Annotated in this window: 48 protein-coding genes and 2 pseudogenes; 26 read left to right on the forward strand and 24 right to left on the reverse strand. The window is 68.4% G+C overall.

Annotation, left to right across the window (positions count from 1 at the left end; all coding sequences use genetic code 11):
- Positions 1-906: 906 nt before the first annotated feature.
- Complete coding sequence (locus MKK64_RS01465) at positions 907-1,956, reverse strand: alpha/beta hydrolase family protein (RefSeq protein WP_409567818.1); 1,050 nt, start codon at positions 1,954-1,956, stop codon at positions 907-909.
- Positions 1,957-2,129: 173 nt separating this feature from the next.
- Here MKK64_RS01465 and MKK64_RS01470 point away from each other — a divergent pair, with 173 nt between their 5' ends.
- Genes MKK64_RS01470 through MKK64_RS01490 form a run of 5 tightly spaced genes read left to right on the forward strand, consistent with a single transcriptional unit; the run spans position 2,130 to position 7,018 of the window.
- Complete coding sequence (locus tag MKK64_RS01470; protein WP_243931952.1) at positions 2,130-2,612, forward strand: MarR family winged helix-turn-helix transcriptional regulator; 483 nt, start codon at positions 2,130-2,132, stop codon at positions 2,610-2,612.
- 11 nt (positions 2,613-2,623) lie between these two features.
- The gene (locus tag MKK64_RS01475; protein WP_243931953.1) at positions 2,624-4,288 is read left to right on the forward strand and encodes an FAD-dependent monooxygenase; all 1,665 of its coding nucleotides are present in this window, start codon (positions 2,624-2,626) and stop codon (positions 4,286-4,288) included.
- Positions 4,281-5,015 carry an MBL fold metallo-hydrolase gene (locus MKK64_RS01480; RefSeq protein ID WP_243931954.1) on the forward strand — a complete coding sequence of 245 codons (735 nt, stop codon included), beginning with the start codon at positions 4,281-4,283 and terminating at the stop codon, positions 5,013-5,015. The genes MKK64_RS01475 and MKK64_RS01480 overlap by 8 nt, the downstream gene beginning before the upstream one ends.
- Positions 5,012-5,767 (forward strand): SDR family oxidoreductase, encoded by a 756-nt coding sequence (locus MKK64_RS01485; protein ID WP_243931955.1) that lies wholly within the window; start codon positions 5,012-5,014, stop codon positions 5,765-5,767. The genes MKK64_RS01480 and MKK64_RS01485 overlap by 4 nt, the downstream gene beginning before the upstream one ends.
- Before the next feature lie 60 nt (positions 5,768-5,827).
- Positions 5,828-7,018 carry an FAD-dependent monooxygenase gene (locus MKK64_RS01490; protein WP_243931956.1) on the forward strand — a complete coding sequence of 397 codons (1,191 nt, stop codon included), beginning with the start codon at positions 5,828-5,830 and terminating at the stop codon, positions 7,016-7,018.
- A gap of 105 nt (positions 7,019-7,123) precedes the next feature.
- Here MKK64_RS01490 and MKK64_RS01495 read toward each other — a convergent pair whose 3' ends face one another.
- The 3 genes from MKK64_RS01495 to MKK64_RS01505 form a co-directional block, all read right to left on the reverse strand.
- Positions 7,124-7,408: a YdeI/OmpD-associated family protein gene (locus MKK64_RS01495; RefSeq protein WP_243931957.1), complete on the reverse strand. Its 285-nt coding sequence runs from the start codon at positions 7,406-7,408 to the stop codon at positions 7,124-7,126.
- Positions 7,409-7,731: 323 nt separating this feature from the next.
- A complete protein-coding gene (locus MKK64_RS01500) occupies positions 7,732-8,145 on the reverse strand; it encodes a DUF1761 domain-containing protein (protein ID WP_243931958.1) in 414 nt (137 codons plus the stop codon).
- Positions 8,142-8,837 carry a TetR/AcrR family transcriptional regulator gene (locus MKK64_RS01505; RefSeq protein ID WP_243931959.1) on the reverse strand — a complete coding sequence of 232 codons (696 nt, stop codon included), beginning with the start codon at positions 8,835-8,837 and terminating at the stop codon, positions 8,142-8,144. Before MKK64_RS01505 ends, MKK64_RS01500 begins: the two co-directional genes overlap by 4 nt.
- 84 nt (positions 8,838-8,921) lie before the next feature.
- On the opposite strand from MKK64_RS01505, the gene MKK64_RS01510 reads away from it, so the two are divergent.
- Positions 8,922-9,965 (forward strand): aldo/keto reductase, encoded by a 1,044-nt coding sequence (locus MKK64_RS01510; protein WP_243931960.1) that lies wholly within the window; start codon positions 8,922-8,924, stop codon positions 9,963-9,965.
- 33 nt (positions 9,966-9,998) lie between these two features.
- On the opposite strand, the gene MKK64_RS01515 is transcribed toward MKK64_RS01510, so the two are convergent.
- The 4 genes from MKK64_RS01515 to MKK64_RS01530 all read right to left on the reverse strand — a co-directional run bounded on the left by MKK64_RS01515 (position 9,999) and on the right by MKK64_RS01530 (position 13,294).
- Positions 9,999-10,667, reverse strand: coding sequence for a DsbA family protein (locus MKK64_RS01515; RefSeq protein ID WP_243931961.1), 669 nt, complete (start codon positions 10,665-10,667; stop codon positions 9,999-10,001).
- 108 nt (positions 10,668-10,775) lie between these two features.
- Positions 10,776-11,039: a GCG_CRPN prefix-to-repeats domain-containing protein gene (locus MKK64_RS01520; RefSeq protein WP_243931991.1), complete on the reverse strand. Its 264-nt coding sequence runs from the start codon at positions 11,037-11,039 to the stop codon at positions 10,776-10,778.
- A 150-nt stretch (positions 11,040-11,189) separates the two neighbouring features.
- Positions 11,190-12,563 (reverse strand): ATP-binding protein, encoded by a 1,374-nt coding sequence (locus tag MKK64_RS01525; RefSeq protein ID WP_243931962.1) that lies wholly within the window; start codon positions 12,561-12,563, stop codon positions 11,190-11,192.
- Complete coding sequence (locus MKK64_RS01530; RefSeq protein ID WP_243931963.1) at positions 12,563-13,294, reverse strand: response regulator; 732 nt, start codon at positions 13,292-13,294, stop codon at positions 12,563-12,565. The genes MKK64_RS01525 and MKK64_RS01530 overlap by 1 nt, the downstream gene beginning before the upstream one ends.
- 295 nt (positions 13,295-13,589) lie before the next feature.
- On the opposite strand from MKK64_RS01530, the gene MKK64_RS01535 reads away from it, so the two are divergent.
- Both MKK64_RS01535 and MKK64_RS01540 read left to right on the forward strand, forming a co-directional pair.
- Positions 13,590-14,861, forward strand: a complete 1,272-nt coding sequence (locus MKK64_RS01535; protein WP_243931964.1) for a hydantoinase/carbamoylase family amidase — start codon at positions 13,590-13,592, stop codon at positions 14,859-14,861.
- Positions 14,862-15,264: 403 nt separating this feature from the next.
- Complete coding sequence (locus MKK64_RS01540; protein WP_243931965.1) at positions 15,265-17,346, forward strand: PAS domain-containing sensor histidine kinase; 2,082 nt, start codon at positions 15,265-15,267, stop codon at positions 17,344-17,346.
- Between the two features lie 173 nt (positions 17,347-17,519).
- Here MKK64_RS01540 and MKK64_RS01545 read toward each other — a convergent pair whose 3' ends face one another.
- Positions 17,520-17,981, reverse strand: a complete 462-nt coding sequence (locus MKK64_RS01545; RefSeq protein ID WP_243931966.1) for a hypothetical protein — start codon at positions 17,979-17,981, stop codon at positions 17,520-17,522.
- A 119-nt stretch (positions 17,982-18,100) separates the two neighbouring features.
- Between MKK64_RS01545 and MKK64_RS01550 the strand changes: the two genes are divergently transcribed.
- Positions 18,101-18,262, forward strand: a complete 162-nt coding sequence (locus MKK64_RS01550; RefSeq protein ID WP_243931967.1) for a flagellin — start codon at positions 18,101-18,103, stop codon at positions 18,260-18,262.
- A 181-nt stretch (positions 18,263-18,443) separates the two neighbouring features.
- Here the strand turns inward: MKK64_RS01550 and MKK64_RS01555 are convergent.
- The 4 genes and pseudogenes from MKK64_RS01555 to MKK64_RS01570 all read right to left on the reverse strand — a co-directional run.
- A pseudogene (locus MKK64_RS01555) lies at positions 18,444-18,581 on the reverse strand (VIT family protein); the annotation flags it as partial.
- 59 nt (positions 18,582-18,640) lie between these two features.
- A complete protein-coding gene (locus MKK64_RS01560) occupies positions 18,641-18,880 on the reverse strand; it encodes a DUF2934 domain-containing protein (RefSeq protein ID WP_243931968.1) in 240 nt (79 codons plus the stop codon).
- Between the two features lie 14 nt (positions 18,881-18,894).
- A complete protein-coding gene (locus MKK64_RS01565) occupies positions 18,895-19,266 on the reverse strand; it encodes a hypothetical protein (RefSeq protein WP_243931969.1) in 372 nt (123 codons plus the stop codon).
- 70 nt (positions 19,267-19,336) lie between these two features.
- Positions 19,337-19,987 (reverse strand): BON domain-containing protein, encoded by a 651-nt coding sequence (locus MKK64_RS01570; protein WP_243931970.1) that lies wholly within the window; start codon positions 19,985-19,987, stop codon positions 19,337-19,339.
- 139 nt (positions 19,988-20,126) lie between these two features.
- Here MKK64_RS01570 and MKK64_RS01575 point away from each other — a divergent pair, with 139 nt between their 5' ends.
- Both MKK64_RS01575 and MKK64_RS01580 read left to right on the forward strand, forming a co-directional pair.
- Positions 20,127-20,471 carry a hypothetical protein gene (locus tag MKK64_RS01575; RefSeq protein ID WP_243931971.1) on the forward strand — a complete coding sequence of 115 codons (345 nt, stop codon included), beginning with the start codon at positions 20,127-20,129 and terminating at the stop codon, positions 20,469-20,471.
- A gap of 140 nt (positions 20,472-20,611) precedes the next feature.
- Entirely contained in the window at positions 20,612-20,935 is a 324-nt protein-coding gene (locus tag MKK64_RS01580) for a c-type cytochrome (protein WP_187274699.1), read from the forward strand.
- 58 nt (positions 20,936-20,993) lie between these two features.
- Here MKK64_RS01580 and MKK64_RS01585 read toward each other — a convergent pair whose 3' ends face one another.
- Positions 20,994-21,482 (reverse strand): DUF1003 domain-containing protein, encoded by a 489-nt coding sequence (locus tag MKK64_RS01585; protein WP_313898875.1) that lies wholly within the window; start codon positions 21,480-21,482, stop codon positions 20,994-20,996.
- Between the two features lie 41 nt (positions 21,483-21,523).
- Positions 21,524-21,826, reverse strand: a complete 303-nt coding sequence (locus MKK64_RS01590) for a universal stress protein (protein WP_243931973.1) — start codon at positions 21,824-21,826, stop codon at positions 21,524-21,526.
- A 218-nt stretch (positions 21,827-22,044) separates the two neighbouring features.
- Between MKK64_RS01590 and MKK64_RS01595 the strand changes: the two genes are divergently transcribed.
- Both MKK64_RS01595 and MKK64_RS01600 read left to right on the forward strand, forming a co-directional pair.
- Positions 22,045-22,863 (forward strand): universal stress protein, encoded by an 819-nt coding sequence (locus MKK64_RS01595; RefSeq protein ID WP_243931974.1) that lies wholly within the window; start codon positions 22,045-22,047, stop codon positions 22,861-22,863.
- 134 nt (positions 22,864-22,997) lie between these two features.
- Positions 22,998-23,411: a hypothetical protein gene (locus tag MKK64_RS01600; protein ID WP_243931975.1), complete on the forward strand. Its 414-nt coding sequence runs from the start codon at positions 22,998-23,000 to the stop codon at positions 23,409-23,411.
- Positions 23,412-23,612: 201 nt separating this feature from the next.
- Here the strand turns inward: MKK64_RS01600 and MKK64_RS01605 are convergent, their stop codons facing one another.
- Positions 23,613-24,047 carry a hypothetical protein gene (locus MKK64_RS01605; RefSeq protein WP_243931976.1) on the reverse strand — a complete coding sequence of 145 codons (435 nt, stop codon included), beginning with the start codon at positions 24,045-24,047 and terminating at the stop codon, positions 23,613-23,615.
- A 331-nt stretch (positions 24,048-24,378) separates the two neighbouring features.
- Here MKK64_RS01605 and MKK64_RS01610 point away from each other — a divergent pair, with 331 nt between their 5' ends.
- The 3 genes from MKK64_RS01610 to MKK64_RS01620 are packed head-to-tail and all read left to right on the forward strand — an operon-like array spanning position 24,379 to position 27,334.
- Positions 24,379-25,749, forward strand: a complete 1,371-nt coding sequence (locus MKK64_RS01610; protein WP_243931977.1) for an MFS transporter — start codon at positions 24,379-24,381, stop codon at positions 25,747-25,749.
- Positions 25,750-25,805: 56 nt separating this feature from the next.
- Positions 25,806-26,792 (forward strand): 2-hydroxyacid dehydrogenase, encoded by a 987-nt coding sequence (locus MKK64_RS01615; RefSeq protein WP_243931978.1) that lies wholly within the window; start codon positions 25,806-25,808, stop codon positions 26,790-26,792.
- A 26-nt stretch (positions 26,793-26,818) separates the two neighbouring features.
- Entirely contained in the window at positions 26,819-27,334 is a 516-nt protein-coding gene (locus MKK64_RS01620; RefSeq protein ID WP_409567822.1) for a hypothetical protein, read from the forward strand.
- Here MKK64_RS01620 and MKK64_RS01625 read toward each other — a convergent pair.
- From MKK64_RS01625 to MKK64_RS01655, 7 genes are all read right to left on the reverse strand, one after another.
- A complete protein-coding gene (locus MKK64_RS01625; RefSeq protein ID WP_243931979.1) occupies positions 27,281-27,709 on the reverse strand; it encodes a GlcG/HbpS family heme-binding protein in 429 nt (142 codons plus the stop codon). The genes MKK64_RS01620 and MKK64_RS01625 overlap by 54 nt on opposite strands.
- Complete coding sequence (locus MKK64_RS01630) at positions 27,706-28,416, reverse strand: hypothetical protein (RefSeq protein WP_243931980.1); 711 nt, start codon at positions 28,414-28,416, stop codon at positions 27,706-27,708. Before MKK64_RS01630 ends, MKK64_RS01625 begins: the two co-directional genes overlap by 4 nt.
- A 72-nt stretch (positions 28,417-28,488) precedes the next feature.
- Positions 28,489-29,136: a BON domain-containing protein gene (locus tag MKK64_RS01635; RefSeq protein ID WP_147724807.1), complete on the reverse strand. Its 648-nt coding sequence runs from the start codon at positions 29,134-29,136 to the stop codon at positions 28,489-28,491.
- Between the two features lie 605 nt (positions 29,137-29,741).
- A complete protein-coding gene (locus tag MKK64_RS01640; protein WP_147841476.1) occupies positions 29,742-30,479 on the reverse strand; it encodes a cyclic nucleotide-binding domain-containing protein in 738 nt (245 codons plus the stop codon).
- 57 nt (positions 30,480-30,536) lie between these two features.
- Complete coding sequence (locus MKK64_RS01645; protein WP_243931981.1) at positions 30,537-30,755, reverse strand: hypothetical protein; 219 nt, start codon at positions 30,753-30,755, stop codon at positions 30,537-30,539.
- 140 nt (positions 30,756-30,895) lie between these two features.
- Positions 30,896-31,993 carry a sensor histidine kinase gene (locus tag MKK64_RS01650; protein ID WP_243931982.1) on the reverse strand — a complete coding sequence of 366 codons (1,098 nt, stop codon included), beginning with the start codon at positions 31,991-31,993 and terminating at the stop codon, positions 30,896-30,898.
- A gap of 73 nt (positions 31,994-32,066) precedes the next feature.
- Positions 32,067-32,741 (reverse strand): OsmC family protein, encoded by a 675-nt coding sequence (locus MKK64_RS01655; RefSeq protein WP_243931983.1) that lies wholly within the window; start codon positions 32,739-32,741, stop codon positions 32,067-32,069.
- A gap of 44 nt (positions 32,742-32,785) precedes the next feature.
- Here MKK64_RS01655 and MKK64_RS01660 point away from each other — a divergent pair, with 44 nt between their 5' ends.
- The 4 genes from MKK64_RS01660 (at position 32,786) to MKK64_RS01675 (ending at position 36,410) form a co-directional block, all read left to right on the forward strand.
- Positions 32,786-33,715 carry a LysR family transcriptional regulator gene (locus tag MKK64_RS01660; protein ID WP_147724817.1) on the forward strand — a complete coding sequence of 310 codons (930 nt, stop codon included), beginning with the start codon at positions 32,786-32,788 and terminating at the stop codon, positions 33,713-33,715.
- 130 nt (positions 33,716-33,845) lie between these two features.
- Positions 33,846-34,715 carry a PRC-barrel domain-containing protein gene (locus tag MKK64_RS01665; RefSeq protein ID WP_243931984.1) on the forward strand — a complete coding sequence of 290 codons (870 nt, stop codon included), beginning with the start codon at positions 33,846-33,848 and terminating at the stop codon, positions 34,713-34,715.
- 62 nt (positions 34,716-34,777) lie between these two features.
- Positions 34,778-35,638 (forward strand): hypothetical protein, encoded by an 861-nt coding sequence (locus MKK64_RS01670; RefSeq protein ID WP_243931985.1) that lies wholly within the window; start codon positions 34,778-34,780, stop codon positions 35,636-35,638.
- A 550-nt stretch (positions 35,639-36,188) separates the two neighbouring features.
- Entirely contained in the window at positions 36,189-36,410 is a 222-nt protein-coding gene (locus MKK64_RS01675; protein ID WP_243931986.1) for a hypothetical protein, read from the forward strand.
- An 818-nt stretch (positions 36,411-37,228) separates the two neighbouring features.
- Here MKK64_RS01675 and MKK64_RS01680 read toward each other — a convergent pair.
- Positions 37,229-37,597 (reverse strand): transposase, encoded by a 369-nt coding sequence (locus MKK64_RS01680; RefSeq protein ID WP_243931987.1) that lies wholly within the window; start codon positions 37,595-37,597, stop codon positions 37,229-37,231.
- 266 nt (positions 37,598-37,863) lie between these two features.
- On the opposite strand from MKK64_RS01680, the gene MKK64_RS01685 reads away from it, so the two are divergent.
- The 6 genes and pseudogenes from MKK64_RS01685 to MKK64_RS01710 form a co-directional block, all read left to right on the forward strand.
- On the forward strand, positions 37,864-39,090 hold the full coding sequence (locus tag MKK64_RS01685; protein ID WP_147728917.1) for a transporter substrate-binding protein: 1,227 nt from the start codon (positions 37,864-37,866) through the stop codon (positions 39,088-39,090).
- Between the two features lie 13 nt (positions 39,091-39,103).
- Complete coding sequence (gene urtB, locus MKK64_RS01690; RefSeq protein ID WP_243931988.1) at positions 39,104-40,741, forward strand: urea ABC transporter permease subunit UrtB; 1,638 nt, start codon at positions 39,104-39,106, stop codon at positions 40,739-40,741.
- Entirely contained in the window at positions 40,738-41,853 is a 1,116-nt protein-coding gene (gene urtC / locus MKK64_RS01695; protein ID WP_243931989.1) for an urea ABC transporter permease subunit UrtC, read from the forward strand. The genes urtB and urtC overlap by 4 nt, the downstream gene beginning before the upstream one ends.
- Entirely contained in the window at positions 41,850-42,560 is a 711-nt protein-coding gene (locus MKK64_RS01700) for an ATP-binding cassette domain-containing protein (protein ID WP_147858518.1), read from the forward strand. Before urtC ends, MKK64_RS01700 begins: the two co-directional genes overlap by 4 nt.
- 2 nt (positions 42,561-42,562) lie before the next feature.
- Positions 42,563-43,273 carry an ATP-binding cassette domain-containing protein gene (locus MKK64_RS01705; RefSeq protein ID WP_243931990.1) on the forward strand — a complete coding sequence of 237 codons (711 nt, stop codon included), beginning with the start codon at positions 42,563-42,565 and terminating at the stop codon, positions 43,271-43,273.
- Positions 43,274-43,287: 14 nt separating this feature from the next.
- Positions 43,288-43,418, forward strand: a pseudogene (locus MKK64_RS01710) (amidase); the annotation flags it as partial.

Genomic DNA, 43,418 nt, shown 5'->3' on the forward strand with positions numbered 1-43,418 from the left:
GCCATGAGATCCTGCGGGGAACTGCGCAAGGGCGGAGTAAGGACGATGGTACCTCGGCGCGTATCACACACGCTTGCTACCAGACGTAGGAAGCCACCGCCGATACCTGACCGCTGGGGTAGAATTGCAGGCTATCGCGCACGAGCGTTAATGATATTTCACAAGCCTGGCAGTTACATTTAAAAATATCGCACTGATAAAATGGTCGAACGCTAAGATTGTTGCGCGTCGAACCTGAACGATCGAGATCGCTTGGGCGCGCCGGTCGATAGTTGACGGCCACCATGAGATCACGCGGTTGCACGTCCGCTCACAGGCACTCTTTGAGCCCTTCTCTCCCTTTTCTGGTCGGTGGCTTTGTCGCCCTGAGGCCCGACGCGACGGTGGCCGGTCGTGAGGTGCTGTCGAGCAGGTTGAGGACCTGCGGACGATCCTCGAGCGCCGCCGGATGTTTCATCTGCTTTGGCGTCGCGTCGCGGCTGGCGCCTTGATGCTCGTCAGCCTGCAGGCGACAGCTTCACATGGCGTCCGACTGCTCTGTCTCCTGATGCAAACACGCCTACAGGTCCGCATTTTATGGGACGCTAGGTTCGGCTGCCAGCCCAAGCCGCCACACAGGACACCCACGGCTCGGGAGACCGGGCGCAGTTAGATCAGCGCGTATCCCCCCACGAGTACGCTTGATCTGGCTATGAGCGGCGAGATGCATCCCCGTCAGGCCAAAACCCGCTGCCGTAGAAGGGCTGCCACCGCAAGCATGAGAGGCACCGAGACCTAAGCGAACGTGGCGGTGAATGCGGGATGGCGCCCGTCCGGAACTTGCCGGCCCTCGTCCACCGTGGCGGGAGACGAAGGCCCCTTACGTCAGAAACCCTGACAGGCGCCGGCCTCTCTTTCTCGGCCGTATCAGATAACCCGTCTTGCGGGTTGCCGATGCAGCGCAGGCGGCATGGCGAATGGCGACGGGGCGACGGCGAGGATCGACCGCCAGCTCTCGCTCCAGGCCACCAGAGATGCCTCTTCGCCGCCGAGTGCCAAGTCGAGGAAGGCCAGGGTACCTTCCGCGGTCGCCTGTTTCACCTGCGGGTTGAGCGTGGCACCGCCGGTCAGGGGACGGTCGGTGAAGATGCTGTGCGACCCGCCCCGGAAGACGGCCAGTGCCTTCCTCGGGGACTCTACCGCCTCGAACACGTCGAGGCGGTCCTGCACGGACGAGTACCGCCCGGGAAGCTGGATCTCGTCCTCGGTCGCCGTCACGTGGAAGGTCGGGATGGTGACGGAGGCGAGAACGGACCGAAGGTCGCGTTCTCCGTAGAAGGGCGGCGCCGAGATCACGATCCCGGCCTTGAACCGGGCGTCCCGGCGGTCGAGGGGCCGACCATCGCGGACGACGCGCGCGCCTGCGATCAGCAGGGTGGTGTTCGCCCCGTAGGAATGCCCGGCGGCGGCGATGCGTCCACGGTCGATGGAGCCAGCGAAAGCGCTCTGGCCGGCATCCAGGATGCGGTCGAGCGCGAAGCTCAAGTCCGCAGCCCGCGCGATGGCCTCCCGTTCGTTCGCCGCATCGTTCAGCCGGTCGAGGATTTCGAACGGGTTTCCCGTCCAGACGGTGCGGTCGCTTCCAACGTGCTGCACGTGAAGGCTCGCATAGCCATTGGCGGCCCAGTGCCGCCCAAGATAGCTGTATCCCGTGCGTGACTGGCCGAGACCGTGCGAGAACACGATCAGGGGCACCGGACGCGCCGGCAATCCCGACGCCGGCCAGTACAGGCGTGCTGGTACGGATCGGTCCCGGACCACATCGACCCAGTCGAAATCGGCGTTGCGGACGTCCTCCGCCTTCGCCCGCGCCGGGGCGACGGCGCCCGGGACGGCGCTCGCCGCGAGGGTGCCGGCAAGCAGGGCGCCGAACCGCCGACGGTCGAGGCTGGGCTTGGTCATTCTTTCATCGCTCAAGACGGCTCGACCCTTTGATGGTTGTCATTGCGCTGCGGTCCGTCCGGTCCCGGCAGCGCGGAAGGTGTCGCGCCACGGTGTCTGGATCAGGACGCCGGGCGACCGATAAGCGCCCGCCGCCCCGCCTCGTCGAACATGTTGACAGCTTTCTGTCAACATGTTAGATAGCTGCCATGATTGGTCTCCAGTCCCTGCCCGACGACCCGTTCCAAAGGCTCGTCATCAGCATTTTCCGCTTGAACGGCGCGCTCATCGCCAAGGGTGACCGTCTCGTGTCCGACCTCGGGCTGACGAGCGCCCGCTGGCAGGTGCTGGGCGCGGCCGCCGCCGCGCCGGTGCCGCTCACGGTCGCCTCCATCGCGCGCAACATGGGCCTGACCCGGCAGACCGTGCGCACTACGGTCAGGGAGTTGGAGGCTGCGGGCTTCGTGCGGCTTGCCCCCAACCCGCACCATCAACGGGCCCACCTCGTCGTGCCCACAGCCGCGGGAGAGCACGCCTTCGGCGCGGCGATGGAGCGTCAGGTGGCCTGGGGCGAGGGCTTGGTGCGCGACCACGATGCCGAACGCATCACCGCCGCGGCGGATCTGCTGCAGGCGCTCCTCGCGCAAATCCACGACGCGCGGATCGACGACGAAACGGCGGAGGAAGCATGATGGCCGGGGCGATGTCGCAATCCCGATACGATACCGACGTCGCCATCGCCGGGGCTGGTCCCGTCGGTCTGACGCTGGCCTGCGCCCTGGCGCACCACGGTGTCCGCTTCCGCATCTTCGAGCGCAAGCCGGGTCCGTCACAGGACTCGAAAGGCCACGACATCGTCGCGCGCGTTCAGGAGCTGCTTCAGTCGATAGGCGTCCTCGACGTCATCGCGGCGAAGTCCTACCCGTCGCTCGACCACCAGATCCTGCTCGACGGCAAGCCCTTGGCGCGCGTCGACCTCCGGGGTTCGGGCAGCCCGTTCGAGGCGTGCCTGTTCAACAGCCAGGGCGTGATCGAGGAAGAGCTCACGGCGGTGCTCGACACCCGCGGCATCCCGGTCGAGCGCGGGTGTGAGATCCGGGACATCGCCGCCGATGACGACGGCGTCTCGGTTACGGTCGAACGGACGGGCGACGACCGTCGCTCCGAGCGCCTTCGCTGCCGCTACCTCGTCGGGGCCGACGGCGTGAAGGGAACGGTGCGCAAGGCGGTCGGACTCGACTTCGAGACCGAGCCGATGCCGGACCGGGCGACGCGGCAGGTCGATGCGCGCCTCAGTTGGCAGCGCTCCACGACCTTCGACCAAGCCTGGTTCTTCCTCTACCCCGGCGGCCTCGCCGGCGTGATGCCGGTCTGGGAAGGCGTCCACCGGCTGTTCTTCATCGAGGATGAGAAGCTGGTTCCCGACCGCGACCCGACGCTGGACGAGATGGTCGCCCGCGCCCGCGAGGTCCTGGGCGACCCGACCTTCGAGATGTCCGGCATGGTCTGGGCCAGCCACGGCAAGTTCGAGCACGGCGTCGCCCCCGGCTACGGGGTCGGACGGGTCTATCTCGCCGGCGATGCCGGCCACACCACGCTGCCCATCGGCGGGCAGGGCATGAACGCGGGCATGGTCGACGCCGTCGGCCTCGGCTGGCGGCTGGCGATGACGCTCGCCGGCGCGGCCGGGCCCGCGGTCCTCGACAGCTACGGACCGGAACGTCAGGGCGCGCATGCGGAACTCGGCGACGAGCAGGTGCGTGGCTTCAAGCAGCTGATGTATCGGAGCCATCTTGCGGACGTGGCGGTCGGGGCGGTCGCCAGCCTGGTGCCGAACTTGGCCGAGCGGGTGTTCGGAGGAATGGACCTGACGCAGCTCAGCGTCGCCTACCCTGACAGTCCCCTGAGCGAGGACCACGGCCCGGGCACGCTGCCGCTGGTCGGCAAGGCCGTCCCGGCCGGCGCGCGGGCGCCCGACGCCCGCCTCGTGTCCTCGGACGGAGCCGACACCCAACTCTTCGATTGGATCTACAACCCGGACGGGATGAGCTGGGGCTGGCGGCTGCTGATGTTCGACGGGCGCGAGACGGAGGCGCACGCCGGTCTCGCACGGGCCGCCGCGCTGGCGTCGCCCTGGCCATGGATCAGGCCGCTGCGGGTGCTCGCGGAACCCGGCCACGACGCGGGTGGGATCGACGGGGAGCCTTTCCTGCGCGACCTCGACGGTGTCGCCCACCGCGCCTACGGGCTGGATGGCAAGCCGACGCTGGTCCTGGTTCGTCCGGACGGGCACATCGCCTTCCGGTGCGACGCGACCCGTCCCGAGCGCCTTGCCGCCTATTGCCGGACGGTCGGTGGCGATGCGTAGGCAAGCCAAGGTCTCCAGGGTCGCGGCCGGCCTGCACCGGCTCGACCTTGGAGGGGTCAACGCCTACCTGATCGAAGACGGGCGTGAGCTCGCCCTGATCGACACCGGCTTCCCCGGTCAAACCGGGGCCATCCTGTCAGCCGTCGAGGGCCTCGGACGCCGTCCGACCGACCTCAGGCACATCGTTCTCACCCACGCCCATCCCGACCATGTCGGCTCGGCCGCCGCCCTGGTGACGGCCACGGGTGCGCGGACATACATGCACCGCCTCGACGTGCCGATCGCCGAGGGACGTATCGAGAACCGCCCCCTGGAGCCGGCCCCCGACCCGCTGATGCGGGGCCTCTTCGTGCTTCTGTCGCTGTCGAAGCCCGACGTCGATCCGGTGCGGATCGACGCTCCCGTCGGGGACGGGGATGTCCTGCCCATCGCCGGGGGCCTGAGCGTCGTCCATGCCCCCGGCCATTGCGCCGGCCAGGTCGCACTGCACTGGCGTTCCCGCGGCGTGCTGTTCGTCGCGGACGCCTGCGCCAACCTTCTCGGCCTGCGCCACCCCCTCGGCTACGAGGACCGCACGCAGGGCCTCGCAAGCCTGCGTCGGCTCGCCGAACTCGACTTCGCGACGGCCTGCTTCGGACACGGCCGGCCCCTCGTGGCGAACGCGGACGAACGGTTCCGCCATCGGTGGCGGAACGGCATTCCAACTTCGACAAAGGTGACATCATGAAGATAGATGGCAAGCACGCGCTCGTGACCGGCGGGGCCGTCGGCATCGGGCTAGAGATAACCCGCGCGTTGAGCGCGGCGGGGGCGAGCGTCCTCGTCGTCGGCCGGGACCGGGCGAAACTGGAATCCGTCGGGAGGCTCACGCCCCGGGTGACGACCTTCGTGGCGGACCTCACGGTCGCGGAGGAGCGCGAGCGGCTGATCGAGCATGTCTCAACCGGTGCGACGCCGCTCGACATCCTCGTCAACAACGCCGGGACGATGCAGTATTTCGCGCTCACCACCCCGGACGCACAGGTCCGGATCGACCGTGAGCTCGCCCTCGACCTGCAGGCTCCCATCCACCTTGCCACTGCGTTGCTGCCGCGGTTGCTGGAGCGTCCCGAGGCCGCCATCGTCAACGTGACGACGGGGCTCGTCTACGCACCGTTCGGGAACACGCCTGCCTACAGCACGGCCAAGGCCGGGCTGCACGCGTTCACGCGTTCGTTGCGCTGGCAGACGCGCCTGAGCCGCTTGAAGGTCATCGACCTGTTGCCGCCGGCGGTCGCAACCGAGCTGACCGCACGCTACGACGGTCCGAAGATCGGTCCAGATAAGGTCGCCGCCGATCTCTTGGAGGGCCTTCGCACCGGACGGGACGAGATTCGGCCCGGGCAGACCAAGGCCCTCTACGCCCTGTCGCGCATCGCACCCGGTTTCATCTTCCGCGCCCTCAACAAGCAGGCGGACAAGGTCCCTTTAGACCCATGAGCAACAGGCATTGAGGAAGCTCCGTTCGCCGGACACGGGGAACCAGAGGGGGAATGCACCGTGGCCCGTCGCATCCTGATCACCGGCGCCAGCATCGCCGGGAATGCCGCCGCGTGGTGGCTGGGCCGTCACGGCTTCGACGTCACGGTAGTCGAGCGGGCTCCCGCGTTCCGCAAGGGCGGGCAGAACGTCGACGTGCGCGGTGTCGGTCGCGAGGTGCTGCGTCGGATGGGGTTGGAGCGGGCCGCGCTGGATCAGGGCACCGGCGAAGAGGGAACGGCCTGGATCGACGGTCGCGGCCGGGTCGCGGCAATGTCCAGGGTTTCGAAGGACGACCGCGAGGGATCGACCGCGGAGATGGAGATCCTGCGCGGAGACCTCGCATGCCTGCTACACGGGCCCGCTCAGGAACACGCGACGTTCCGCTTCGGCGACGCCGTTGAGCGCGTGGAGCAGGACGTGGATGCCGTGACCGTCGTTTTCGCAAGCGGCCGTACGGAGCGTTACGATGCAATTGTCGTCGCCGAGGGGGCGGAATCATCGACTCGCGAGCGCGTCTTTCCCGGGGAGGATGCGCCTCGTTGGATGGACCTGACCATCGCTTACCTGACGATCCCCAGGACGGCGTCCGACGACCGGATGTGGCGGTGGTACAATGCGCCTGGTGGGCGCGGCGTGTCCCTGCGCCCGGACCGATACGGCACCACCCGGGCGATGCTGATGCTTCAGAAGCCTCCGGGCGGGGAACAGGACTGGAACGTCGACCGACAGAAGGCGTGGCTCCACGCCCGGTTCGCGGATGCCGGTTGGGAGGCACCCCGCGTGCTGGCCGCGATGGACGGCAGCGCCGACTTCCACCTCGACGCACTCCGCCAGGTGCGGATGAGGCGTTGGTCGAACGGTCGGGTCGTCCTGCTCGGCGATGCGGCGTGGTGCGCGACGCCGCTCGCGGGCATCGGCACGACCCTGGCCGTGACGGGTGCCTACATCCTGGCCGGCGAGATGTCCCGCAGTGACGACGTCGGTAGGGCCTTTGCCGCCTACGAGGGGGCGATGCGCCCGATGGTCGAGCGGGCGCATCGGATCCCGAAGGTCTTTTCGCGAGTGATGAACCCGCATAGCAGGGCCGGCATCCGCCTCCTCCATGCCGTCCTTCACCTGGCCAGCCGACCCGCAGTTCGCGCCTTGACGAGGAAGCGTTTCGCTGGTCCCCGTGCCGAGCCCGAGCTGCCGCGATACGACTTGGCGTGACGGCCCGCTGCCGGGGTCGCTCAGTGAGGGGCGACCACCGCCGGCGGATGAATACGAGCAGGAAGCCGGTTCAGGGCAGGCTGAGGACGGGATGGAACATCCGGTCTATGCCTGCGCCGCGGCGAGGAAGGACGCGATCCTCCGCCGGCGGGTCTCGGGCCTCCGAGCGGTCGCGAGGTCGAGGAGCAGGGCGTACCGCTCTGCCCGCTGCAGGCCGTCGAACCGTGCTGCGGCGGCAGGGCACCCTTCGAGCGCGCCTCGGAGGTCGTCCGGGACGGTCGCGTTGCGGGAGGACGGGTAGGCGCGGTCCCAACGGCCATCGGCCCGGGCGGCATCCACCTCCATGAGGCCGCGCGGCCGGATCCGCCCGTCGGCGATCAGTTCGAGCAACCCTGGCCCGGTTGACCTCGGACCATTTGCTGCGGGGGCGGCGGGGCGTGAAGCGCACCAGGAAGAAACGCTCGTCCCAGGGCGCCGCCTGCCCGTCGATCCAGCCCTCGCAGAGGGCGCAGTCGATGGCCTCCCGTTGCGAGAGGGTCGTGGCGCCGGATCCCTTCTTCGCGAACCTCAGCCAGGCGCCCGTCGCGGTTTCGTCCTGCCCCATGAGCCAAGCGGCGAACGACGGGGCATCGGTGAACGCCACGATGGGCAGGCCGGCCTTCGTTTCCCTGGCCACGGGGTCGTCCGCGTCCATCCCGTCGACCACGGCCTGGTCAACCCACGAGGAACAGGATGACGCAGATCAGGATGCTCGATGCGAGGAAGTAGCTTGCGCTCAGGAAACCGTAGGGTAGCGGACGCGGGATGTTTGGATTGATCCCCATGTTCACGGCCGTCGACCCGAGCAGCCCGATGCCGACCAGGGCACCCAGGCCTGCCGCCTGCGGAAGGGTCGGCACGGCGAGCCACCGCATCAGGACGGCGAGCGACACCGTGGTGACGAGCATGCAGATCGACGGGCCGACGAAGTACAGCGGGGCGGGCTTCGCGGGCGGGAGATGGTCCCGTCCCAGGACGACCGCGTAGGTCCGTCCGAAGATGAGGTCGAACCAGAGCCAGCCCAGCATCATCACGGACAGGCCGGCCGCGAGGATGCCGAGCAGGTTCATCGGGGTCAGGGACGTCACGTCGGAGCTCCGGTGGTGGGGGTTGGATCGGGCGACTTGCGGGGAAGTCCGAGGGCGGGCAGCACCAGCCCGTCGATCATCGTGACCAGGAAGGCCCGGTCGAACGGCCGACGCCGGACCAGCGCCCGGTAGGCGCCCATGGACGGCATGACCTGCGCGACCATCTCGACGTCCGCGTCCCGCGGGATCTCGCCGCGGTCCAGGGCCCGCCGCATCAAGGCGCGGTTCGCCTCCACCCAGGGGGCGACGAGGGCGTCGTGCGCCGTGTCGGCCAGGGCGGGATGCTGCGTGAGCAGGGCGGCCATGCCGGCCATCGCCCGCAGCTTGCGCTCCGTCTCCTCCATCGGCTGCGGGCGGAAGAGGGCGAGCAGGTCGTCGCGCAGGTTGCCAGTGTCGGGCAGGTTGTCGAGGTCGACCTGCTCGCGCTTCATGCGGGCGACCGCCTCCAGCACCATGTCCGCCTTCGTCGCCCAGCGGCGGTAGACGGTGGCCTTCCCCGCCTTCGCCCGGACCGCCACCATGTCCATGGTCATCCCGTCATAGCCCACCTCCGCGAGGATCGAGATCGCCGCGTCGAGGATGGCGGCGTCCCGTGAGGCGTCGCGTTTCCGCCCGACCGTGATGCTGGCTCGTGCGGCGGCGTCGGTGCCCGCTTCAACATCGATGGGATCCTGGGGGACTTCGCTCGTCATAACATTTCGATACTATCTGGTTTCGGAACTTGCAAGTCTCGATATTGGCTTGTAGGTGGGGGGCAACGGAAGAAGGAGCTCCCCATGCGCTACAACCCCCTCGGCCGCACAGGCCTGTTCGTCTCGGAGCTATGCCTGGGCACGATGACCTTCGGCCAGGGCGGCGGCCGCTACGCCGCCGCCAGCGGTGTCGGCCAGGAGACCGTCGACGCCATTCTTCGTCGCGCGGTCGATGTGGGCATCAACTTCGTCGACACCGCCAACGTGTATGCCGACGGGCAGGCGGAGGAGATCGTGGGCCGGTCGCTGAAGTCGCTCGGCATCGCCCGCAAGGACGTCGTGATCGCGACCAAGTTCGAGCACGCCGCGGGGACCGGTCCCAACGACGGCGGGGGTTCCCGGGCCCACATCATGGAGGCGGTGCACGCCAGCCTGAGGCGGCTCGGCGTCGACCACATCGACCTCTACCAGATGCACGGCTGGGACCCCGCGACGCCGGTCGAGGAGACCCTGCGCGCCCTGGACGATCTCGTTCGGCAGGGATTGGTGCGGTATCTCGGCGTCTCGAACTGGGCGGCCTGGCAGGTTGCAATGGCGCTCGGCATATCAGACCGCATCGGAACCAGCCGCTTCCAGTCCTACCAGGGCTACCATTCGCTCGTCGGGCGCGACATCGAGCGCGAGGTGGTGCCGATGCTGGAGGCGCACGGGCTCGGCCTCGTCGCGTTCAGCCCGCTCGCGGGCGGATACTTGACCGGCAAGTACCGAAACGGAGCGAACGCCGGACGTCGCGCGACCGTACCGTTTCCGCCGGTCGACGACGCGTGCGGAACCGCGGTGCTCGCGGCGATGGACGGGATCGCGGAGGCGCACGGCACGACGCACGAGGCCATCGCGCTCGCCTGGCTCAGGCAGCAGCCGGGCGTCGCCAGCATCATCGTCGGCGTCAAGGGCGTGGATCAGCTGAACGCCAACCTCGCCAACCTCGACGTCACACTCAGCCCGTCGGAGTTGGCCATCCTGGGCGAGGCGGGGTCCCTGGCACCGGAATACCCCGGCTGGATGCTGGCGCAGTCCAGTGCAGCACGGGCGGGACTGCTGCGCACCGGCAAGGTGCCGGTGGCCTAACCGGACAGTCGGGCTCCTCTTCGGCGGTACGGATCAGCGTCCCATGCGGCCTTCCAGGGCGCGGGCTATGACCTCGCCGAGGGCGTCGGCGGTCAGCGTCCCTTCCTGGCGTTCCTCGCCGACGTACACCGTCGGCGTGCTTCGGACTCCGAGGGCCGAGGTCGCACGCTCGTGAACGATCCTGACGCCATCGTAGAGGCCCTGGTCGCTCAGCGTGGAATGGAAACGCTCGGCGCTGAACCCGGCCTGCCGCATGAGGTCCCGCATGGCATCAAGCGGCTTCGGCACGAAGGCCCATGCCGGCTGGCGTTCGAACAGCAGGTCCGTGACCGCATAGTAGTTCCGGCCGCCATCGGCCCGGGCCAGCATGAAGCCGGCGGTGTCGAGGGGGTTCAAGGGATAGCCACGCAGGGTGAAGCGCACCTGCCCGGCGTCGATCCAGCGCGCCTTGAGGGCGGGCCATGTCTCCGCGTGGAACCTCGCGCAGTGCGGGCAGGTCACGGCAGCGTACTCCACCAAGGTCACCTTCGCCTGGGGCGAACCGACCCAGACGTCGCCGAGCGGACCGGCCAGGGAGGCGTCCGCGACGGAGGCAGCCGATGCGGTGCGGGGGGATGCCGAAGAGGCCAGGCCGACGGCGAACCCTGCGAGGGCCCCACGTCGCGTGAGCCGGACCGGCGCGGTCTGTGCGACGGATGTCATGGAAAGCCTCCTCGGTGCGCTGCGACGGCGCCCGCCGGTTCGCCGGCGTCACTATCATGCAGGCATCCGGCCTGGGGCCGGACGCCCGCCCGGACATGAATGGAATTCTCAGTTCGGCCAGCAGCGGCGGCCATAGGGTCCGATGTGGAAACCCGCCGGGCAGGAGCGGCCGCGGACGTAGCCGCCCCATTGCCCACCGGTGCGGCAGCCCCCGTAGGGACCGCGATGGCCGTAGGGGCCGCAACCGCCGTAGACCTGGATGATCCGCGCGCCGTCCGATCCGGTCGAGACGGCGTCCTGAACCAGCGGCAGCGCCGTGGCCGGGACCGAGAGGATGGCCAGGATGGCGGCGGGGGCGAAGATCTTGAGCATCATCGAATCCTTCTTGGTTCCCATGCGGGCCGCGATGCCTGAGCCGGCGGTACGACCGATGAGAGCAGGATCGGCCCAGCTTGCCTCTCGGATGTGACGAACGGATGCGTTGGCGTAACGTCTTGTAACGAGGCCCGCATGGGCCTGCCGTCAGCCGATGGCGGGCAGGCTCAGCACGAGACGGGCGCCACCGAGCGGGCTCGCGTCTGCCATCACGGTGCCGCCATGGACCTCGGCGATCTGCTGGGCGATGGCGAGGCCGAGGCCGGTGCCGCCGGTTTCGCGGTTCCGGGACCGCTCGATCCGGTAGAACGGACTGAACACCGCTGCGCGCTCCGCCTCCGGGATACCCGGACCGTCGTCCTCGACGACGACCCGGCACAGCCCGCCGGTGCGCTGCACCGCGACGGCAACCGAGGAGTGTCTGAACTTGACGGCGTTCCCGATCAGGTTGGCGATGACCCGCCGCAGGGCGACCGCATCCCCGGCGACGACGGCATCCTGCTCGTCATCGTCCGCGATCTGGATGTCGGTATCCTGAACGGCATGTTCGGCTACCTCGACCGCAACGAGGTCGCCGAGGTCCACCGCCGTCCGGCCCACCTCCACCGCGGTGCCCCGGGCGAAGCCGAGGGACGTGTCGATCAGCGCGGTCATGGCGTCGAGATCTTCGACCAGTCGGTCCCGGCGCTCCGGATCCGCCACCCCCTCGGCCCGCAACCGAAGTCGAGTCAGGTAAGTCTTGAGGTCGTGCGAGATCGCGCCGATCAGCAGCGAGCGTTCGCCCAGAAGGCCGACGATGCGGTCCTGCATGTCCCGGATCGCCTGCGAAAGCCGGCGGATCTCGGGAGCGCCCTTGGGCGTCCCCACCGGCTGGTGTGCACGCCCATCGAAGCGGGTGACGGCCTCGGTGAGGCGGCGCAGCGGGGCGAGCTCGTGGCGGGTACCGACGAGGACGAGGGCGGCGACGACGGCGCCGAGGACCGCCACCCACAGGCTCAGCGGCTGGCCGAGCAGCCAAGGCATGATCGAGCGGTGCTTCTCGACGGCCGAGATGACGAGGATCCGGCCATCCGGCAGCCGATAGGTCGCCGTCGCAAGCTTGCCGATGGGACCGTTCTGATTCCTGTCGTTCACGTCCCCGGGGTCGACGCCCGGATGCAGCATGGCCGTGTCGGTGTAGGCCCGCAGCGACCCTTCAGGGGCACCGGTCATCCGCCGTAGGCGTCGTTCGAGGCGCGGCTCCCTGATCAACCCAGCCTCGTCGGGAGCAGAGTCCGCAATCTCGGCTCTCAGCGCCTCGCCGCTGACGGCTTTCAGGATCGCCGGCCGCAAGACCGGTTCCGCACCCCGCAGCAGGGTCATGATGCTCGCGGCCTGATCGACGCGCGGAAAACGCGTGGCGAAACGCGGGCCTTCCTGGCGCCGCTGCCAGCCGTCCAGCGCGACGGTGGCGAGGACCATCAGCGAGAGCGCCCCCAGGAGGAGGAGCATGATCCGCCCGAGCAGGCCGATCCGGGCCATTATGGTGCCGGACGTACCGGCGCGGCCAGGATGTAGCCTGCGTTGCGAACGGTCTTCAGCAAGGGCGCGACGGAACTGCCGGAGGCGTCGAGCTTGTGCCGCAGCCGGCTCACCTGCACGTCGATGGTGCGGTCGAAGGCATCGGCCGTGCGGCCCCGCTTCCAGTCGAGGAGCTGGTCGCGCGATAGCACCCGCTGCGGCCTGGTGACGAAGCAGTGCAGCAGGTCGTACTCCGCGCTTGTCAGCGGGATCTCGGCGGCGGCCTCGCCGACCCTGACCCGACGCGCAGCAAGGTCGACGACGAGGTCGGCCACCGCGAGCGTCTCCGGGCCGGCGTCGGCCGGTTGGGCGGCGGTGCCCTGCGTGCGGCGTAGGACGGCGCGGATACGGGCGAGCAGGACGCGCGGGTTGAACGGCTTCGAGACGTAGTCGTCGGCCCCCATCTCCAGGCCGAGGACCCGGTCGATGTCCTCGTCCTTGGCGGTCAGCATGACGACGGGCGGTCCGCCCGACCCCCGCAATCTCCGGCAGATGGAGAGACCGTCCTCGCCCGGAAGCATCCAGTCCAGCACGATCAGGTCCGGGGCCGGGCCGGTGGCCAAGTGCCGGTCGAGGCCCGCTCCCCCGTCGAGCCCGACCACGCGAAAGCCCTCGCCCTCCAGATATGCGACGAGCTGGATGCGGATGTCGGCGTCATCCTCGACGATGACGATGATCGGGCTGTCGCTCATGCGCTGAAGATACGGTCGCCGGCCGGCCGGGCAACGCGAAACATGCCGTTGTCACAAAACGTTACATGGGCTTCACGGGACGTCACACCGGGGAGGCGCCCGGGGTCGAAGGTCGATCGGTGCCAAGTGACGCATCGCATCGCGCAGCCCCGTTCTCGACACTCGCCTGTCCGTACCGACGGCTCGGCCCCAGGGTAGGCGTGCCCGGTGACGACCTCGCATCGTCAGGATTGAAGAGCCCAACGCTATCTCCATCGGCCGTCGCCACAGTCGGCATATCGTGGAGGGTTTCGTCGTGAGTACGGCCGAGATGGTCGTCGAGCGGATCGAACGCCTCGCCCGGATCATCGCCTACCCATGGAATCTGACACGGCGCGTCTTCAGCCCGAGACAGGCGGAGGCCGAAGGGCTCGTCCTCGCCTGGATGGGGGAGGCTGGCTTGTCGTCCCGGCGCGATCCCGCCGGCAACCTTCTCGGCCGGATCGCGGGGCGGATCCCGGGAGGCCCGGCCATCCTGGTCGCGGGGCACGTCGACACGCGCTCGGATGCCAGCCCGTATGACGGGGCGCTCGGCGTTCTGATGGGCATCGCTGCCGTCGAGCGTCTGGTCCGACAAGGCACTTCCCTGCACCACGCGGTCGAGGTCGTGGCCTTCGTCGACGATGCTTCCTCCCGGTTCCCCGTGCCCAGGCTCGGCAGCAGGGCCGTGGTCGGCCGGATCGCTCCGCACATGCTGGACTTCGATGACGACTACGGCGTCACGCTGCGCCAAGCCATGCAGGCGCACGGCCTCGACCCTGAGGGGCTCGCGGACGCGACGCGTTCCGTGGGAGATGTGCTAGCCTATGTCGAAGTCGCGGCCGAGGCCGGCCCCACGCTGGAGCAATCGGGCTCCCCGGTCGGGGTGGTTCCGGCCCTGACGGCGTCATCAGTCCTTCGGGTTACACTGAAAGGCGCCGCTGTTCATGCGGCGACGGTCCCGATGGCGTTTCGGCACGATGCGCTCGCTGGGACGGCGGAGTGCGTCCTCGAAGCCGAGCCCATCGGGTCGTCCCGGGATCGTGCCACCGTCACTGTTGGGCCCTTGGACGCTCAGCCGGTCCCGGTCTCCGTGGTGACGGGGTCCGTGACGTTCGGCGTCATCGTCCAGTCCTCCGACGATGCCGAGCGGCACGTGGTTGCCGCAGAACTCGTGGCGGCGTTCAACAGGATCGCAGGACGTCGCCGATTGGAGATCGCCGTCGAGCAAGGCATCGACCCCGATGCCACCCGGTGTGACCCAGGGCTCGTGCGCCTGTTCGAGCGCGCAGTCGAGGCGTCGGGACACTCCGTCGTGCAGCTGCCGCAGGGCATGCCGACCGATGCCTCCAACATGTCTGTGCTCGCACCGGTCGGATCTGCGCTTCTGCGGTGCCGGGGTGCTGCGGGGTGGGGGCCGGCCGGCATCGTCGACCCTGCCGATGTCGCGGTCGGCCTGGACGTGCTGACCTTCGTCCTGGCCGCCCTGACCACCGGCTCGGACGCGACGCCATCAGACACCCTCGATGGCCATAGGAAATCGTCCTGACCGTCCGAGGATGAATGATGCGGGTCTTCCTCGGCTAGGACATGCCAAGGAAGCAGACGAGCCGCTACCGACCCGAGCTGGTCGTTCAGATCACAGTCAGCGCCTCCCGTAAGCACCCGTTCGTCGGCCTCATCGCGAACTCGGTTCGGGGTGAAAGGCGAGCGCCATAGCTCGGCCGAGGAGCAATCCCTCGGCGACCACTGAAGGCGCACGTGCCATAAGGGGGCATGGCCCCTGAAATGTCCTCCGATGAGCCGAAGCGTGCGATCACGCCTTCGGGCGACTGCGAAAATCACGACCGTACGGTCTTCGACACCCTCAATGAGGAGTGTCACCGACCCAGCAAGAGGACGTCCGGGCGCAGCCTCTGCCGCTTCGTACGGCGTCCGCGGGGCATGACGCGGTGAGTGACGCGACGGCCTTCCTTGCTGGCGGCGGTGAGGCCGCGCGCCTCATTCGCGAGCGCGACTGGTCGGCTCATCCTCTCGGGCACCCCGAGACGTGGCCGCAAGCTTTCAAGACCGCGCTCTCGCTGGTCCTGAACTCGCCCGAGAGCATGATCCTGGCCTGGGGGCCGGACCTCCATTTCTTCTTCAACGACACCTATTCCCGCCTGCTCGGCCCCCGGGTGGCCTGGGCCACGGGCGAACGCTTCGACAGGGTCTGGGCCGACGCCTGGGACCAGGCCAAGCCCATCATCGAAGACGCCTTCGCCGGGCGCAGCCATCGCTTCGAGGACCTTCCATGGAAGCTCGATACCGACCGGGGGGCGGCGCAGACCTGGTTCTCCTTCTCCTATTCGCGGGTGCTCGATGCCGCCGGCAGGATCGCGGGCCTGTTCATCTTCGCCGACGAGACCACGCAGCGGGTGCTGACCGACGCCGCGCTCAAGGACAGCCAAGAGAGCCTGGAACGGGCACTCGGCGAGGTGCGCAGCCTGAACGCGACCTTGGAACAGCGCGTGGAGGAGCGCACGAACGAGCGAGACCTGATGTGGGACACCGCTCCCGACCTGATGCTGATCATCAACTTCGAAGGCATCTTCCAGCGGGTCAACCCGGCATGGACCCGCCTTCTCGGCTACGAGCCGCACGAATTGGTCGGGCACCACGTCAACGAGTTCGTCCTGGTGGAGGACCACGTGGAAACGGTTGGTGCTTATACCGAGGCGGCCGAGGGCGGGATGCCCCACATCGTCAACCGCTACCGGCACAAGGATGGCTCGACGCGCTGGATCTCATGGACCGCCGCCCCGGCCGGAACGCTGACCTACGCGACCGGGCGCGACATCACCGAGGCCCGGGAAAGGCAGGCCGAGCTGGAGCAGGCACAGGAGGCCCTTCGCCAATCCCAGAAGCTGGAAGCCGTCGGCCAGCTCACCGGCGGGGTCGCGCACGATTTCAACAACCTGCTGACCATCATCCGCTCGTCCGTGGACTTCCTTCGACGACCGGACCTGCCAGAAGTGCGCAAGGATCGGTATCTCAACGCCGTCTCCGATACGGTTGAGCGCGCGGCCAAGCTCACCGGCCAGCTGCTCGCCTTTGCACGCCGGCAGGCCCTCAAGCCAGAGGTGTTCGACGTCGGCGAGAGGATGCGCGGGATCGCGGAGATGCTCGATACCGTGACGGGCGCACGCGTCCACGTGGTCGCGGAGGTGCCCGATGCACCCTGCTTCGTCCGAGCGGATCTAAGCCAGTTCGAGACCGCGCTCATCAACATGGCCGTCAACGCGCGCGATGCCATGGACGGGGAGGGAACGCTCACCCTGCGCCTCGGATGCCGGACGGCCCTTCCCGTCATCCGCGGCCATGCCGGCTCGCGCAAAGCCTTCGCCACGGTCTCCCTCGTCGACACGGGTTCAGGCATCCCCCCGGACCTGCTCAGCCGGATCTTCGAGCCGTTCTTCACAACCAAGGAGGTCGGCAAGGGCACGGGGCTCGGCCTGTCGCAGGTATTCGGCTTCGCCAAGCAGTCGGGCGGCGACATCGACGTTGCCAGCACCGTCGGGGAAGGCACAACCTTCACCCTCTACCTGCCGGAAGTCGAGCAAGAGGAGGTCCAGGACCGTGTCCGTGGGCCCGACGGGGGTCAGACGCCGCTCGGCACGGGGCAGCGCATCCTCGTCGTTGAGGACAACATCGGCGTCGGTCAGTTCGCGACCCAGATCCTTGAGGACCTGGGTTACCGACCGACCTGGGCAGCCAACGCCGAGGAGGCGCTGGACCGGCTAGGCGGCAATGGCGCAGGCTTCAACCTGGTTTTCACCGACGTGGTGATGCCGGGCATGGGTGGCGTAGAGCTTGCCAAGGCACTGCAGCGGCGGTTGCCGCACCTGCCGGTGGTCCTGGCATCCGGCTACAGCCACGTGCTGGCGCAAGAGGGCACGCACGGGTTCGAGCTGCTGCAGAAGCCGTACTCGGCAGTGCAACTGGGCGACATCCTGCACCGGCTCCTCGGCCTTCAAGCGAGGGGTTCGGTCTAAGCAGGCTCGGCTTCCGGCTTGGTCGGTGTGTTCAAGACCCCGCTATGTCCGCTTCGATGCACCTGTCGTCCGAAAGCGGACGGGCAGAGAACCACCTACCCCGGACGTTGGCCTCTACCTCAACAGCCTGGAGGCGGACCTTCCGAAGGTCGCCAAAGGGTCAAGAGTTCGCGTCAGGATTGATCGGTGGAGCAGCAGCAGTGAAGCCGAGCCACCGCCTCGGTCGACAGCAGCGGCCAGCTCGACGTCGTCGGCACCGGCTCGGACGCGATCACCCTGGCCGCCGGCCTGACCACGGTGGGCGAGTTCACTGCCGACGCGACGGAGACCGCCAAGCTCACGGGCGGGGCCGCGTTCACTACGTCCGGCGGCGCCTCGGTCCAGCGCTCGGCCCAGATCGACCAGTTCAACAACCTCGGCACGCAGGTCGACCAGGCGGCCAAGGATGCCGGCTTCAACGGCACCAACCTGCTGGCCGGCGACAACCTGACCATCGCCTTCAACGAGAAGACCGGTTCGGCTCGGTCCAAGCTCAGCGCCCAGGGCACCGCCCTGTCGGCGGCCGGCCTCGGGCTCGGCAGCTTCGTGGATTCGGCGACTGCCCAGGGCGGGGCGAACTTCGGCGTGCAGAACAACGCCGACCTCGCCAAGGCGTCGGACGCGCTGACCAACGCGCTGACCAGCCTGAAGTCGCTGAGCTCGACCCTGGGCTCGAACCTCTGGGGTTCAGACGCGGCAGGACTTCACCAAGCAGATGGTCGACGGGCTCAACACCGGAGCGGCGAACCTCACGGATGCGGACATGAACGAGGAGGCCGCGCGCTCGCAGGCGCTGTCGACGCGCCAGTCCCTAGCGATCTCGGCGCTGTCGCTGGCCAACGCCGCCAACCAGGGCATCCTCCAGCTCCTGCGCTGAGCCGGGACTGGCCGGCGCGGCCGTGCCGTCGCGCCGGCTGCCACGTGGGAAGGCGCCCAGGCGGTCGGGGGGGCGCAATATACGCCGGTGCGCCGATACCGACGATCTCGTGGGTTATGACGTCGCCATCACCGTCGTAGGACTCCACGCGACGTCCGGAGGCTCGACCGTGTGCTCGCACGCCCGAGGCAGCTGAGGAAGCGGCCACGCCGACAATAAGGCCCGCCGTGGAGACGAGCCCGACATCGGCACCGAGCACGGCGACACGCAGCCAGCCGATGCGGTTGACGAGATGCTTTTTCATATGGATTGCGCGCATCGGCTTCAGGGTCTCTCGAGGGGACGCTCGCCTTTGTCCGGGAGTTCGAGGGACGGGGGTCAGCAACAGCAATCGGACCCCGATCCACTCTTCACGAAGTCCCCGTCGGGGAGCACCGGCTTACCGGTCTTCTCGCCCTCAAGCTCGCGTTCGGCCTGGAGCCAGAACTCGACCTCGTAGCCATGAGGGCGGCCACGCATGTTCCAGAGCTCAAAGGCTCTGAGACGGATGTCGCCTTCGGTCTGCGTCGTATCGGTGGGCATGCTCTGGTCCTCGCGATGGTCGGGATCGATGGTCATGGGCGCCGCCACGCCTATGCCGGAGGCGTCTCCGGCGATGCCCTGTGCAAGGCGGCATGACGCTTACTCATCGCTCCCTGGATCAGGGTCGCGATGGCGTAGCCCATGGCGCCGACGGCCAGGGCGGTTGCCAAGGGCGATGTCAGGCCGCGCTCCTTCCGTCCCGGATGTCCGCCGCGGCTCGACCGTTCGGCCCTGCGGATGCCAGCCCGTCCGCGGTCGAGGGTATCCTGTGCCAGATGGCTCGCCCGCTTGGCGACGTCTTCAACGGCGTCGCTCGCGCGCCAGAAGATCTCGTCGGCGGCACCCTCGATGCGGCGGCCTCCATCGGTGCCGGTATCCTCGTCGTCCGTGGACTGGCGATGCTCGTTGTGGGGCTTCGTCATGGTCGATTTCCTGTTTCGGAGGTCGGAATCCCTGCCGGGCCCACGAGGACCGGCAGGGGCTTCGCGTCGCTCAGACGACGCTGATGCGGTTCTCGACCGCGGTGGTGCCAGGGGAGGCCCACGCGGCCCCCATCGCCTCCCTGCGCTCCTGCATGGTGCGCACGGTCCCGCCGAGGTAGACGGTCCCGCCATCCGCCTTGACGGTCACGGTCTTCGGGTCGAACAGCCAAGAGCGATCCAGCGCCTCGCTGATGCTGTCGCTGACGGCCTCGACGTCGACCTGGGGCTTGAGCACGATCCGGTTGTTCACGGCGACGACACCGGACAACTGCCGAAGCTCGCGCTCGGCGACCTCGGACTGGAAGCGATGGTCGACGTCGCCGGTCAGGATGACGGTCCCCTTCGAGACCTTCACCATGACGCGATCCGGAGGGACGGCGACGTTCCAGGCGAGACGGGCGATGGCGGTCGCGGCGATGTCCTCGTCGGACCGCTTGCGGGCGTAGGGCACCACGACCTCAATCTCCTGCACGAGGGCCCTGACGCCCCTGACGCGGCATGCGGCGGCCTCGGCGGCGATCTTCTCGTCGTAGGTCCCCACCTGACCGGACAGGGCGACCACGCCGTCCCTGGCTGTGACGCCGATCTCCGAGGAGGTCACCGCCGGATCCCAGATGAGTTCGGCCGTGACGCGGTGTTGCAGGCTGGTGTCGTGGGACATGACGGTCTCCTTGAGGCTGCCGGGATCGCCGATGCGCGGAAGGGCTCGGCGACCCCGACCCATGTGAGGCTGTCCGGCGACGACGTCGAAACGTGTCCCGGCATCCGGTGAACGCTAGGTGGCGGAACCGGAGCAGTCCTTGATCCAGCGCAAGGATCAGGCATCACCGGAATTGTTCATGACCGAACGAGCGGCTCGGGCGGCGAGCACGGGTCCACCGAGAACACCGAGGTTGATCTCGATCAAAGACCGGGCCCGACAACGCGGCCATCCCTGGGTCGTGGTCGGCCGTAATAAGGCGCGACCGGAAATCAGGGGTCCATCGGTCATGAGCACGTACGTCGCATCGTTGACCAATGCCGCCGTCACGCGAGCGACGCCGACTGCGGCATCGCTCGATCCATTGACGGAGAGCCTGCGGATGCTGGGGGTCGCCGTCCTCGGATCGGCAACCGCCGTCTGCCTGATGTGGCTCGTATCCTGAGCGACGTCCCGGTCGCCGCCCTACCGTCGAGCCGACCCGCCGCCTGGACCTTCCACGTCGATGGGGGCCTGCCGGCCTCGCTTCTCGGATGCGTCCGGCGCGAGGCGCGTCATGGCATCAGCCGAACCCGGAGCCATCCCATGTCCATTCGCCTTCCCGTATCCGCGCTGCTCATGACCGGCCTCCTACAGGTCGCGGCGGCGGCCACGGATGGACAGGTCCAACGTGGCAAGACCTTCGTCGGCGCGAACTGCGCCACCTGCCATGCCGTCGGCCGGATCGGGGAAAGCCCCCTGGCCGTCGCACCCGCATTCCGGGAACTCCATACGAAGTATCCGGTCGAGGACCTCGGCGAGGCCCTGGCGGAGGGTATCACCACGGGGCATCCGACCATGCCCCAGTTCGAGCTCGAGCCCGACCAGATCACGGACGTGTTGGCCTACCTGAAGTCCCTGGAGCAATGACCGTCCTGCCATGGAGGCTTCCAACCTGCATCCCTAGGAAGCGGACATCGAAAACCCGTCAGGGACGCGTCGCCTTCTCGGCGCCGGCACCGACCGCCTTGGCGAAGGCTTCGATCCGGGTCGACTGGTCGGCCAGCATGCCCTCGAGACGCGCCATCCGGATGCGGTCGAGCTTGTCGTGCGAGGCCATGATCTCGACCTCGGCCTTCAGGTTGATCTTGTAGTCGAGACCGGCCGCCATGCGATCCCGCGCCGCCTGGCGGTTCTGCGACATGAGGATCACCGGCGCCTGAAGAGCGGCGACCATCGACAGGATCAGGTTCAGGAAGATGTAGGGGTAGGGGTCGAAGGCGCCGGCGCGGGCCAGGACGACGGTGTTCACGACGACCCACGCGACGAGCATTCCCGTGAAGACCAGGATGAAGCCCCACGAGCCACCCAACTGGGCGACGCGGTCCCCGAGGCGCTCGCCGAAGGTCTGGTGCTCGACGACGACGCGGTTCACGTCCCGGGACACGTACCGCCGCTTGGCGACATGAAGGATCACCCGCCGCTCGCGTTCGGAAAGCCCTTCCAATCCGGCTTCCATCAACTGCCGGGCAAGCTGGGTGACCGCACCGTCGACCGGCGGCTTACCGCCGTCATCGGCATTTCGCGGGAGGGATCATGCCGCTCGTCGGGGCGTGCTCGGTCATCAGTGGCCCAGGAAGCTGCAGACGGGGCAACGGCGCAGGACATCCCGGGTGACGCCGCGAGGACGGCCTCCCGCAAGCGCCCATGACCGTAGGCTCCCATGACGATCAGGTCGGTCGCGCCCTCGGACGCCAGGTCGAGCAGGGCTTCCGCATCGCCTGCGAGATCGACGGACACCATGATGCTCGCGAATGTCATGGACGGGACGGCTCGCTCGGCTGCGGGAAACCGGACGATGCCCGTCCGCCAAGGTGCCGGCTTTGACCCAACGCAAGGGCGGGGCCGGAAATCGTACCGGGCCATCGTCGACGGACGACGATGCCTGGCCTTTCGCCGCCCGGAACGGGTTTGCGCTGGATCAACGATGGATGCCCCGCCAACAGGCATGGTCCTCCCCTCGTCACCGGAGGTCCACCATGTCGTATGCCAGCATCATCGTCGCCGTGGATCCCGGGGAGCGGACGGCTCGGCGGATCGGTGTGGCCGCGCATCTCGCGCGACGGCTCGATGCACGCCTTATCGGCGTCGCGGCCTGGGCACCGGACTACCCGCGGGGGTTCGGGGAGACGTCCGTGCCGACCGGATACGGGATCGAGGACCTCCGCCAGAAAGCCTTCGGTGAGTTGCACCGGGCGGAAGAGACTTTCCGTCTTGCGGCTCGGCCGGCGGAGCGGATCGAGTGGCGTTCCGAGCTCAGGGAAACGCTCACGTTCCTCGCGGAGCAGTCGCGGGCGGCCGATCTCGTCGTGGTCGGGCGTCAGGGGAAGAACGACCTGCCGCATCACGCGGCCGCCGTCGGACCCGGTGACACACTGATGACGGTGGGCCGGCCGATCCTCGTCGTGCCGCACGGCGTGGAGCGACTTTCGGCGACCCGCGTGGTGGTGGCCTGGAAGGACACCCCGCAGGGCCGGAGGGCGATCTCCGATGCGATGCCGTTCCTGACGCTCGCCGAACAGGTCCAGGTCGTCCAGGTCGCGGAGGGCACCGACCGGACCGAGTTGGAGGACGTCGTCGCCTATCTCGGCCTGCACGGCGTCAAGGCCGTAGGGGTTCTCAAGGTCCCGAAGGCTGGCGGGACGGCCGGGACCCTGCTCGACGCCGCCGAGATGTTCGGGGCGGACCTGATCGTCAGCGGAGCCTTCGGGTACAGTCGCCTGCGGGAATGGTTCTTCGGCGGCGTGACGCGCACCCTCCTCGACCACAGCCCTGTCTGTTGCCTGATGTCTCACTGAACGCCATCCGGTGGATCGACGTCCGGCGAGGTCGTTGATCCACCGCAAGGACGACGCCGGCCCGGCATCTACGGTGATCCCCGCGCCTGCACGGTCGACGCCCCGCGTTCGACCACGGCGAGAAGGAATTCGAGATGACCTGTCCCCGCGCCGTCGAGGCCCTGATCAAGCAGCGTGACCGTCTCGTCGAGGTGCTCCGCCTGATCGACGACGGGCGGTGGTGGACCGGGGACGACGCCTGCCGGATCGACGAGGACGAGGTCTGCCTGCAAGCCGACGGGATCGGGGCCGCCCTCGACGTGGTCGAGCGTCTCGCCGGCGAGATGGCTGCGGAGGACGGCACCGGCACCGGGTCGCAGCTGGCTCCGAAAGCGACGCATGCCGTCTCGACACCGGGACATCATGTTCACGAAGGCCGCGCCGCGCCGGAAGGCCTCGGTCCGTTCTCTCCGGGCCAGGTCGGTCCCCTGCAAGACGAGATCCATCCGTCGGGGGGATACGAGCCGCGGGCCCGGCGGCTTTCCGGCGGCGTCCCGAAGCTGGCCTGATCAATAATAAGCGCCGCACCCTGGGCCATCTCGCCGTGGCGATCCGACGGGAGCCGGAGGATACTCGGGACCGGATCGCGGGTGTCATCCGCGAGGTCGCGGTACGCCTCGAACGGGACCTCTCGACCGAACAGGCTGACCCGAAGACGTATCCGGCTCGGTTCGGGCGGAGGCGCGTCGCGGCTCGCAGGGAAAGCCCCTTCATCGCGAGAGGAATGCCGGTACCTGACGTCCGATTTCCCTCAGGGCATGCGCTGTCGATCGTCCTTTCGTGAGCAACCGACGGTTTTTCGAGGTGGTCCGGACGATGTCGAGGGCGGCGACGACCGCGATACTAACACCGAGGACGAACGCCATCGAGATCGCGGGCTCGGCCATGAGCGGTCGAATGACGGCGCCCATTGGTAGGAGAGCCCGTTGAAGCATCCAGGGCGAGACGGCGACCCAGGCACCCAGCACACTGGATGCCCACCGCGTCCAGGGCTCTGGTTCGGGCCCGTCGAGGAAGGCCAAGCCCATGACGGCAAACCCGCATGCGAAGGCGTTCAGTGCGGCGGGGGAGTTCCCGGTCTCCAAGAACAGGAACGGAGTGAGGACCACGAGCGCCCCCAGCACCGCCGAGATGCCGTCGAGCATGGCCCCGACGTCGCTCCCATCCTTCGGGAACCTTCGAGTTCTCCCGCCCATGTCACCCGTTCCTCGTGGGCCGATCACGGTCGCGAGCGAGGTCCGCCCATCGAGGTGCCAGCAGGGAACGAGCCTACGGCGGGAACGCGGGCGGTATCCTTGATCCAGCGCAAGGCTTCGTCCCGAGCCCCGATCTAGGGTCTTCGTGTCCCCTCGTTCGCTCGCAGGACGCGTCCCCTCACCAGGGGCTCTCGGTGTCGCGAACGACCACGGAAGAACGTGCTTTCCGGGCGGGCATCACGAAACCGCGGCCAGCCGCGAATGCCGGAGAGATCTCGAAATGGTGGACGCGGCAATCGCCAAAGGCGATCCAAAAGACCTCTCGGTGGCGCTGCCTGCAGGTGGACGATCCGATCCTTCGCCGCCGGCCGAGCTCAAGCTCCTGTTCCTCCTTTCCTGGGTGTTGTGCGCGGTCTTCTACTTCTTCCAGTACGCGGTGCGGTCTGCGCCCGGGGTGATGCAGGCGGAACTGACCTCGGCCTGGGGTGCCAATCACATCGGGACGATGATCTCGGCCTATTACGTCGCCTACGCGGTGATGGCCCTGGTCGCAGGCGTCCTGCTGGACCGGTACGGCGCCCACCGGACCATCCCGTACGGCATCGCCGTCGTCGGCCTCGGATGTCTCGTGTTCGCGCAGGGCAGCGAGCCGGCCGGCATGATCGGCTTCGTGCTTCAGGCGACCGGGGCGATCTTCGCCTTCGTCGGTTCGTCCTACGTGGCGGCCCGGTACCTGCCGACGCGCATGCTGGCGCTGTTCATCGGCCTCACGCAATGCCTGGGCATGGCCGGCGCGGCGTTCGGATCGAAGCCCGTCCACATGGCCATCGACCCGGCCGGCGGCTTCAACGTCCCCTGGCAGCATGTCTGGGTCACCTTCGCCGCGATGGGCTTTGTCTTGGCCCTCGCGACTTGGTTCGTGATGCCGCGCGAGACCGGCGACAGCCCGAGCCACCATGCCGGGTTCTCGGTCTCCGCCCTGCTCCATCCGTTCAAGGTTATCTTCGGTAATCCGCAGAGCTGGCTCGCCGGCATCGTCGGGGGCCTTCTGTTCCTGCCCACCACCATCGGTGCCCTGGTCTGGGCCACGTCTTTCCTCCATGCCGGCGAGAACCTGTCGATGGCGGACGCCGCGTCGGACGCGGCCATGGTGCCCATCGGCTGGGTCCTCGGCTGCCCGCTCCTCGGATACGTCTCGGACAGGCTCGGCCGGCGTAAGCCGGTGCTGCTGGGCGGCGCCCTGCTGATGCTCGCCGCGGGCCTGACGGCCATCTACGTCCCGGTGGGCACGCTGCCGCGCTACTCCGTGGCCCTCATCCTCGGCATCGCGTCCGGGGCGGCGATGATCCCCTTCTCGATGATGAAGGAGACAAACCCGTCGGAGGTGAAGGGCACCGCGGCCGGGGTGATGAACTTCCTCGTCTTCGTGACGACGGGGATCATGTCGCCGTTCATCTCGCACCTGATGCTACCGCGGCAGGGCGTCCCCTTGACCCTGGCCGACTTCCAGACCGCCTTCCTGCCCCTGGTGGGCGGCGTCGTCCTGGCCTTGGTCCTCGCTCTGTTCCTCCGGGAGACCGGCACGGCCGAGCAGGGACCCCTCGCGCAGGACGGCACGAAGCCTTTCGTCTCAGTCCTGGCGCCCGCCTGAGCGGCTTCGATCCAAATGCCTTCTCCTCGACCGCCCTCACGCCCAAGGATGACCACATGGATGTCGCGGTCTTCAGCACCAAGCCGTACGACCGGCGCTTCCTCGACGCGGCGGTCGCGGGCCGCCACGCCCTGACCTACATCGATGCGCGGCTCGACCGGACCACGGCGGTCCTCGCCGGCAAGGCCCAGGTCGTCTGTGCGTTCGTCAACGACGCGGTCGACACCGCCGCCCTCAATGTGTTCGCGCAACTCGGTGTGCGCCTCGTCGTCCTGCGGTCCGCAGGGTTCAACAACGTCGACCTCGCCGCCGCCAAGCATCACGGCATCCGCGTCGCCCGGGTCCCGGCCTACTCGCCCGAGGCCGTTTCCGAGCACGCCGTGGCGCTGATGCTGTCGCTCGACCGGCACATCCATCGTGCCTACGCCCGGGTCAGGGACGGCAACTTCGCCCTCGACGGCCTGCTCGGCTTCAACCTGCATGGCCGGACCGTGGGAATCGTCGGGACCGGCCGGATTGGCCTCGGCGTCGCCAGGATCATGCTGGGCTTCGGCTGCACGGTGCTGGGATACGACGTCGAGCCGAGCCCGGCCTGCGAGGCCATCGGCGTCGTCTACCGCCCGCTCCAGGACCTGCTCGCCACCTCGGACATCATCTCCCTGCACTGCCCCCTGACGCCCGAGACGCACCATCTCATCGATGCGGCCGCCATCGGCGTGATGAAGCGCGGCGTGATGCTGATCAACACCAGCCGCGGCGCCATCATCGATACCAAGGCCGTCGTTGCCGGCCTGAACGAGGGTCGGATCGGACACCTCGGCCTCGACGTCTACGAAGAGGAGGAAGAGCTTTTCTTCGAGGATAAGTCCGACGCGGTGATCCGGGACGACGTCTTCGAGCGCCTGCTGATGTTCTCGAACGTGCTCGTCACCGGGCATCAGGGCTTCTTCACGGTCGAGGCGATGACGGCCATCGCCGAGACGACCGTCGCCAACATCGACGCGTTCGAACGGACGGGACGACCGGTCCACGAGGTCCTCTGACCCCGCCGGGGCGCGTACCCTCACCGATGGAGAACACCACGCTGCCCCACGTCACCCTGACATTCGCCCGCGGACCGGATTTTCCCAGTGGAAGCGTCGACCGCGGCTACGAGATCGATGCGCCCCTCGACGCCGGGGGAGAGCTCGATCCGGCGCTCTGGCGCGAGAGGCGGGACCATTGCCGCGTCCGCCGGTTCTGGCTCGGGGAGCCGTACCGCGACGGGCGCCTGATCCACCGGCAGGGTGGCTTCGGTGGGGGCACGTGGCTGATCGACCACGACGACAGGACGACGGATGACGACGAGCCTGGCTACCGGCTGGGCAGCCACCGTTTCGTGGAGGGCGAGTATGTCTCGATCAGCGAAGACGATACGATGCGGACCTTCGGGGTTGCAACGTTCGTCGGTCTTGACGGTGGATCGGGAGCGGGTTCCGACGAGCATGGTCGCCCGCCTGCGTCGTCGAGGGTGCCATGGCCGGGGCCGGCGTCACCCGTAGGTGGCCGCCCCGACGGTCGCGCAGGCGCGATCCTGTTCCCGTGATGCCTCGCCGTAGACGCCTATGGCACCGATGAGGGTGCCATCCCGCCGAAGGGGAATGCCGCCGCGCTCGTGGAACGCCGCGGTTCCCTCGCCTTCGACGACGGAACAATAAAGGTCATCCCCGGGCGGCGGCATGATCTCGCTCGGCTCGCCCGAGATGGCCGAGGCCACGGCCTTCCCGATGGCCCCGCGGGCGCTCATGCAGCCAGCGCCGTCCATTTTCGAGAAGGCGACGAGACGGCCCTGTGGGCCACAGACCGCGACGCTCACGGTGATCCCGAGCCGGCAGGCCTCGGTGACGGCGCGCCGGACGATTGCGGTCGCCTCCTCCAGCGTCAGGTCGCGGTCGTCGACCATGGAAACGCGGGCATTCATGACCGGTCGTCCCGGGTCAGCATCCCGCGCCCGAGCGCCAGCAGCTGGCTGTCCGTCGCCGCCGAAAGGTCGATGGTCGCAGTCGCCACCACGCGTCCCTGTATCGCGTGGTGATGCTCTCGCAGGCGCTCCGAAAGGACGGCCATCGCGCTGGCCTTGCCGGTCCCGTGGCCGACGATGGCCACGCGTGGCGCTCGTGCGACGGCCTCGGCGATGCGGTCGTAGTAGCCGAGGTCCTCGGGCGCGCGCTGGCCGCGATGGTTGGCCTCCTTTTGGGAGAGATGGTGGATGTAGCCCTTCGGGTCGTAGGGCCGTAGCGTCGTCTCGGTCTCGCCGCCCGCGGTCTCGGGATCGAGGCGATAGATCCGCGCCTCGTGATGGTCGACGACGATGAGGGCATCGCTCTTCACCGGGGTTGGCGAGGCCTCAAGGATCTCGGTGGAGTAGGGCGACAGCCCGGCATCCTGCATCAGGTGGCGCAGACGCTCGACCTCGCGCGGTTCCATGTCCTTGTCCCGCGGACGGAGGAAGGTCGCGGTCCGGCCGGCCAGGGTGAAGCCCCACGTGTCGTCGCGCTTCTCCTCGGTGCTGCCGATCCTCCCAATGAAGGCCACCACCTCCCGCCATGCCAGGTTGTTGCTGGCAGGGTGGTGGAAGATCCGGCCGAGGAGGGTCCGGTCGTGACCGTGTATCCGGGCATTGATCATCGGATGGGGTTCCTGACGGACTCCGCACCGGGCGACCTGCCCGGTGCGGTGACGGTGGGGGTCGCAGTTCGCTCAGACGACGCGGATGTCGTTGTCGACCGTCGTCGCGCCGGGCGCGCCCCAGGCCGTCCATCCGGCCAACTGTCGGTCGTACCAAGTGTGGACCGTGCCGCCGAGGTGGACGACACCGCCGTGGGCGGTGACGCTGATGGTCTTCGGGTCGTACCAGCTCCGATGAAGCGCCTTGGTGATGTCCGCGCTGATGTCGGTCGCGTTCGGATGCGGGTTGATCGTGATCAGGTTCGTAATGCCGACCACGCCGAGCATCCCGCGGATGTCATGCTCCGCGGCCGCCTTCTGGTACTGCCACTCGACCCTGCCGGTGAGCGTGACCCAACCCTTCTCGACCTTCACCTTCACCGCCTCGTCCGGAACGGAGACGTTCCAATCGAGCCGCTGCACGAGGGCGGCGGCGATCTGGTCGTCGCTTTTCCTGGCCTCGAACGGAAGGCGGACCTCGATCTCCTCGGCGACGGCGCGGACGCCCTTGACGCGTCCGGCGGCCTTCTCGGCGGCGTGCTTCTCCATGTAGTTCTGCACGTGGCCAGTCAGGGTCACGACACCGTCCTTGGCGGTCACGCCGATATGGGCGGCGGTCACGCTCGGCTCCCAGCTGAGCTCGGCGAGGACGTTCGTCTGAAGCGTCTTGTCCATGGTCATGATCTGTTTCCTGGATCGTGGAGGATGCGGACCGTCTCCGGCGATGCCTGGCGAGGCCGGGGCGGAAGGGCGCGCGGCCCGTCGGCTTGGGAACCGCCGCTGGGGAGGGCCGGTAGCAGGACGGTTCCGTCGGTGCCCATGGGACGGACCCTAGTCGCCGGTCCCATGGGGTCCTTGATCCAGCGCAAAGTCCGACGGTGCCGATACGCGCATGCTGGCCATGACGTCGGGGTGGCCAAGACACTCGCCCCGGAAAGGACGGACGACGACAGGATCGATCAGGATCGCGTACGCCGCCTTCGGGGCGCTTCTCGTCGGGACGACGGTCCAGGCGGCGCACGCAGAGGAAACCCGCGCCCTGTCCGACGGCCCGAACATGCCGCGATCCGAGGAGGTGGTGCCGAGCGACATCCGCCCGCAGGATCCACTCGCCACCGGAACGAATCTGGGACCCGATGCACCGGTATTGAAGCCTCGGTGGTATGACCTCAGGCGGCCGCCTGTCCGCCCCCCGGACCTCTGACGGCATCGCTGCCGAGGCGCGGACGATTGGGAGGACGGCAGGCACCCGACTCACTCCCGGTCGTTCGCCCGTGGGCCCAGGCTCAGTGCGCCGACATCCGAGCGAGACGCGCCTGGTCAAGGAGGCGCACGCCCCCTGGCACGATCAGGAGGCAGCCGTCCCGGTCGAGGCGCGACAGGGTCCGGCTCACCGTCTCGATGGTCAGGCCGAGGTGGTCGGCGATGTCCAGGCGTCCCATCGGCAGTTCGAGGGTGACCGCGGATAGCCCGATCCGGACGTAGCGTTCCTGGAGCCCCACCAGGAACGCACCGATCTTCTCCTCCGCGGTACGCCGCCCGAGAAGCATCATCATGTCCTTGGCCCGGGACAGTTCCTGTCCGGTGATCTCGTGCAGGTGCATCATCAGGCCGGGATGTCCGCAGATCAGGTCCTTGAACGCCAGCCGTTCGAACCGGCAAGCGGTGACCGAACCGAGTGCGTCCGCGGAGACGGCGAACCGGTCGAGCAGGGAAAGCCCGAGGAAGTCGCCCGGGAACGCGAAGCCGGTGACCTGCCGGCGCCCGTCCGGGAGGATGCGGTACAGGCGCAGCGCCCCCGAGGTGACGTTGAAGACCGAGCAAGCGGGCTCGTCCTGTCCGTACAGGGTCTCTCCGTGGGCGAGCGAGACGCGTCGGCTCAACGGCTCCAGGACGTCGCGCTCCACCAGCGGCAGGGCCGCCGAGAGGCTGATGAGGCGGGCCTTTCCGACCCCGTTGCGAAGGAGCGAATTCGGGATGGGCCGGTAGGGTGCTGGAATGACCGTAAGTGGATGGATCGACATGGCTCTGTCCTTCCGGTTCGGTGAGGCTTCGTCGAACGGCCGGGGAGATACGTCGGGTCAGCGACCGCGCCAGCGCTCGGTCGCACGGACGCGCTCCGCATGCCGGGCGAGGTCGAGGAAGTGGTTCCGGGCACCCTCGTCGAGCGTGAAGGCGCGCTGCAGGGCGCCGGCGGCCAATCGGACCGTGACGTCGTCCCAGGCACGACTGTCTTCCGCTCCGTCACGCAGGGTCGTGACCGACTTGGCTAGAACGGAAAAGGCGTTGGCTCTGAACATTGTGACCTTTCGGAGCAGGCAATCCAGGTCGGTCTACGCCTAAGTATAACGTGCATGCGGCGTCAGGGTGCGGAACCAAAAGCGCCGACCGGAGATGCAGTTTTGCTTGCATCCCGAGACCAAGGATCTGTGTCCGCTACTCAATCGAACCGCAGGATCTCGCTCAGGATCGCCGTGGCCGAAAAGAGGATGCCGGCCGGGCGGTAATCGATCTCGGCGGTCCCGCCGATCTCGGCCGCCAGGGCGCGTTCGATCATACGAGACCCGAAGCCCGCCCTGGTCGGCGGGGCGACGGCCGGTCCCCCCGCCTCCTCCCAGGTGAAACGCAGCCGTTCCAAGCCGTCGACCTCGAGGATGTCCCACGTCAGCAGGACGCTTCCGGCCGCCGTGGACAAGGCTCCGTATTTGACGGCGTTGGTGGCGAGTTCATGGAGGGCCATGGCGAAGGCCAGCGCGACCCGGGAGGCGAGCTGGACGCTGGGCCCCCGGCACGTGAAGCGCCCCTCCTGGTCTGTCCCGAATGGGCGCAGCGCGACGCCGACGACCTCGCCCAGGGTCGCTCCCTCCCAGGTGTCGCGGATGAGCACGTCGTGCGCGGCCGACAACGCCAGGATGCGGGCGTCGAGGATGGTCTCGGCCTCTTCCAGGGAGGCGGACCTGCGGAGGGTCTGGCGGACGATGGACTGCACCGTCGCGAGGGTGTTCTTGACCCGGTGGGCCAGTTCCTTCGCCAGCAGGTCGCGGTGCGCCTCGACCCTCCTGCGGTCGGTGATGTCGAGCGAGATGCCGGCGATGGTCAGGGCCGTCCCGTCCATTCGGTAGGAGGCTTGCCCGCGGGCGTGTATCCAATGAACCGCCCCGTCCGGGTAGGTGATCCGGAATTCGTGGTCGTACTGCGTGTCCCCGGCGATGGCCGCCGAGACCGCTCCCTGCATGCGTCCCCTGTCCTCCGCGTGGACACCCTCGATCCAGGCCTCGTAGGTGAAGGGTGCGAGGGGATCGCGTCCGAAGTTCGCCTTGCATCCCTCCGATGCGTCGAGCGACATCGTCGCGAGGTCGAGGGTCCAGGAACCGATGCGTCCGGCCTCCTGGGTGAAGCGGAGGCGCTTCTCGCTCAGGGCCAACGCGGCCGCATGCGCCTTCGCCTCCGTGGCAAGCCGATCGAGGATCACCACCCCGTGCACGTCCCGGTCGTGGAACACGGCGGGCAGCGAACCAAGGATCGGAGGCGGTTCCACTCTTGTCCGAGGTCTCGCGCGGCGCTGTCCCAACGCGGAAAGGAACGATGTGACGGTCATGTCCGGCCTCGTTTCAGGCGGCTGCGGCGGGTGCGAGCGCGATGTCGAGATGGACCGGGTTGTGAAGGGTGTTCGCCACTGCCGACCATAGAACCGTATGCCTGACGAGCGCCGCCAGTGCCTTTCGGGACGCATCGGCGTCCATCCTCACCGACACCCGGATGCTCTCGAAGCCGATGGTCCTCGGTTGCCGGTCGCCGCCGCCCCAGACCGAGGTCATGTGGATGTCGGCTTCGACGTCGAGTTCCAGCGAGCGGATCCGGATGCCCTGGGCGAGGGCGTTGGCGTGGATACCGATGGAAAGGCATGAGCCGAGAGCCGCGAGCAGGGCCTCGGAGGCGTTCGGGGTGGCGGCCTCGCCGAGCGGGCCCTCGGGCGCGTGCTCCGTCACCGGCTGCGGCGGCAGGTCCCGGATGTAATTGAGCTGGCTCAGCCTTCCTTGCGCGACAGTGCGGCAGCGCAGGGTCCGGACGGCGGTCAGGTCGGCCTTGCCCTGGTCGATCACCGTCTGGAGTTCGCGCTTGCCGATGGGTGTGGCGGCTCCAAGACCTGGTTTGACGGGTGGTGGTGCCATCGAATTCTCCAGGAAGGAAATAGTGGCCAGGAGAATTCTCGGATGGCGAAAATATTTCCTGCGTGGTGATTTCCTGCCATTCAGCATAGGCTCATCCGCGACGAAGTCGGCCACCAAAGCTGACGAGGAGGAATGCGAAAACGGATCGCGGGGAGCACATGCTGGACTGGGACGACCTGAGATTTTTTCTGACGCTCGTCCGGCACGGCAGCCTTTCAAGCGCCGCCAAGGTGCTCCACGTCTCGCAATCGACCGTGGGACGGCGCCTGAACTCGCTGGAGGCGACCCTTGCGGTGCGCCTGCTCAACCGGACCCCCGACGGCTACGTGCCGACGCTGGCCGGGAAGGAAGTCCGCGAGAAGGCCGAGCGTCTGGAAGCCGAGGCCTTGGCCCTTGAGCGGGATGTCACCGGCCGCGACAGCCGTCTGCGGGGGCTGGTGCGGGTGACCTGCGCCGAGACGATGGCTGCGCACCTGCTGGCACCGAGCTTCGCCGGCCTGCACGCCAGGCATCCCGACATCATGATCGAGCTGATCCCCAACCCGAGGGAACTCAGCCTGGCGATGCGCGAGGCGGACATCTCGGTCCGCATGCGGCAGCCCGAGCAGAACGACCTCGTGGTGCGGCGCATCGGCGGCATCGCCTTCGGCCTCTACGCCACGTCGGATTACATCAGGGAACGGGGCGACCTGAACTTCGCCGAGGGCTGCCCGGACCATCACCTGATCACGCAGATGGAGGACAGCCAGGAGATGACGCAGTCGGCTTGGCTGACCGAGATGGCCTCGATGTCCCGTGTCGTCCTGCAGACGAGCAGCCACGAGGCCGCCGTGCAGGCCGCTGCCAGCGGCGGCGGGCTGGCCTGCCTCGCCCGTTTCCGAGGGGACGACGAGCCCAGGCTGATCCGGATGGACGTGCCGACGGAACCGCCCAGCGCCGACATCCTCCTGCTGGTCCACAAGGACAATCGCGACACGCCGAGGATACGGACGGTGCTCACGCACATCACGGAAAGCCTCCAGGCGCTCGCCCACCTCCTCCAGCCACCGGGCGCGAACGAGGAGGACGTGCGGGCCGTCGGCGCGTGACAAGGCGCCTTCACCCACCGACGTGGGCCGGACTTGATCCAGAACAAAGTATCGAGGGGGCCGAAGGGGCAAACCCGGGGGATGAACGGGGCGAGCAGTCTTTGGGCGCCCGACAACCCGGAACACGAACATGCAACGGCCAGCCAGATCCATCGCCCTCGGGGCGGTCGTTTCGCTCTCCCTGATGGCCCCGCTTCGGGCCGCCGAGGAGCCGAAGGCCGGACCCATGGCGGAGACGGATGCCAAGCCGGCGCAGGCCTGCCTCGACCACCTCAAGGCCTTCGACGCGCGGATGGAGAAAGACGGCTACTGGCTCGGCGGGTCGGGCTACGGATACGGCTATCCCCTCGGCGGATACTGGTTCGGCGGCTTGGCCGGGAACAACGGCATGGCGATGGGCGCTGCGTCCGCGATGATGGGGTACGCAAACGCCCGTCCCGGATACGAGGTCCGGGTGCTCCTCTCCGCCGCCGACATCCTGGCGCGCCACGGCAGGCAGCAGCCGTGCGAGGACGTGCTGGTCCAGATCCAGGCCAGCTACGACCGGTACAAGACCGGCATTCAGGGCCGGGACCTCCGGGTCGCGAACGCCTTGGGCTTCCGCGAGCAGGAGCTCTCGCTGGCGCGGCCGGTCGTGAGCCGGTCCGTCGCCTTCCGGTCGGACGACCTGCTCGGGAGCGAGGTGCGCACGCCGGGCAACGTGGCGCTCGGCAGCGTGGACGACATCGTCATGGGGCCCGAGGGCGGCGGGATCGCCTACCTCGTCGTCGCTCGCGGCGGCGTCTTCGGCCTCGGCGAACGCCACGTCGCGGTCCCGTGGGACCGGTTCAAGGTCTCGCCCAACCTGAACATCCTCGTCCTCGATACGACCAAGGACGCCATGGACCAGGCTCCGCGTATCGTCGAGGGCCGGTTCGTCAAGGCGGAGCCGTTCGCCCTGCAGACGGCGAAGGCGGACGCCTATTGGGGCGTCGCCTCCAAGACCCCGCAGGTCGATTGAGAACGCCCCCGTCGGCAGGCCCGCCCTGCCGTCTACACCCCACACCACGAATGGATCGCGACATGAGAACGACGACGGTACTGACTGCGACCTTCCTCGTCCTGACGACGATAACGACGGCGATGGCGCAAACGCCGATGGCACCTTCCACGGATGCCGCGGCGACGATGCGGGAGGCCGGGCGCGAGGCGAACGAGGCCGCCGATGCGGCCCGTGAGGCGGCCCGGCTCGCGATGCAGGCCTCGAAGGCGGCGGTGAAGGGTGCCCCGAAGCAATCCGCCGACATGATCGGGAAGCTCGTCACCGACGCCGCGGAGGCCGCCAACCGGGCCGAGACCAAGATCGCCGCGGCCAACAGGGCGGCGGGGGTCTCGGCGAACGCCTCGATGCGCAAGGCCGCCGATTCCGCGCAGAAGTCCGTGGAGGCGACGCAGGCGGCGGTGCGGAAATCACAGGATGCCGTCGCGGCCTCCATCAGCTCCAACATGGCGGCGATGCGTCGGGCGGCATCCGGAGCGCGTGCGTCCATCGTTCGCGCGGCGACGGCCACCGCGAACGCCGCCCGCGCCGCCCGCGAGGCGGCCAGGACGACCTGGGACCGCGACATGGCGCAGAGCCAGGTCCGCGGCCGACGAGGGCCGCACGCGGCTGATGGGCACCAATTCGGGGGAAGGACGATCGCGATGAGCAAGATGGCACGGATCTGCGAGGAAGCCGCGCACCAGCATGACCGGGCCGCCGCCCATTACCGGCATTCCGCCAGGCATCTTGCGAACGGCGAGCACGCCGCCGCCGCCAAGGAGCGGGACCTCGCCCTCGACCACTCGGAGAAGGCCCGGATCGACGAGGTCGGGCTCCGACCCGATGGCATCGTCTCCCACGAGCGCACGACGTCCGAGGCCGCCTGGCACTTCATGGGCTAAACGCCCAGGCCACCTTCGGATCCCACGCACCCCGACGAGGAAGCCCCGATGCCCCCGAGTGGCCCGACCCTGCTTTCCCGAACCCGTCACTGGCCCATCTCTCCTCAGGCCGATCGGAGCCCGCTGTCGGAGCCGCAAGGCGTGCCGGACTACGGGCCCGGACATCCGCTGGCCGCAGCTTGGCAATAATCACACCGGGCTTCGGAGACTTGGCCATGCCATCCGTTCTGCAAGTCCAAGTGCCATACCATAGGGCGGACGCTTGAACCGGTTCGGATCACGCTCGGGCAACGCCATACGCCAAACCAAGGCAACGTCCGGCGTCCTGCTCGGCCGTCAGCAGCAGGCAGCAGGCAATGGTGGGGAAGGGCGGACGAGGTCGTAAGCCCAAGATGCTTAAGCAGTTCTGAATAGCGATTCATCGTCGATGAAAGCCAAGACGTCGGTGCGGATCCGAATCGCTCGACTGACAATCGATTTGCTCGAATCGAGCAGCCATGCCTAAGCTTGACCGTCATCACTTGTAGCTGCTTGCAGACGGTCACCGCAAATGCCCGGCACCACGGACGTGCGCACCTTGATGCGCGGCGCACTCACGTCACCTTGCGAGGCAACACGGCGCGCAAAGGTCGACCGGCCGGCCGTGCTGCTACAGCGCCCGACGGAACGCTCGTTCGCACGCACCTGCGAGGTCAACGATCTCTTGATCGAGGGCACGGAGGCGGTGCTGCGCGAGAGCGGCCGCCTGCCGCCGTACCGGGACACGAGCTGAGAACCGTCGCGCCTCGATCCGAAGGGCCACGGCATCACGACGCTTCGACGTCATGACGCTCCAGCATCGCGGCGGATCGATGCGGCGCCTCACACGCGGAAGCCGGACGAAGACCGCCCGGTCCGCACCGTCTCCGCTCTCGGACATTCGGGTTCGACGGTCGCCGGGGTGGCGCTCCTGCCGCTCCCACTCGTTATCGCCATCGGCTCGCTGGTTCTCAGCGGCCTCGCGGGCCGGATCGCGTCCAGACCCCGCCTGATTGCAGGTCCCCTGGCCGTCGCGGCCGGGTTCCTGCTGCTTCTGCGTATCGGCGGACACAGCGCCCACGGGTCGACGGTTCTGCCCGGCACCTTCGTCGCGGCACTCGGCATGGCCTATGACGTGGCACCGCTCACGAGCGCGGCGGTCGGGTCCGGCGACGAACGCTACAGTAGCTTGGCCCAGGGGTTCAACACCGCCGTCGCCCGTGCGGGGGCTCGTGGCCACGAGCTCGATTGGAGGGATCCTCGCCGCCCGTGGCTCTGTGCTGGTCGATGCCTTCGTCGTCGCCGTCGTCGCGATTGTGGTCGCCTACATCGCTGCCGCCGCCGGTCTGATGCCAAAGCGCCCAAACGCCTGAATGCCGCGTCCCGGCCTAGTGCCGTCGGACCGCTCGATCAATTCAGCGCCGACGGCTTCACCCGAGCGGTGCTGTAAGCCCGTTCATGACGTCGCTCAACGCCGCCTGGATCATCTCGCGTCAGGATCACGTGGTGGCGCCCTTCACATTCCGACGGCCTCCGGACGTGACCGTCGACCGGCGTCGCCGCGGTGGTTCGTCAATTCGCTCCACGGACGAAGGCATAGCGACCGACGGAGGCGCCACCGCCGCGATGATGCACGGGCGCCGGTATACGATTGTCCGGCTTCGCGCCGGGCGCACGACGGGCATCGGACGCGTGAGTGGAGGCGGCGCGCAAGGCGCTGCGCAGGCGCAGGACCTCGTCGCGAAGCCTCGCGTTCTCGCGCTCGACTTGCCCCAGCCGCTCGACACCCTCCGGCGGCAGGCCGCCGAGCCGTCGGCGCCAGCGGTAGAACGTACCGATCGAGACGTGCGCGGCGGAGCAGATCTCCGCGATGGCGGTCCCGGCTGCGGCCTCCTTCAGGAGGAACGCCACTTCCTGGTCGGTATGCCGGGATCGACGCATGCGCAGCTTCCCTGTTCGGAGCCGTCCGGTCGCCGCGATGCAAGAGCAGTCCTCGCGGCGCGCTCGACGCCTTGGAATGCCCAATCTCTGCAAGAGCCGGACCGACGCCCAAACGGCAATTTTGACGTTTGGGCACGACCGCGCCCACAGGGCGGGCGCCATGCCGGCCATTTGCGCACGCCGCCGCCATGCCTGCAGTCACTTTGGTCTTCCGCGCACAGCGCCGCGCCCGGACAATCCGACAGCGAGGCAGGGGCATGGGTCCGATGGCAGAATTCACGAGACGGGGCTTGATCGGAACCGCCGCGGCGCTCGCCGCCCCAGCCCTGATTCGCCCAGCTTGGGCGGCAGAGACGGTCAAGCTCGGCTGCCTGTTCTCATCGTCTGGCACCATGGCCAACATCGAGGGGCGGCTCAACTATGTCGTCCGCATGGCCGCAGACCAGCTGAACGCCAAGGGCGGCGTCAACGGGCGCCAGGTCGAGGTCGTCACCTCGGATCCGGCCTCCGATTGGCCGCTCTACGCGCAGATCGGCCGGCAGATGCTGCAACAGGAGAAGGTCGCCGCCCTGTTCGGCTGCTGGACCTCGGTGTCGCGCAAATCCGTGCTGCCGGTGGTGGAGCAGAACGACGGCCTGCTGTTCTATCCGCTCCATTTCGAGGGCGAGGAGAACTCCAAGAACGTCGTCTACGTGAACTCGCCGCCGGCAAGTTCCGTGCTGCCGGCCGTGGATTACCTGATGGGGTCCGAGGGCGTGTCCGCCAAGCGCTTTTTCATGATCGGCTCGGACTACGTCTGGCCGCGGACCATCAACAAGATCTTGAAGGGATACTGGGCGTCCAAGGGCATCGCCGAGAGCGCGTGGCGCGAGGAGTACGTGCCGCTCGGCTTCTCGAACTTTCAGACGCTGGTGAACCAGATCCGCACGTTCGCCGCCCAGCCCGGCGGCCAGCCGATCGTCGTCCTCACTGTCGTCGGCTCCTCGATCCCGGACTTCCTACGCGAGTTCGCCAACCAAGGCATTCTCGCCACCGACGTGCCGATCCTCGGCCTCGACATGGTCGAGGCGGATCTGGAGGGCCTGGATACGACCAAGCTGGTCGGGCATCTCAATTGCTGGGCCTACCTTCAGGCCGCCAAGGGTGAACGCAACGCGGCGTTCCTTTCGGATTGGGCGGCCTATGTGAAGGCCAAGAACGTGCCCTTCAGCGCCGACACGGTGATCGATCCGATGGTGTCGGCCTACGACAGCGTCCAGCTTTGGGCGCTGGCGGCCGCGAAGGCGAAGAGCTTCGCGGTGCCCGAGGTGCGCAAGGCCTTTGCGGGGCTCAGCTACGAGGGACCGTCCGGTTACACGCTGACCATGACAGGCGAGAACAACTACGTCTCGCGCGGGATCTTCATCGGCTCGGTCAACGAGAAGCGCGGCTTCGACGTCTTGTGGCAGTCGCCGGATGCCCCCAAGCCTGTGCCGTTCAGCCCGTATGGCTGAGTTGCCGCAACCGGTGTCGTTTCTCGTTCGCGGGGTGCGGGTCGCCCTCGCCTTGATCCTGATGGTGTCCGCTTCGATGGCGCAGGCCGCTGCGGACCCCATCGACCGCTCGGCCCTCGCCAGGGCCGTCTGCAGCGACGGAGCCGGCCTCGCTCGCGGCGCGGAAGATGTTGTCCGATCCGCCGCCACCGCCAGCGCCGACGACCTCGCGTTCTCCGGCTCCATCCTGCGGGCGCTGCTCGACCGACGGCTCGCCTGCGTCGGGGACACGTCGGTCCTGCTCGATCGCCCAGGGGGCAGCGAAGGCCGCGATGCCGCGACCGGCGCGACGCAGTCGGCCGCCGGCGCACGCTCGCCGGTCCTCGGCCTGCGCCAACGCGGGCTCGTCGAGACAGGCGCTGGGGTCGTCGCGCTGCTCACCGGCGCCAGCACCGCCCAGCGTTCGGCCGGACTCGCCACCCTGGAGCGACGGGCCGCAGCGGTGCCCGAGGCCGACACCATCCTGGAGCGCGCCCGCGCCGCCGAGACGGATGCGGTTCTACGCGCCGCGATCGTTCAGGCAATGCAGGCCGCCGCGCTGAACGCCCCCGAGCCCGCGCGCCGCCGGGCGGCCATCGGCGCCATCGCCGACGCCCCGTCGAGCGCCGCACGCTCCCGGCTCGCGAGTTTGCGGACCGATCCGGCCTATGCCGCGGATCCGGCGTTCAAAGCCGCGCTCGATGCGGGGATCGCGCGGGTCGAACGCGCGGTCACCATCGGCGACGGACTCGCGCTCTCCTACAACGCCCTGAGCTTTGCCAGCATCCTGTTTATGGCAGCGGTCGGCCTCGCGATCATCTTCGGGCTGATGGGGGTGATCAACCTCGCCCAGGGCGAGCTCATCATGGTCGGCGCCTATGCCGCCTACGGCGTGCAGGAGGCTTTTCGGATGGTCGCGCCGGGTCTGATCGACCTCTACCTCGTCGCGGCGATTCCCGTCGCGTTCCTGGCATCGGCCGGCGTCGGCATCGTCGTCGAGGCCTTGATCCTACGCCACCTCTACCGAAGGCCGCTGATGAGCCTGCTCGCCACATGGGCGGTGAGCCTGTTCCTGATCAATCTTGTGCGCGTCGTCTTCGGCTCGCAGAACCTACAGTTCGGCATGCCGTCCTACGTCAGCGGCGGTGTCCCGCTCTACGCCGACTTCATCGTCACCTGGAACCGGCTCTTCGCCATCGCCTTCGCCGCGGTGACGCTCGCCGCGACGCTGCTGATCCTCAAGCGCACGCCGCTCGGCCTCGACATCCGCGCGGTGACGCAGAACCGCGACATGGCCGGCGCGCTCGGCATTAGGACCCGACGGGTCGACCGCCTCGCCTTCGGTTTCGGCTCAGGGCTCGCTGGGCTCGCGGGAGTGGCCCTATGCCCGATCTACAGCGTCAATCCGGGCATGGGCGCGACCTTCATCGTCGACAGCTTCATGGTGGTGGTCCTGGGCGGCGTCGGCACCGTGGTCGGGACGGTGGTGGCGGCGCTCGGCATCGGCGGGGCCAACGTGCTGATCGAGCCGTTCTACGGGGCGGTCGCGGCCAAGGTGATCGTGCTCGTCGGCATCATCGTGTTCCTCCAACGACGCCCCGAAGGCCTATTCGTTGCGAGGCGTCGGCGATGAGCGGGGCAGCCGAGAGCCTGCCGTCCCCGGTCAACGCACGTCCGCGTCGGCCGGCCGCGTGGCTTCACGAACCGCTCCTCGTCGGCATCCTGCTGCTAATCCTGGCTGCTTGCCTGGTGCTCGTCGGGCTGAAGCCCGCCCCCTACGTCGTCAACACGATCGGGCAACTCGCCGTCTTCGCGATCCTCGCCGTGTCGCTCGACCTCATCTGGGGCTACCTCGGAATCCTCAGCCTCGGTCACGGGCTGTTCTTCGCCATCGGCGGCTACGTCTGTGCCATGCACCTGTTGTCGCACGCGTTCTCCGCGACGGGGGTCGCGCCGGACTTCGTGCAGTTCATGGGCTGGAAGACGCTGCCGGCCTACTGGGCCGGGCTCACCAACGCGCCCTACGCCCTGTTCCTAGCGATGGCGCTGTCGGGGGCCGTCGCCTTCGTCTTCGGCTTCGCCTCGTTCCGCTCGCGGGTGAACGGCGTCTACTTCTCGATCATCAGCCAGGCACTCGTCTACGTCGCCATGTTGCTGATGTTCCGCAACGATACCGGGCTTGGCGGCAACAACGGCATGACCGGCTTCCCGCTGCTGTTCGGATATCCGATGGGCTCGGCGACCGTGACGACGGGCCTCGCCCTAGCCTCGCTCGGCGCGCTGGCGGCGGTTCTCGTCGGCACCCGCGCGCTGGTGGCGGGGCGGATCGGGCGACGCATGCTGGCGTGCCGCGACGACGAGACCCGGCTGCGCACCCTCGGCTACGGCACGACACGGCTGAAGCTCGGGATCTGGTGCCTCTCGGCGATGATCGCGGCGCTGGCCGGCGTGCTCTACGTGCCGCAGGTCGGCATCATCAACCCGCGGGTGCTCGCCCCCGACCTGTCGATCGAGATCGCGGTCTGGGTGGCGATCGGCGGGATGGGCCGTCTCGGCGGTGCGGTGATCGGCGCGGTTGCAGTCAACGCGCTCAAGTTCTGGCTCAGTGCGGCGATGCCGCAGGCGTGGCCCTTCATCCTGTCGGGGCTGGTGCTCGTGGTGGTGCTGGCATTGCCGAACGGCCTGCTCGACTTCGCCTCCCTCCGCACCAAGCCGATATGGCTGCGCAACGGAGGGGGCCGGTGAGCGCCCTTCTGGTCGACAAGCTCGATGTGGTCTTCGGCCGCTTCCGGGCGCTGACCGCGCTATCGCTCGCCGTCGATGCCGGCGAGGTCCGCGCCGTCATCGGCCCGAACGGGGCCGGCAAGACCACGCTCCTCGACGTGATCTCCGGAATCACCAAGCCCCTCCGCGGCCGGGTGATGCTCGGCGACAGCCTGGACCTAGCCAAGTGCTCCGAGGCTGGGATCGCCAAGGCAGGCGTGCGGCGCAAGTTCCAGAAGCCGAGCGTCTTCCCGGCGCTGACGGTGTACGAAAACCTCGACATCGGCTGCGGCGCTGGGCTCCCGGCATCGGAGCGCGCCGCGCGCATCGGGGCGGTGCTCGGCGAGATCGGCCTCGAACCCCGCGCGCACGCACTCGCCGGGGCACTTGCCCACGGCGAGAAGCAGTGGCTGGAAATCGGCATGGTGCTGGGTTCGAACCCCAGGATCATCCTGCTCGACGAGCCGGTGGCGGGGCTCTCGGACGCGGAGACCGAGCGCACCGCCGCGCTGATCCGCGCGCTGCGAAGGCCCGACCGGGCCATCGTGGTGATCGAGCACGACATGGCCTTCGTCGAGGCCATCGCGGACCGGGTGACGGTGCTGCACGAGGGCCGCACCCTCTACGAGGGCGGGATGCGCGGCGCTCGGGCAGATGCCCGCGTGATCGAGGTGTTTCTGGGCCGATGAGCATGCCCGAAGCAGCGCCGATGCGGCTCACGGTCGAGGGGCTCGACCAGCATTACGGCAGCGCGCAGGTGCTGCGCGGCGTCGCGCTCACGATCGAACCGGGCAGCTGCCTCGCAGTGCTCGGCCGCAACGGCGCGGGCAAGACCACGCTGCTGCGGTGTCTGGCCGGGCTGATCCCGGCGAGCCGCGGGCGGATCGCCTTCGACGAAGACGAGATCGCATCCTGGCCGACCGATCGGCGCGCGCGGGGCGGGCTTGCGACGGTGCCTCAGGGCCGCGAGATCTTTTCGGATCTGACCGTCGCAGAGAACCTGCGCGTCGCCGCCCGCGCTCACGGGCTGGAGCGCACCGGGGCGGTGGACGAGGCGGCGGCGCTGTTTCCTGCGTTGCGCGAGCTTTGGCACCGGCCCGGGGGCAACCTCTCGGGCGGGCAGCAGCAGCAACTCGCCATCGCCCGCGCGCTGGCGACGCGCCCGCGGCTGCTGCTCCTCGACGAGCCGACCGAGGGCATCCAGCCCTCAATCGTCTCGGCGATCGAGGCAGTGATCGCCGGCCTCAAAGGTCGGATCACCGTGCTGCTCGTCGAGCAGTATCTCGATTTCGCGATCCGCCTCGCCGACTCCGTCGTGGTCCTCTCGCGCGGGGGCATCGTCGAGCGGAGCGAGCGCGGCGCGATCAGCCACGCCGCCCTCACCCGCCACATCGCCGTCTGACATCAGGAGCGCACATGCCGACGCATCACGAGATCCCGGCCACCCCCGACAAGATGGTGCTCGGCTACTTCGACGCCGCGCTGCCGCCGGTGCTCGAGATCGCGTCCGGGGACACGGTCACCCTCCATTCCTTCCCCGCCGGCGG

The sequence above is a fragment of the Methylobacterium sp. E-025 genome (assembly GCF_022829705.1).
In the GTDB taxonomy this organism is placed as follows: Bacteria; Pseudomonadota; Alphaproteobacteria; order Rhizobiales; family Beijerinckiaceae; genus Methylobacterium.

Coding starts and splice junctions, on each gene's coding strand:
- MKK64_RS01470 (WP_243931952.1), top strand. CDS start 2,130: ATGATTGGTCTCCAGTCCCTGCCCGACGACCCGTTCCAAAGGCTCGTC.
- MKK64_RS01475 (WP_243931953.1), top strand. CDS start 2,624: ATGTCGCAATCCCGATACGATACCGACGTCGCCATCGCCGGGGCTGGT.
- MKK64_RS01480 (WP_243931954.1), top strand. CDS start 4,281: ATGCGTAGGCAAGCCAAGGTCTCCAGGGTCGCGGCCGGCCTGCACCGG.
- MKK64_RS01485 (WP_243931955.1), top strand. CDS start 5,012: ATGAAGATAGATGGCAAGCACGCGCTCGTGACCGGCGGGGCCGTCGGC.
- MKK64_RS01505 (WP_243931959.1), bottom strand. CDS start 8,837: ATGACGAGCGAAGTCCCCCAGGATCCCATCGATGTTGAAGCGGGCACC.
- MKK64_RS01510 (WP_243931960.1), top strand. CDS start 8,922: ATGCGCTACAACCCCCTCGGCCGCACAGGCCTGTTCGTCTCGGAGCTA.
- MKK64_RS01515 (WP_243931961.1), bottom strand. CDS start 10,667: ATGACATCCGTCGCACAGACCGCGCCGGTCCGGCTCACGCGACGTGGG.
- MKK64_RS01520 (WP_243931991.1), bottom strand. CDS start 11,039: ATGCTCAAGATCTTCGCCCCCGCCGCCATCCTGGCCATCCTCTCGGTC.
- MKK64_RS01525 (WP_243931962.1), bottom strand. CDS start 12,563: ATGGCCCGGATCGGCCTGCTCGGGCGGATCATGCTCCTCCTCCTGGGG.
- MKK64_RS01530 (WP_243931963.1), bottom strand. CDS start 13,294: ATGAGCGACAGCCCGATCATCGTCATCGTCGAGGATGACGCCGACATC.
- MKK64_RS01550 (WP_243931967.1), top strand. CDS start 18,101: ATGGTCGACGGGCTCAACACCGGAGCGGCGAACCTCACGGATGCGGAC.
- MKK64_RS01560 (WP_243931968.1), bottom strand. CDS start 18,880: ATGACCATCGATCCCGACCATCGCGAGGACCAGAGCATGCCCACCGAT.
- MKK64_RS01565 (WP_243931969.1), bottom strand. CDS start 19,266: ATGACGAAGCCCCACAACGAGCATCGCCAGTCCACGGACGACGAGGAT.
- MKK64_RS01570 (WP_243931970.1), bottom strand. CDS start 19,987: ATGTCCCACGACACCAGCCTGCAACACCGCGTCACGGCCGAACTCATC.
- MKK64_RS01580 (WP_187274699.1), top strand. CDS start 20,612: ATGTCCATTCGCCTTCCCGTATCCGCGCTGCTCATGACCGGCCTCCTA.
- MKK64_RS01590 (WP_243931973.1), bottom strand. CDS start 21,826: ATGACATTCGCGAGCATCATGGTGTCCGTCGATCTCGCAGGCGATGCG.
- MKK64_RS01595 (WP_243931974.1), top strand. CDS start 22,045: ATGTCGTATGCCAGCATCATCGTCGCCGTGGATCCCGGGGAGCGGACG.
- MKK64_RS01600 (WP_243931975.1), top strand. CDS start 22,998: ATGACCTGTCCCCGCGCCGTCGAGGCCCTGATCAAGCAGCGTGACCGT.
- MKK64_RS01605 (WP_243931976.1), bottom strand. CDS start 24,047: ATGCTCGACGGCATCTCGGCGGTGCTGGGGGCGCTCGTGGTCCTCACT.
- MKK64_RS01610 (WP_243931977.1), top strand. CDS start 24,379: ATGGTGGACGCGGCAATCGCCAAAGGCGATCCAAAAGACCTCTCGGTG.
- MKK64_RS01615 (WP_243931978.1), top strand. CDS start 25,806: ATGGATGTCGCGGTCTTCAGCACCAAGCCGTACGACCGGCGCTTCCTC.
- MKK64_RS01620 (WP_409567822.1), top strand. CDS start 26,819: ATGGAGAACACCACGCTGCCCCACGTCACCCTGACATTCGCCCGCGGA.
- MKK64_RS01625 (WP_243931979.1), bottom strand. CDS start 27,709: ATGAATGCCCGCGTTTCCATGGTCGACGACCGCGACCTGACGCTGGAG.
- MKK64_RS01630 (WP_243931980.1), bottom strand. CDS start 28,416: ATGATCAATGCCCGGATACACGGTCACGACCGGACCCTCCTCGGCCGG.
- MKK64_RS01635 (WP_147724807.1), bottom strand. CDS start 29,136: ATGACCATGGACAAGACGCTTCAGACGAACGTCCTCGCCGAGCTCAGC.
- MKK64_RS01640 (WP_147841476.1), bottom strand. CDS start 30,479: ATGTCGATCCATCCACTTACGGTCATTCCAGCACCCTACCGGCCCATC.
- MKK64_RS01645 (WP_243931981.1), bottom strand. CDS start 30,755: ATGTTCAGAGCCAACGCCTTTTCCGTTCTAGCCAAGTCGGTCACGACC.
- MKK64_RS01660 (WP_147724817.1), top strand. CDS start 32,786: ATGCTGGACTGGGACGACCTGAGATTTTTTCTGACGCTCGTCCGGCAC.
- MKK64_RS01665 (WP_243931984.1), top strand. CDS start 33,846: ATGCAACGGCCAGCCAGATCCATCGCCCTCGGGGCGGTCGTTTCGCTC.
- MKK64_RS01670 (WP_243931985.1), top strand. CDS start 34,778: ATGAGAACGACGACGGTACTGACTGCGACCTTCCTCGTCCTGACGACG.
- MKK64_RS01675 (WP_243931986.1), top strand. CDS start 36,189: ATGCCCGGCACCACGGACGTGCGCACCTTGATGCGCGGCGCACTCACG.
- MKK64_RS01680 (WP_243931987.1), bottom strand. CDS start 37,597: ATGCGTCGATCCCGGCATACCGACCAGGAAGTGGCGTTCCTCCTGAAG.
- MKK64_RS01685 (WP_147728917.1), top strand. CDS start 37,864: ATGGCAGAATTCACGAGACGGGGCTTGATCGGAACCGCCGCGGCGCTC.
- urtC (WP_243931989.1), top strand. CDS start 40,738: ATGAGCGGGGCAGCCGAGAGCCTGCCGTCCCCGGTCAACGCACGTCCG.
- MKK64_RS01705 (WP_243931990.1), top strand. CDS start 42,563: ATGCCCGAAGCAGCGCCGATGCGGCTCACGGTCGAGGGGCTCGACCAG.